Source organism: Streptomyces sp. NPDC002499 (genome assembly GCF_053595415.1).
This window is the reverse complement of the sequence record NZ_JBSFXO010000004.1, coordinates 1-55857: the sequence shown is the minus strand read 5'-3', so window position 1 is coordinate 55857 and position 55857 is coordinate 1. Positions and strand designations below refer to the sequence as shown.

The following is a 55857-nucleotide window of genomic DNA, read 5'->3' as shown; positions in this document are numbered from 1 at the left end:
CCGGCCGTGCCGGGGTCGGGAACAGCCGTCTGCTCACGGTCTTCCAGACTGGTCACGGTCGACTCACCCATAGACACAAAGTCTGCCAGAAACGCCTTCCTCGACCGATCATCCCCTGGGCTGGTTCAGGACGCATGTCCTACGACGGGAAGACCCCCCGTACTCCTACCTGCGAACCGGTCGAGACCCGGGGTTCTCCGCCCTAGGGACGACCGCGTTCTCCGGGTGCCGAGGCGGTCGAACCCCGTACCACCAGCTCAGGCATGAAGACGAACTCGCTGTGCGGTGCCGGGGTTCCGCCGATCTCCTCAAGGAGCGTGCGCACCGCCGCCTGACCCATCGCCGGCACCGGCTTGCGGATCGTCGTCAGCGGTGGGTCGGTGAAGGCGATCAGCGGGGAGTCGTCGAAGCCGACCACCGAGACATCGCGCGGGACGTCCAGACCGCGCTGGCGGACCGCCCGTATCGCGCCCAGCGCCATCATGTCGCTCGCGCACACCACCGCCGTGCAGTTGCGGTCGATCAGTGCGCCGGCGGCGGCCTGGCCGCCCTCCAGGGTGTACAGCGAGTGCTGGACCAGCTCCGACTCGACCTCCTGCGCGCCCAGGCCGAGCAGGTCCTGCACCGCCCGCACGAAGCCCTCGATCTTGCGCTGCACCGGCACGAACCGCTTCGGTCCGAGGGCGAGTCCGATTTTGGTGTGGCCCAGCGACACCAGATGCGTGACCGCCAGCGTCATCGCCGCGCGGTCGTCGGGGGAGATGAACGGCGCCTGCACCTTCGGCGAGAAGCCGTCCACCAGCACGTACGGCACGCCCTGCGCGCGCAGCCGGTCGTAGCGCTCCATGTCGGCGGTGGTGTCGGCGTGCAGTCCGGAGACGTAGATGATGCCGGCGACCCCACGGTCCACCAGCATCTCCGTCAGCTCGTCCTCCGTGGACCCGCCCGGGGTCTGGGTGGCGAGCACGGGGGTGTAGCCCTGCCTGGTCAGCGCCTGTCCGATGACCTGGGCCAGGGCCGGGAATATGGGGTTCTCCAGCTCCGGGGTGATCAGCCCCACCAGGCCCTCGCTGCGCTGGCGCAGCCGGACCGGGCGCTCGTAGCCGAGCACGTCCAGCGCGGCGAGCACGGACTGGCGGGTGGTGGCGGCGACGCCCGGCTTGCCGTTGAGGACCCGGCTGACCGTCGCTTCGCTCACCCCCGCCTGGGCGGCGATGTCGGCAAGCCGTGTGGTCACGGGGGTGGACTGTACCGGCCGTCGGCCCGCCGCGGGTTGCTGCCTCATAGCGATCCTCATGTCCTGGTCGGTACACGGCAAGAGCTTGCAGAGTCTTGCACAAGTGTCCCCGACCCGCTCAGCCCCTTCAATAGGTGCCCTCAGGGGATCAAGGTCTGATCACGTGCGGGTAACTCTCCGGCCGTCTTGCAATTTTTTGCTGCAAGGTCTTTCGTCTTCCTTGCAACGCTGTTACGTTCCCAATCGCCCGGCCGCCGCAACGGCGCAGTCGGCAGCACCACACGGGCTTTCACCCTCAAGGAGAACTCATGCGGCGTGGCATAGCGGCCACCGCGCTGATGGCGTCCCTCGCTCTCGCGGCGACGGCGTGCGGCGGGAGCGACAGCGGTGACAAGGCGGACGGCCCGGTCACCATCACCTGGTGGGACACCTCCAACGCCACCAACGAGGCGCCCACTTACCAGGCCTTGGTGAAGCAGTTCGAGGCCGCCAACAAGGACATCAAGGTCAAGTACGTCAACGTCCCGTTCGACCAGGCGCAGAACAAGTTCGACACCGCCGCCGGCGCCACGGGCGCCCCGGACGTGCTGCGCTCCGAGGTCGGCTGGACCCCCGCCTTCGCGAAGAAGGGCTACTTCCTGCCGCTGGACGGCACCGAAGCCCTCGCGGACCAGGCCAAGTTCCAGTCCAACCTGATCACGCAGGCGCAGTTCGACGGCAAGACCTACGGCGTCCCGCTGGTCACCGACACCCTCGCGCTGGTCTACAACAAGGCCCTCTTCGCGAAGGCCGGCATCGAGGCGCCCAAGACGTGGGACGACCTCAAGACCGCCGCCGCCACCATCAAGTCCAAGACGGGCGTGGACGGTTACTGGGGTTCCACCCAGGCCTACTACGCGCAGAGCTTCCTCTACGGCGAGGGCACCGACACCGTCGACGCCGCCGCCAAGAAGATCACCGTCGACTCGGCCGCCGCGAAGAAGGCGTACGGCACCTGGCAGGGGCTGTTCTCCGGCAAGGGCCTGCACAAGGCCGACACCACCGCCGACGCCTACGCCCACATCCAGGACGCGTTCGTCAACGGCAAGGTCGCCGCGATCATCCAGGGCCCGTGGGAGATCACGAACTTCTACAAGGGCAGCGCCTTCAAGGACAAGGCCAACCTCGGCATCGCCACCGTCCCGGCCGGTTCCACCGGCAAGGCGGGCGCCCCGACGGGCGGCCACAACCTGTCCGTCTACGCCGGCTCGGACGCCAAGCACCAGAAGGCGGCCCTGAAGTTCGTCAACTTCATGACCTCCGCCAAGTCCCAGTCGCAGATCGCCCTGAAGAACTCCACGCTGCCCACTCGCGACGACGCCTACACCGCCGAGGTCAAGGCCGACCCGGGCATCGCCGGCTTCCAGACCGTGCTGCCCGCCGCCCAACCGCGGCCCGCGCTCCCGGAGTACAGCTCCCTGTGGACCCCGCTGGACACCGAGCTGCCGAAGATCGCCGGCGGCAAGGAGTCCCTGGACAAGGGCCTGAGCAACGCTGAACTGGCCATCGCCAAGCTGGTGCCGGACTTCAGCAAGTGAGCCCCGCGTGACCGTCGGATCGCCCTGTCAGCACCGGGGGAGCGATCCGGCGGTCACCGGCCTGTCTTTCAGAAGGTGTTGACCCATGACAGTCGCCATCGACCGCGCGACCGGCAAGCGCCGCGGTGACCGCGCGCCGCGGGACGGGCGCTTCAGGCGCAGCTATCAGAAGTACTGGTACGCGTACGCGATGATCGCCCCGGTGGCGATCGTGCTCGGCGTCCTCGTGCTCTACCCCCTGGTGTACGGCCTCTACCTGACCCTCACCGACGCCAACAGCCTCAACACCGCGCGCACGATCGGCGTCAACCACATCGACGCCACCTACAAGTTCATCGGGCTCGACAACTACAAGGACATCCTGTTCGGCCCGACGTCCTACGACCGCTTCTGGTCGCACTTCATCTGGACGATCGTCTGGACCGCGCTCTGCGTCGCCCTGCACTACACGATCGGCCTGGGCCTGGCCCTGCTGCTCAACCAGAAGCTGCGCGGGCGCACCCTCTACCGGCTGGTCCTCGTGCTCCCGTGGGCCGTGCCGACCTTCGTCACCGTCTTCGGCTGGCGGTTCATGCTCGCGGACGGCGGCATCATCAACACCGCCCTGGACGCACTGCACCTGCCGAGTCCCGCCTGGCTGGAGGACACCTTCTGGCAGCGGTTCGCCGCCATCATGGTCAACACCTGGTGCGGGGTGCCGTTCATGATGGTCTCCCTGCTCGGCGGCCTCCAGTCGATCGACGGCACCCTGTACGAGGCCGCCGAGATGGACGGCGCCACCGCCTGGCAGCGCTTCCGGTACGTCACCCTGCCGGGCCTGAGGTCCGTCAGCTCCACCGTCGTACTCCTCGGCATCATCTGGACCTTCAACCAGTTCGCCGTCATCTTCCTGCTGTTCGGCAACACCGCGCCCGACGCGCAGATCCTGGTCACCTGGGCCTACTACCTCGGCTTCGGCCAACAGCCGCGCGACTTCGCGCAGTCCGCCGCCTACGGCATCCTGCTGCTGGCCATCCTGATCGTCTTCACCTCCTTCTACCGCCGCTGGCTCAGCCGCAACGACCAGCAACTCGCGATCTGAGGCGGGAGCTTCCATGAGTACGACCACTGTCGAGACCCCCGCCACCGTCGCGCCGCCGGCCCCGGCCCGCACCCGCCGCCGCGGCGAGAACAGCCGCGCCGGTGCCCTCGCCTCCCACGGCATCCTGCTCGGCGCGAGCGTCGTCGCGCTGTTCCCGGTCGCCTGGCTGGTGTTCCTGTCGCTGGGCCCGGACAAGGACGACTATCTGCACCCCGGCGGCATCTGGTCCAAGATGACGTTCGACAACTACTCGTTCGTCCTCCAGCACACCAACTTCTTCGACTGGCTGAAGAGTTCGCTGATCGTCTCGCTCGGCACCACGCTGCTCGGCGTCTTCGTCGCCGCGACCACCGGATACGCCGTGTCCCGGATGCGCTTCCCGGGCTACCGGAAGTTCATGTGGGTGCTGCTGGTCACCCAGATGTTCCCGGTGGCCGTCCTCATGGTGCCGATGTACCAGATCTTGGCCGACCTGCAACTCATCGACAGCTACCTCGGGTTGATCCTCGTCTACTGCTCGACCGCGGTGCCGTACTGCGCCTGGCTCCTCAAGGGGTACTTCGACACCATCCCGTTCGAGATCGACGAGGCCGGACGCGTCGACGGGCTGAGCCCCTTCGGCACGTTCGCGCGGCTGATCCTGCCGCTCGCCAAGCCGGGTCTGGCGGTCGCCGCGTTCTACAGCTTCATCACCGCCTTCGGCGAGGTCGCCTTCGCCACGACGTTCATGCTGGACGACCAGAAGTACACCCTCGCGGTCGGCCTCCAGAGCTTCGTCAGCGAACACGACGCCCAACGCAACCTCATGGCGGCGACGGCGGTACTGATCGCGATACCGGTGTCGGCGTTCTTCTACCTCGTGCAGAAGAACCTCGTGACCGGCCTCACGGCGGGCGGCACAAAGGGATAGCAGGGTCCGCCAACGCCCCGTCTTTTAGCTTTTGGGGGCGCGGGACTGTATCGATTTGCGACTCCGCCGCGTGCGCGCGACCAGCCCCCACTCAGCCGCACCCAAAACTCGAGGCGGCCACGGTGTCCATCCGACCCCGCTGACACCATGGCCGCCTCGTCTCCCACTCCCCATGACCAGAACTCCGTCACGTACCAAGGACGCCATGACCCAGCAGCACGACGTCATCGCCCCGGCATCCACCTCCGCCAAGGCCACGCGCAGCGACTGGTGGAGAGACGCGGTGATCTACCAGGTCTATCCGCGCAGCTTCGCCGACAGCAACGGCGACGGCATGGGCGACCTGGAAGGCGTACGTTCCCGACTCCCGTACCTGCGCGACCTCGGCGTCGACGCCGTGTGGCTCAGCCCCTTCTACGCCTCCCCGCAGGCCGACGCCGGCTACGACGTCGCCGACTACCGGGCCGTGGACCCGATGTTCGGCAACCTGCTCGACGCGGACGCGCTGATCCGGGACGCCCACGGACTGGGGCTGCGGATCATCGTCGACCTCGTGCCCAACCACTCCTCCGACCAGTACGAGTGGTTCAAGCGGGCACTGGCGGAGGGCCCCGGCTCGCCGTCGCGCGACCGCTACCACTTCCGCCCCGGCAAGGGCGAGAACGGCGAACTCCCGCCCAACGACTGGGAGTCCATCTTCGGCGGCCCGGCCTGGACGCGGGTCACCGAACCGGACGGCACCCCGGGCGAGTGGTACCTCCACCTCTTCGCCCCCGAGCAGCCCGACTTCAACTGGGAACACCCCGCCGTCGGCGACGAGTTCCGCTCCATCCTGCGCTTCTGGCTCGACATGGGCGTCGACGGCTTCCGCATCGACGTGGCCCACGGCCTGGTCAAGGCGCCGGGTCTGCCCGACCTCGGCTCGCACGACCAGCTGAAGCTGCTGGGCAACGATGTCATGCCGTTCTTCGACCAGGACGGTGTGCACGAGATCTACCGGCAGTGGCGCACGGTCCTCGACGAGTACGCCGGAGAGCGCATCTTCGTCGCCGAGGCGTGGACCCCGACCGTCGAGCGCACCGCGAACTACGTCCGCCCCGACGAACTCCACCAGGCCTTCAACTTCCAGTACCTGAGCACCGAATGGGACGCGAAGGAGCTGCGCACGGTCATCGACCGGACGCTGGAGGCCATGCGTCCCGTCGGCGCCCCCGCCACCTGGGTGCTGTCCAACCACGACGTCACCCGCCATGCCACCCGCTTCGCCAACCCGCCCGGCCTCGGCACCCAGATCCGCACGGCCGGGGACCGGGAGCTGGGCCTGCGCAGGGCCCGCGCGGCCACCCTGCTGATGCTCGCCCTGCCCGGCTCCGCCTACGTCTACCAGGGCGAGGAGCTCGGCCTGCCGGACGTCGTCGACCTGCCGGACGAGGTCCGCCAGGACCCGGCGTACTTCCGGGGCGCGGGTCAGGACGGCTTCCGCGACGGCTGCCGGGTGCCGATCCCGTGGACGCGCGAGGGCTCGTCGTACGGCTTCGGCGGCGGGGGCAGCTGGCTGCCGCAGCCGGACGGCTGGGGGGAGCTGAGCATCGAGGCGCAGACCGGGACCGCCGGTTCGACCCTGGAGCTGTACCGGGCTGCGCTGGCCGCCCGGCGCGCCCAGCCCGACCTCGGCGCGGGCGGCTCGGTGGAGTGGCTGCGGGCGCCCGAGGGCGTACTGGCCTTCCGGCGCGGTGAGTTCGTGTGTGTCGCGAACACCAGTGGGGAGTCGGTGACGACTCCGGCGCACGGGCGGGTCCTGCTCGCCAGCGGGGAGATCACCGAGGCGGACGGCGAGGCGAAGGTGCCCGCCGACACGACGGTGTGGTGGACCACGACGCCGTAATTTCTTGCAGCAACTTCACACGGCCCGCTGCCCTTTTGGGCGGCGGGCCTTTAACATCTCCGTCACCGCAAGGTAGTTGAAAGTTTTCAGCAAGAACCTTCAATGGTGAAGGAGCCCCCGCATGGCACGCAGAACCCTCTCCGGAGGCCTCGCCCTCACGGCCGCGGCTCTCCCCCTCTCGCTCTCCCTTGTCATGACCCCGACGCCCGCACAGGCCTCGCCGCCCGGCACCAAGGACGTCACCGCCGTCCTCTTCGAGTGGAACTTCGCCTCGGTCGCCAAGGAGTGCACCAACACCCTGGGCCCGGCCGGCTACGGCTACGTCCAGGTCTCCCCGCCCGCCGAGCACATACAGGGCTCGCAGTGGTGGACGTCGTACCAGCCGGTCAGCTACAAGATCGCCGGTCGGCTCGGTGACCGCACGGCGTTCCAGAACATGGTCAGCACCTGCCACGCGGCCGGGGTGAAGGTGGTCGCCGACACCGTCATCAACCACATGTCGGCGGGCAGCGGCACCGGCACGGGCGGGTCGTCGTACACGAAGTACAACTACCCGGGCCTGTACTCCTCCTACGACTTCGACGACTGCACCTCCCAGGTCTCGAACTACCAGGACCGCTGGAACGTGCAGCACTGCGAACTGGTGGGCCTGGCCGACCTGGACACCGGTGAGGACTACGTCCGGTCGGCGATCGCCGGGTACCTGAACGACCTGCTCACGCTCGGTGTCGACGGCTTCCGCATCGACGCGGCCAAGCACATCGACACCGCCGACCTGGCGAACATCAAGTCCCGCCTGACCAACCCCTCCGCGTACTGGAAGCAGGAGGTCATCTACGGCAGCGGGGAGGCCGTCCAGCCCACCGAGTACACGGGCAACGGCGACGTGCAGGAGTTCCGGTACGCCTACGACCTCAAGCGGGTCTTCAACAACGAGAACCTCGCCTACCTGAAGAACTACGGCGAGGGCTGGGGGTACATGAGCAGCTCGGTCGCCGGTGTCTTCGTCGACAACCACGACACCGAGCGCAACGGCTCCACGCTCAGCTACAAGGACGGCGCCAACTACACGCTGGCCAACGTCTTCATGCTGGCCTACCCCTACGGCGCCCCGGACATCAACTCCGGCTACGAGTGGTCGAACGCGGACGCCGGACCGCCCAACGGCGGGTCCGTGACGGCCTGTTGGCAGGACGGCTGGAAGTGCCAGCACGCCTGGCCGGAGATCAAGTCCATGGTCGCCTTCCGCAACACCACCCGCGGACAGGCCATGACGGACTGGTGGGACAACGGCAACGACGCCATCGCCTTCGGGCGCGGCAGCAAGGGCTATGTGGCCATCAACCACGAGTCGAGCAGCCTGTCCCGCACCTACCAGACGTCGCTCGCGGCGGGCACGTACTGCAACGTGCAGAACAACACGACGGTGACGGTGAACGGTTCGGGCCAGTTCACGGCCACCCTGGGCAGCAACACGGCACTGGCGATCTACGCCGGGAAGTCCACCTGCTGAGCTGAGTTGGGCGGATCGGACGGACGGCGGGGGTGCGAGCGGGGTCACCGCCGCCGTCCGTGCCGCGGGCGGTCAGGACGAGACGTTGATGTGCCGGGCGAACGCGGTGACGGAGAGGTCGCCGTGGTCGACCCACTGGGGGAAGGCCAGCGTCTTGTGCTGGGTCGCGGCGGGCGGGGTGATCTCCAGGAAGGAGGCGCGCGTCGCCCCCGAGGTGCCGGTGTTGGCGTGGGTCCAGGCCAGGACGGCCTCGGCGCTCTGGCCGTCCTTGAGGACGAGGGTCTTCTTGCCGGGGTTGTGCGCGTACCACGTGTTGCCCCAGTGGGTGTGGGTGGTGAGCTTCTTGTGCGCGGAGTTCTCCAGGCCCAGGCCCGGGTAGCCGCGCAGCGCGCAGGTCTTCCCGCTGAGGTTGCGCAGCGTGATCACGACACCCTGGTGGTTCATCCCGCCGGCGAGCCGCTTGCCGAAGGAGGCCTTGAGCGCGGCGGCGGAGCAGGTCGGCGTGGCCTTCGCGGCGGTGGTGGCGCCAGGGGTCGCGGCCTGTGCGGTACCGGCCCAGGCCGCGAGCCCCAGCCCAGCGACGGCGGCCACGGCCAGCACCGGGCGGCCGAACCTGCGCTCTGCGCGGTGCTTGGCGGTGCCGGGCTGGTCAGTGATGGTCCGGTCGGCGGCGTTCGGGTGCTCGTTCATGGTGATGGTGCTCCACTCCTGCTCGTTCCTCTGTTCCCGTACACAAGGTCCGATGCGCGGTGCGGCGGTTTTGTTCGGAGAAGTTCGCAGGAGAATCGACCGCCGGGGTCTGAAAGTTCTTTCTGTTGCTTTCACGACTATTGCTGCAACCCTTGCGTCGGCGATACGGTCGCGCCGGGGTCGGACCCGACAGAGTCGTCATCGCAAGGAGTTCACACCGGTGATCCATGTCAGACGCGTCGCGGCCGTCGCCGTCGCTGCCCTCGCCCTCGCGCTGGTGCAGCCGCTCGCCGCCCACGCCGGGACCCCGCCCGCACCCCCGTCCGACGCGAAGTTGGCCGCCGAGCCCGCCCGGCACGACGACACCCGCGAGCAGTTCTACTTCGTCATGCCGGACCGCTTCGCCAACGGCGACACGGCCAACGACCGTGGCGGGCTTACGGGTTCACGCCTCAGCACCGGCTACGACCCCACCGACAAGGGCTTCTACCAGGGCGGCGACCTCAAGGGCCTGACGAAGAAGCTCGACTACATCAAGGGCCTGGGCACCACCGCCATCTGGATGGCCCCGATCTTCAAGAACCAGCCCGTGCAGGGCACCGGCAGCGACGCCTCGGCCGGCTACCACGGCTACTGGATCACCGACTTCACCCAGGTCGACCCGCACTTCGGCACCAACCAGGACCTGACGACCCTCATATCCAAGGCGCACGCCAAGGGCATGAAGGTCTTCTTCGACGTCATCACCAACCACACGGCGGACGTCGTCGACTACGAGGAGAAGTCCTACGACTACCTCTCCAAGGGCGCCTTCCCGTACCTGACCGAGGACGGCGAGCCCTTCGACGACGCCGACTACGCCGACGGGAAGCGGGAGTTCCCCGCCGTCGACGCCGACTCCTTCCCGAGGACGCCGACCGTCCCCGCCGCGAAGAAGGACGTCAAGGTCCCGTCCTGGCTCAACGACCCGACGATGTACCACAACCGCGGCGACTCGACCTACGCCGGCGAGAACGCCACCTATGGCGACTTCTCCGGCCTCGACGACCTGTGGACCGAGCGGCCCGAGGTCGTCAGCGGCATGGAGAAGATCTACCAGCGCTGGGTACGGGACTTCGGAGTCGACGGCTTCCGGATCGACACCGTGAAGCACGTGAACATGGAGTTCTGGACGCAGTGGGCGACCGCGCTGGACAAGTACGCGGCACAGCAGGGCCGTAGGGACTTCTTCATGTTCGGCGAGGTCTACTCCGCCGACACATCGATCACTTCGCCGTACGTCACCCAGGGCCGCCTCGACGCCACGCTCGACTTCCCCTTCCAGGACGCGGCCCGCTCCTACGCCTCCCAGGGCGGCAGCGCACAGAAGCTCGCGAGTGTCTTCGGCGACGACTACAAGTACACGACCGACAAGGCCAACGCCTACGAGCAGGTCACCTTCCTCGGCAACCACGACATGGGTCGTGTCGGGTACTTCCTCGAGCAGGACAACCCGCAGGCCACCGACGCCGAGATCCTGGCCAAGGACAGGCTCGCCAACGAGCTGATGTTCCTCAGCCGCGGCAACCCGGTCGTCTACTACGGCGACGAGCAGGGCTTCACCGGCTCCGGCGGCGACAAGGACGCCCGCCAGACGATGTTCGCCTCGAAGGTCGCCGACTACCTCGACGACGACGAGATAGGCACCGACCGCACCCACGCGAGCGACGCGTACGACACGAGCGCACCGCTCTACGAGCAGATCAGCGCTCTCAGCAAACTGCGCAAGGCCAACCCCGCGCTCACCGACGGCGTCCAGACCGAGCGCTACGCGGCCGACGGCTCCGGGATCTACGCCTTCTCCCGAAACGGCACGGGTACTGACAAGACCGAGTACGTCGTCGCCTTCAACAACGCCGGCGAGGCGAAGTCGGCCACCTTCGCGACCGGCTCGGCGGCCATGAACTTCCGCGGGATCTACGGCACTTCGGCCACCGTCACCTCCGACGCCGACCGGCAGATCACCGTCACCGTCCCGGCCGGTTCGGCGATCGTCCTCAAGGCGGCCGGCAGGCCCGCCAAGCCGGCCACCGCGCCGACGATCACCCTCAAGGCCCCCGACACCGGCGCCACCGGCACGGTCGAGGTCTCCGCCGACGTCACCGGCGGCGGGCTCAACCGGGTCGTCTTCGCCGCCCAGACCGGCAACGGAAAGTGGCGCACGCTCGGCTCCGCCGACCACGCCCCGTACAAGGTCACCCAGGTCGTGGGCAAGGACGTTCCGGCCGGAACCGCCCTGCGCTACAAGGCGGTTGTCGTCGACTCGACCGGACGCACGGCGAGCTCGACGGCCGCCTCCGTCTCCGGCACCCCGCCTGTCGAAGAGGTCCCCTCCGCCTCCTCCCGCGACTACGCGGTCGTCCACTACCAGCGCACCGACGCCGACTACGCCGACTGGGGCCTGTACGCCTGGGGCGACCTCGCCGACGGTGAGGCGACGAACTGGCCGGACAGTCACCCGTTCGTCGGCCGGGACGCCTACGGGGCCTTCGCCTACGTCAAGTTGAAGCCCGGTGCCTCGAACGTCGGCTTCCTCGTCATCGACAAGGACGGCAACAAGGACGTCTCCGCCGACCGCTCGATCGACGTCACCAAGACCGGCGAGGTCTGGATCGAGCAGGGCAAGGAGACCGTACGGACCACGCGCCCCGACTACCCGGCGCAGGACACGACCAAGGCGGTCCTGCACTACCACCGCGCCGACGGGAACTACGACGGCTGGGGTCTGCACGTCTGGACCGGCGCCGCGAATCCCACCGACTGGTCGAGCCCGCTCAAGCCGGTGAAGACCGACGCGTATGGCGCTGTCTTCGAGGTACCGCTCAACGCCGGTGCCACCAGCCTCAGTTACATCCTCCACAAGGGCGACGAGAAGGACCTGCCCACCGACCAGTCGCTGGACCTCAAGTCCGACGGCCATGAGGTGTGGCTCCTGAACGGCCAGGAGAAGTACCTCCTGCCCCAGCCGGCGGGCTCGGCGGCCGCCCTCGACCTGACCACCTCCAAGGCGGTCTGGATCGACCGGGACACGGTCGCCTGGAACGGCTCCGACGCGGCCGCCTCCACCCAGCTCCTGTACTCCCACGACGGCTCGATCGCCGTCCAGGACGGGACGCTGACCAGCGACGACGAGCGCTGGCTGCGGCTGACGAAGACCACCCTCACCGACGCCCAGAAGGCCAAGTTCCCGCACTTGAAGGACTACACGGCCTGGTCGGTCGACCCGCGCGACCGCGACCGGGTGCGCGGTGCCCTCGACGGCCAGCTCGTCGCCTCCCAACGCGCCGCGAACGGCGCCGTGCTGGCGGCGACCGGTGTCCAGATCGCCGGCGTACTGGACGACCTCTACCCGGCCGCCACGAAGGCCGAGTTGGGCCCGACCTTCCACAACGGCCGCCCCACGCTGGCCGTTTGGGCGCCGACCGCGCAGAGCGTGGCGCTGGAGCTCGACGGCTCGGTGAAGGCGATGAAGCGTGACAACGCCACCGGCGTCTGGTCCGTGACCGGCCCCAAGTCCTGGAAGAACAAGCCCTATCGGTACGTCGTGAAGGTGTGGGCGCCGACCGTCCGGAAGGTCGTCACCAACAAGGTCACCGACCCCTACTCGGTCGCGCTCACCGCGAACTCCGAGCGCAGCCTCGTCGTCGACCTGGCCGACAGGTCCCTGGCGCCGGGCGGCTGGTCGACGTACACCAAGCCCAAGGCCGTACCGCTGAAGGACGCCCAGATCCAGGAGCTGCACGTCCGGGACTTCTCCGTCGCGGACGCGACCGTGCCGGCGAAGGACCGGGGCAGTTATCTGGCCTTCACCGACAAGGACAGCGACGGCTCGAAGCACCTGCGCGAGCTGGCGCAGGCGGGCACGTCCTACGTGCATCTGCTGCCCGCCTTCGACATCGCCACCATCCCCGAGAAGAAGGCGGACCAGGCGAGCCCCGACTGCGACCTGGCCTCCTACCCGGCCGACTCCGACCAGCAGCAGGCGTGCGTGGCGAAGTCGGCCGCGACGGACGCCTACAACTGGGGCTACGACCCGTACCACTACACGGTCCCCGAGGGCTCGTACGCCACCGACCCGGACGGCACGGCCCGTACCGTGCAGTTCCGGCAGATGGTCAAGTCGCTGAACGAGGACGGTCTGCGGGTCGTCATGGACGTCGTCTACAACCACACGGCGGGAGCCGGGCAGGCGGACACCAGCGTCCTGGACAAGGTCGTGCCGGGCTACTACCAGCGGCTGCTCGCCGACGGCTCGGTCGCGAACAGCACGTGCTGCGCCAACACCGCGACCGAGAACGCCATGATGGGCAAGCTGGTCGTCGACTCGATCGTCACCTGGGCCAAGGAGTACAAGGTCGACGGCTTCCGCTTCGACCTGATGGGGCATCAGCCCAAGGCCAACATCCTCGCCGTGCGCAAGGCGTTGGACGCGCTGACCCTCGCCAAGGACGGCGTCGACGGCAAGAAGATCATCCTCTACGGCGAGGGCTGGAACTTCGGCGAGGTCGCCGACGACGCCCGCTTCGTGCAGGCCACCCAGAAGAACATGGCCGGCACCGGCATCGCCACCTTCTCCGACCGGGCCCGTGACGCGGTGCGCGGCGGCGGGCCCTTCGACGAGGACCCGGGCGTCCAGGGCTTCGCCTCCGGGCTCTACACCGACCCCAACTCGTCCACGAGCAACGGCACTTCGGCCGAGCAGAAGGCCCGGCTGCTGCACTACCAGGACCTGATCAAGGTCGGCCTGTCCGGCAACCTGAAGGCCTTCACCTTCACCGACACCGACGGCAAGGAGGTCACTGGCGCCGAGGTCGACTACAACGGACAGCCCGCCGGGTACGCGGACGCCCCCGGCGACGCCCTCGCCTACGCCGACGCGCACGACAACGAGTCCCTCTTCGACGCCCTGACCTACAAGTTGCCCGCCTCGACGAGCGCCGCCGACCGGGCCCGTATGCAGGTCCTGGCGATGGCGACGGCCACCCTCTCGCAGGGCCCGGCCCTGTCCCAGGCCGGCACCGACCTGCTGCGCTCCAAGTCCCTGGACCGCAACTCCTTCGACAGCGGGGACTGGTTCAACGCCATCCACTGGAACTGCGCGGACGGCAACGGCTTCGGGCGGGGGCTGCCGCCGGCGGCCGACAACGCGGCCAAGTGGCCGTACGCGAAGCCTCTGTTGAGCACGGTCGAGGTCGGGTGCGCGCAGATCGAGGACGCCTCGGCCGCGTACCGGGATCTGCTGAAGATCCGTACGACGGAGCCCGTCTTCTCGCTCGGCACGGCCGGACAGGTGCGCGCGAAGCTCTCCTTCCCGCTGTCCGGGAAGGACGAGACGCCCGGCGTGATCACCATGGAACTCGGTGATCTCGTGGTCGTGTTCAACGCGACGCCGAAGGAGCAGGAACAGCGGGTCGGCGCGCTGGCCGGCACCGGCTACCGGCTGCATCCGGTGCAGGCGGCGGGGGCGGACGCGGTGGTGAAGTCCGCCAGGTACGAGCGGGAATCGGGCACGTTCACAGTTCCTGCCCGAACCGTGACCGTATTCTCCCGCAGCTCGCGATAAGGGCATTACCTTGGTGGGGCAGACCTCGAACCCGGGTCTGCCCCACGGTGAGGGTCCAGGGCGGGGCAGATGGACGTCGACGAGAAGCCGACAGGTACGACGGTCATGGTCGTGGACGATGTGGCCGCCAGCCGGTATGCCATGGGCTCGGTGCTGAGCCGGGCCGGTCATCGGGTCGTCGCGGTGGCCAGCGGCGGCGAGGCCCTCGACGAACTGGCGGAACGGCAGCGCAAGGGCACCCTGCCCGATGTGGCCCTGGTGGACGTGGGCCTGCCGGACATGAGCGGCTTCGAGCTGTGCCGCCGTTTCAAGGAGCAGCCGTACACCGCGGGCATTCCCGTCGTGCACTTCTCGGCCGCGCTCGTGGCCCCGGCCGTCCGCTGCCAGGGCCTCGACACCGGCGACGAGGCGTATCTGACGGTGCCCGCCGAGCCCGAGGAGATCGAGGCGGTGGTCCGGGCCGCCGTGCGCTCCGCCCGGCTGCGGGCCGACAACCAGGCGCTGGTGCGGCGGCTGACGCTCCAGTCGGAGACGATCGTCGCCATCCAGTCGGCGCGTACCCCGCAGGAACTCGCCGACGCGGCGGCCGACGGCGCGGCCCGGCTGACCGGCACCCCGGCCGCCGTCTTCGTCCTCGACCAGGACGACCGGCTCTACCGCGGCCTGTCGCGGGACCGCACCGCCGTCGCGCTGCCGGACGAGGGCGCCCACCGGGCCGTGGCCACGCTGCTGCGCCGGCTCACCCGGGGCCAGTCAGAACTCCAACTGACCACCGTGCCCGCGCCGCTGTGGCCCACCGGCTTCTTCCGGCCAGGTGTGCAGCACGACGCCCGGATCGCACTGGTCCTCACCCAGGACGGCCGGGCCCCGGTCTGCCTGGCCGCCCCCGCGCGCGGGATGCGCCGCCTCGGCCCCGAGGGCGAGGCTCTGCTGGCGCAGCTCGCGCAGGCCACCGCGCTGGCCGCCGAACCGCTGCTCATGTACCAGGTCGAGCGGCATGTCGCCCTCACCCTCCAGCACAGCTTCCTGCCCCGCCCGCACAAGCTGCCCGACCTGCCGGGCGTCGACGTCTCCGTGCGGTACGTGCCCGCCTCCCGGGAGACCGAGATCGGCGGCGACTTCTACGCCGCGCTGCGCCTGGACGACGGTGTGCTCGCCGCGGTCGGCGACGTCGTCGGGCACTCGCTGGACGCGGCCACCGTCATGGTCGAGATACGGCACGCGCTGCGCGCCTACTGCGTCGAGGAGAGCGACCCGGGCGTGCTCGCCGAGCGCCTGGACCGGATGCTGCGCCGCTACCACCCCGAACTCACGACCACCGTCTGCCTGGTCCAGCTCGACCCCGGCACCGGGCGGATCCGGATCGCCAACGCAGGGCACATCCCGCCGCTGATCCTGCGGGACAGCGGCAGCGCCGAGTACGCCAAGGCCTCAGGGCCGCTCCTCGGCCTGGGCCTGCCCCATCCGACGCCCACCGAGCTGTTCCTGGAGCGCGGCGACCGGCTCCTCATGGTCACCGACGGGCTGATCGAGACCCGGGGCGTCGACCTCGAGGTCTCGATGGAGCAGCTGCGGGCCGCCGCCACCGGCGCCCTGCCCGGCCTGGACGCCCTCTGCGACACCCTGCTGGCCTCCTTCGGCCACGACCGCGATGACGACATCGCCATGCTCGCCCTGCGCCTGACGAAATAAGGTGGGTCCGACACCTTAGAACGGGGAGTACCCATGCCGCAGATCACCGTCGACCACTCGGCCGCCCTCTTCTTCGACCAGGAGGGATTCGCCCGCGACCTGCACACCGCGACGGTCGAGATCGCGGCCGCCAAGCCCGAGGCGTGCAAGACGCAGTTCCGGGAGAGCACCGTCACCGCGTTCGGCTACGAGGACCCGCTGGACGCCGGGCACGCGGTCATCCACGTCACCATCGGCCTGCTCGCCGGGCGCACCGACGAGACCAAGGCGAAGCTGACGGAAGCCGTCCTCGAACTGCTGCGCAAGTACATCGAGGACGACGGGTTCGTGCTGCACGCCTCCGCCGAGGTACGCGAACTCGACGCGTCCTACCGCAAGTTCGAGCGCTGAGCCGGTTCAGGAGGCAAGGGCGATGAGCCGGGTGGCCAGCTCCGTGAAGGGGCTGTCGGCCGGCTCGCCCAGCGCCATCTCGCGTACCAGCCCGGCCATTTCCTCGTCGTAGGCCGCGCTCACCGCGGCCAGCGCCGCGAAGTCGTGCACGAGCTGCGCCTCCAGCTCACCGCGCGGAATGCGCCGGCCGTCCAGCCAGATCAGCGCGGTCGACTCGGCGAGCGAGATCCAGGAGCGGACGACCAGTTCCAGCCGCGCGGGCGGCTCCTCGACGCCCAGATGCGACAGGATCTGCTCGTACGCGGACTGCCGTACGGAGTCGACGAGCGCGTTCGTCGCCGACGAACCGACCGCCGGACCGCCGCGCATCAACGCCGAGAAACCCGGCCCGTGGTCGTCCACGAAGTCGAAGAAGCGGCGCATCACCCGCAGCAGCCGGTTGCCGAGCGGACCCTCCTGCGGTTCGGCGAAACGGGCCGCCAGATCCTCCGAGGCCCGCTTCAACGCGGCCTCGTACAGGCTGAGTTTGCCGGGGAAGTAGTGATAGACGAGCGGGCGCGAGATGCCCGCGGCCGACGCTATCTCGTCGATGGACACATCGTCGGGCGAGCGTTGGCTGAACAGTTCGAGGGCGACGCCGATCAACTGCTGCCGCCGCTCCTCGACTCCCATTCTGCGGCGTACCCCGGTAGTCATGCGAACACCTTACCGATCGGATCCAGCCGGGAACGGGCCGGTCCGGCCGGGCGTGCTCACATATCCAACACGAGACGATCACTTCGCGCACGCGACACGCAGATGAGCATCGAGTCGGCCCGCTCCGCGTCCGTCAGCAACTCGTCCCGATGGTCCACCTCCCCTTCCAGCACCCGCTGTTGACAGGTTCCGCAGAATCCCTGGGCGCAGGAGTACGCCGTGTCGGGCAGCTCGGCGCGCACGGCGGCCAGCACGGTCGAGTCGGCGGGAACGGTCAACGTCCGTCCGCTGCGCCGGAGTTCGACCTCGAACTCGCTGTTGCCGTCGCTTGAGACGCGGGGCGCGAAGCGCTCCAGGTGGACCCGCGGGATCCGCTCGGCCACGGCTGCCATCAGCCCCTCGGGACCGCAGCAGTAGACGGCCGCGTCCTCGGGGACATCCGCCAACAGCCCGTCCAGATCCGGCAGTCCGGCCTCGTCCTCGGCGACGACGGTGACCCGGCCGCCCCCGCCCAGCTTCTCGATCTCGGCCAGGAACGGCATCGAGGCGCGCGTCCGCCCGCAGTACAGCAACCGCCACTCGGTACCGTCCCCGAGCGCCCGCAGCATCGGCAGCACGGGCGTGATCCCGATGCCGCCGGCCACGAAGACATGGGCCGGGGCGTCGACGAGCGGGAAGCGGTTCCGCGGCCCCCGCACCTCCAACTCCATGCCTTCCCGGACCTGTTCGTGCACCTCGCGCGAACCGCCCCGCCCGTCCTCGACCAGCCGGGTGGCGACCGTGTACGACGAGGTGTCCGCCGGATCACCGCACAGCGAGTACTGCCGTACCAGCCCCGACGGCAGCACCAGATCGAGATGCGCGCCCGGCTCCCACCGCGGCAAGTCCCGTCCCTCAAGGCGCAGTTGTACGACCCCGTCGGCCACCGTCTCGTGCCCGGCGACCAGCAGCCTGAGCACCCGCGAGCGCGGCTGCCCGGAGACCGGCCGCTCCAGCGCGGGCATCGGCCACAACGGCGAGGCCTGGATCCGGCGGCGCATCGCCCGCCGCACGAGCAGGGCGGTCCCCGCGACGACCACGACACCGAGCGGCTTCGGCATCACACGGCCCTCTTCTCGGCCGCCGTGGCCGCGGGGGAGGAGGCCAGATAGGCGAGCGCCTGCTCGGTGGAGCCCTCCTGGGAGGGATGGTAGGCGCGGCTGAGATAGCGCGGCACGGATCGCAGCACGTCCCCGGTCGCGGGCAGGGTGCCGCGCCTGCCGCACCGGTAGAACTCCTTGAAGGAGGCCCTGCCGTCGACGAGGGTCGGGTCGTTCGCCATGAAGAAGCGGATCCCGCGCTGCCACAGGAACACCAGCGCCCCGAACGCCGTGGCCCAGGTCCGGGCCCGGCGCCGGTAGTCCCCGTCGACGTGCATGAACAGGTCGAAGGCGACGGACCGGTGCTCGACCTCCTCCGCGCCGTGCCAGCGCAGCAGGTCCAGCATGGTCGGGTCGGCGCCGCGCCGGTCCAACTCCTCGGCGTTCAGCACCCAGTCGCCGAGGAACGCGGTGTAGTGCTCTATCGCCGCGATGATCGCGACCCGCTCGAGCAGCCACCACTTGCGGGCCCGGCCCGGCGGCAGCGTCCGGTCGCCCAGCATCTTCTCGAAGAGCCAGTCGACCTGCGCGGTGTACGGCGTCGGATCGAGCCCCTGCTCCCGCAGATGGGGCAGCACCTCGTCGTGCGCCTGCGAGTGCATCGCCTCCTGCCCGATGAACCCGATGACGTCCTCGCGCAGCCGCTCGTCCCGGATGTAGGGCAGCACCTGCTTGTACACATGCACGAACCACCGCTCACCGGCCGGCAGCAGCAGATGCAGCACGTTGATGGTGTGCGTGGTGTAGGGATCGCCCGGCACCCAGTGCAGGGGCGTGTCCTCCCAGGAGAACGACACGTTCCGGGCCTTGAGCGGCGTGTTAGACATGGCGTCAATGTACTGACGAGTAAGTCCCAGAGGAACCCTTGTGCGAGGACTTGTTGACGCGAGTGTCAGCTAGGGCTGCCGACCGGCCCTCCGGCAGCCCCTCGGCGGCCTCCTACCGCAGCCCGCTGATCGTCCGCCCGTCCGCCAGGGTCCCCTTGAGCTCGGCCTGCGCCCCCTGCTGGGTCCTGGCCGCCAGCTGCCCGCCCTGGGCGGTGGCCTGGATGCCGCCCGTCGCGCTGATCGACGAAGTGCCCCGGCTGCCGGCCGCGAGCAGGTACCAGCCGCCCGCCTCCGACTTCCAGAGCACCCCGGCCAGCACGTTCGGGTCCTTCGGCCCGCATGCCGCCACGTTCTCGGCCTTCGCCGCGACCGCCCCGTACGCCCCGCCCGGTGTCTGGAACTGCGCCAGCACGCGCGTGCCGCCGCCCCGCCAGGTCTCCGCGCGCGTGCACACCCAGTGAGCGGTCCCGCTCGCGTCGGGCAGCGACTGGTCGGCGTAGGCCCAGGCGTTGACGCTGCGCACCCCCGCCGAGCGCACCGCGCCCAGCGAGCAGGCGTACGGCGCCCAGGTGCGCAGCGCCTCGGCGCCGGAGGCCTCCTTGGTCGAGCCGGGGCGGCCGGTGGTGAGGTGGGCCGGGATCAGCTCGCCGAGGTCGGTCAGCAGCCGGGTGCCGGTGGCGTCGGTCAGCTGGAGCACGTTCCACGAGGTGCAGGCGCCGGTCTGCTGGGCCGGGCCGGCCATCGGGGCCGTGATGCCCTTGGCCAGGTCGAGGTCCATCGCGCCCGCGTTCGGCTTCATCAGGTCGCGCTCGACGGCCTTCGTCACCCAGGGCGCCGTCAGATAGCGCACGTTGCCGTCGGCGCGGCCCAGCACCAGCGCGCTCGCCTCGGTGCGGTCGGCGCCGTCCACGCGCGCGAAGTCGAGGGCGGCGCCCTTGGTGCCGTCGGCCGGCTCCGCGTAGCGGGCGATGCGCAGACCGTCGTAGAGGATCACCACGTGCGCGCTGTCCACGGTTCCCGCGTACAGCAGCTGGGCCGGTCCTGCCGGGCCGCCGGACGGGGTGCCCGGGGTCGCGGAGACCTGGACGCTCTCGCCGGGGCGGGCCCAGACGGCGAGGGCGCGGCGCAGGAGTGCCTTGTCGCCGGCGAGGTCGCCGCGGGCGGGCCAGACGGAGAAGTCGGTGCGCGCGGCGGACTCCCAGGCGGTCGGCGCGACCCTGGTGAGCTTGGCCGGGTCGAGGGCGGCCTCGGCGGCCGGGTTCTGCGCGTACACGGGCGCGGCGGCGCCGTCGGGGGCCCAGCCGTCGCCGGGCAGGCCGAGCAGCGCCCCGCACACGGCGAGCGCCGCGGCAGCGGCCAGGGCGGCCTTGCCGTGCTGGCGGCGGCGCATCAGGTCGGTGGGCCGGGCGTGCAGCGCGCAGGGGTCGAACTCGGGCGAGCCGAGCAGCGCGTACTGCGCCGGCACCTCGTCGGCCTCGTGCAGGGCGGCCGCGGGGTCGGCGACCCCGGCGGCGGACAGGACCTTGGTGACGTCACCGTCGGGCAGGCGCTCCAGGCCGCGCAGCACGTAGGCGGCGCGGGCCGGTCCGGACAGGGCGGACAGCCGCTGGTCCAGGGTGAGCTCGTCGGCGCCGCCCGAGCGCGGGAACAGCCGCAGGCCCCACACCTGGGGGAGCAGCGGCGGCAGCTGGGACCGCTTGGGCAGCGCCGTGAACCGCAGCGGCCGCCCGGCCTCCAGCGCCGTGCGCAGCACCTGGAGGCGGACGAAGGCGTACCCGGGATCGCCGTCCCGGCCCTTGGACTGGGCCGGGATCACCGCGGCGGCCGACGCCCGGCCCCGGGGCAGCGCGCGCTGGGCGAGGGAGTGCGCGGTCACCACGCGCCGGTTGCGGCCCAGGCTCGGCGGCAGCACCAGATAGGCGAGCCGGACCAGGCGCGGGTAGTGCTCGACGAGCGCGGCCTCGGCCTGCTCGACGTCGACGACCGGGTCGGCGGAGGAGGCTGCGGGGCGCGGGGCGACATCCTGTGGCTGCACGTTCAGCAAAACGAGCGAATCGTGGGTTGGTCACCGCCGCCCGGGTGACCAGGGGCCGAGTCGGACGACGGCCGCTACGCCTCCGGTTCGACCAGGGCCCGCGCGTAGTTCGCCATCGACCGCTGGTAGCGCGGCAGATGGGGGGCCAGCGCGCCCAGGACCAGCGAGAGGCCCTCGCGGTCGCGGCCGAGGCTGGACAGGCACAGCGCGAGACAGCCCCGTACGGCATCGTCCAACTCGTCGGAGGGCGCGTCCAGTTCGGGGGTCAGCAGTTTGACGCCCTCCTCCGCCTGCCCGATGTTCCGCAGCGAACTGGAGAGTTGGATCTTGGCGCGCCGGCCCTTGTACTGGCTGGCCTCGCTCAGACCGCGGGCCAGGGCCTCCCGGTACAGTGGCACCGCCTGGTCCGAGTGGCCCGTGGAGTCCCAGGCGCAGGCCCGCTCGAAGGGGCCAAGCGGGCTGCCGTCCGGCAGCTCGGCGGCGAGGGCGTCGATCACGGCCCGGAAATCGGCGGCCTCCTCCTCGGCGTAGTCGTCGAAGCCTGCCCAGGCGGCGGTCACACGATCTTCCCAGTCTTGGTTCACGGGGCATACGTTCGCACAGGCGTACCCACGACGACACTGGATTTGAGCGCACCGCGCCTCACAGCCGTATCGAAGGGGACGGGCCCCTGGGCCAGCAGAGCGACCGGAGGAACAGATGAGGTTGACCCGACCGATGCTCGCCGTGGCGGGCGCCGCGGCCGCCCTGGCGCTGGCGGGCTGTGGATCCGGCGACAGCAATGCGACGGCCAAGGTGCCGGTCACCGCCACCGGCAGCCTGGAGAGCCTGGCCGCCAAGGCGAAGTGCACCCCGGACATGCAGATCGACTCCGACGAGGTCCGGCAGGCGATCTGCAAGACCTCCGCCGGCAAGTTCGTCTTCGCCACCTTCGCCACCGACCGCGGCCAGCGCGAGTGGATCAACAACGCCAAGGACTACGGCGGTTTCTACCTCGTCGGCCGCAAGTGGGTGGCCGTCGGCGAGGACAAGGTGGTCAAGACGCTGCAGGGCACGCTGGGCGGCGAGGAGGAGATCGGTACCGACCACAGCAAGCACACCAGCTGAACGGCTCGGCGCACACCAGGACACAACGGCGAAGCGGGCGGTGGGAGAATCTCCCACCGCCCGCTTCTTCACCTGTTACCGGTCACCGGTTTCCCGGTGTCACTTCGCCACTAGCACTTCTGCCCGCGGTTGATGCAGTTGGCGATCTTGTTCGCCAGGTTGTTCTTGTAGACCGCGATGAAGTCGTCGTGGTCGGTGGCGGCCTTGTGGAGCTGCTCCGGGAAGCCGTCGACCGCGTAGGCGTTCTTCACCTGGCCGTTCTGCACGACCGGCGGGTTGATCTTGTAGACCAGCTTCATCGTCAGCTGCGGGATCGCCTTGAATCCGGGCGGGCAGACACCGCTCGCCTTGTCGGCGAAGGCCACGTGCGTACGGTGGTTGGCGCTGTCGATGTTCGTGCCGTCCCAGCAGCTCTGGAAGGCGAAGAGACGCACCACGTTGCTGCCCCGCGGGCAGATCGGGTACTGCTCCGTCAGCTGCACCTTGTTCTCGAAGCCGGTGCAGCTCCAGTGCGCGTTGGCGTTGGCCAGACCGTTGGTCGTGGTCTTGGCGTCACCGGTGATGATGCGCAGGAACTGCGGCATCGCGGTGACCTTGCTGGCCGGGCTGCCGACGTACTTGATCTCGGCCTGGACCGGGGTCAGGATCTTGCCGACGTTGCCTTCCTTGCCACCGCCGTCCGCGTTCTGGTCGAAGTCCTGCGTACCGTCCTGGATACGGACGACCGGCCAGTAGTACGACGAGAGGTCGCTCTGGTTCTGGCAGGAGGTCGGCGCCGCCGCCATCGAGTCGTTGGTCGAGAAGGCGTTGACCTTCTGGTTGCCGACGTAGTCGTGCAGGTGGTGCGCGCCGTTGGCCACACCGGGCGCCACGATCACGTTGTCGGTGTTGTGGTTCTTGTTCGCGTTCACACCGCACTTGGCGGTGAACGTACCGGTGGAGCCCGCGCGCTGCTGCTGCGGCTTCGCCAGGACGTTGTTCGCGACCTTCGTGATGTCCACGAAGTCCGCGGCCACCGGACCGTTGCCGGCCTGGCCGCCGATGTTCGCCGGGGCGCTCGCACTGGCACTCGGCGCTGCCGTGGCCTGGCCGCCGTTGTTCTGGCCGCCGTTGTTGTTCTGGCCACCGTTGTTCTGACCGTTGTTGTTCTGGCCGTTGTTGTTGCCGCGGCCACCACCGGCGGTGGTCTGGTTGGCGGTCTGCGTCGTGCAGGCGGCGAGCGCGCTCAGCCCGGCCGCGTCGACCTGGCCGCCCACCCGCTGGATGTCGATCCGGATCCGGTTGAGGGTCGCGGTCCGCTTCTCCTTCAGGGGGCCGACGATCGCGTTCTGCACGAAGTTCGCGTCGCCTGCCTGCGCCTGCCGGGTGGAAGCGAGCCGGGCGTAGGCCTCGGTGATCTGCTTGTCGAGGAGCGCCAGCTCCTTCGCCACGCCGTTGCGTGCGGCCTGCGGCACGTTCGTCAGCTTCTGGCCGACGTCCGGGCAGGAGATCGTGGCCACGGACGAGGCGTTGGCGGCCTTGGTCTGGTTCTGGCCGGAGTTGTTCGACTCGTGCGCCGAGGCGTAGAAGTTCGCCCAGATCAGCCCGCCCCCACCGAGCGCTAGGGCCGCCGATGCGGCTATGGCCTTGGTGGCCAGCGGCGTACGGCGTTTGCGATTGTTGCGTCCCATGGAACTCCTCTGACTTCCTTGCGGGCTTGGCGGGGCATCAAGGCGCCCGACAGGAGTGAAGCGGCGCCCTTTGATACGCAAGGGGCCTCCGAGGTGTTCAGCGCTCTCACAAATTAATGAGAGGTTGATGGGAAACTCGGGTTTCAACTCCCGCGACCCTACGAGGAGTTGCCGCGACCTCACCCGAAGTGGTCAGCGGCCGTGGTCGAGATAGGCCAGTACGGCCAGTACGCGCCGGTTGTCGTCGTCCGAGACCTCGAGATCCAGCTTGGCGAAGATGTTGGACGTGTGTTTGGCGATCGCCCGCTCCGTCACGACCAGTTGACCTGCGATCGCCGCGTTGGACCGGCCCTGCGCCATCAGCTCGAGGACCTCCACCTCGCGCGGTGTCAGCCGCCCCAGCGGCCGGTCGTCGGCGGCCCGCCGGGACAGCAGCTGCTGGATCACCTGTGGGTCCATCGCCGTGCCGCCCGCCGCCACCCGCCGTACCGCTTCGATGAACTGCTCCGCGTCGAACACCCGGTCCTTGAGCAGATAGCCGACCCCGCCGGTCCCGTCGGCCAGCAGCTCCCGCGCGTACAGCTGCTCCACGTGCTGCGACAGCACCAGGACCGGCAGCCCCGGTCTGTCCCGGCGGGCCCGCAGCGCGCACTGCAGCCCCTCGTCGGTGTGCGTGGGCGGCAGCCGTACGTCGACCACGGCCACGTCCGGCGCCAGCTCGGCCAGCGCCCGCTCCAGCTCGGGGCCGGTCTCGACGGCCGCCGCGATCTCGAAGTCGTACGCCTCCAGCATGCGGACCAGACCGTCGCGCAGCAGGAACAGGTCTTCGGCTAGGACAACACGCAAGGGATCTCCATGGTCACCATGGTGGGACCGCCCGCGGGAGAGCTGACGGCCAGGACGCCGTCGAATGTACCCAGCCGCCGCTCGACCCCGGTCAGTCCGGAGCCGGCGCCGACCGCCGCGCCGCCCTTTCCGTTGTCGGTGACCGTGATCCGCAGCATGCCGTCGGTGTGGTGCAGGTCGACCCAGACGCGCTCGGCGTCCGCGTGCTTGACCGTGTTGGTGAGGATCTCGCTCACCGCGAAGTACGCCGCCGACTCCACCGGCGCGTCCGCCCGCCCGGCCAACTCCACGGTGACGTCCGTCGGCACCGGCAGCCGCAGCGCCAACGCCCGTACGGCGTCGCCCAGTCCGCGCTCGGCAAGGACCGGCGGGTGGATGCCGTGCACCAGGTCGCGCAGTTCGGCGAGGGTGTCCACGGAGTTCTGCCGGGCCTGCGCGAGCAACTGCCGTGCCTTCGCCGGGTTCTTCTCGATCAGCGCCTCGATGGTGCCGAGATCCATGCCCATGGCGACCAGCCGGGCCTGCGCGCCGTCGTGCAGGTCGCGCTCGATCCGGCGCAGTTCGGCGGCGGAGGTGTCGACGGCGTCCCGTCGCGTCTCGGTCAACACCCTTACCCGCTCGGCGAGTTCACCCTGTCCGGAGGCGAGCACGGAGCGCGTCAGCAGGAAGTGGAAGCGCAGCAGGACCGGGGTGAGGAACCAGGCGCCGACCAGCAGGACCGCGCCCAGCAGCCCCGCGAGCAGCGCGGAGGCCTGTCCGCTGACCGGCACGAACCCGTACCACCAGCCGACGTGCGTACCGTCGGTGAAGACCCGCCACAGCCCGAACGCCAGCGCGAAGCCCTCGAAGGGGTACAGCAGCAGCACCGCAGGCAGCAGCGCGGTCACGAACCCCGCGGTCATGTCCACCACCAGCCATTGCAGGTCCCGCCAGGTCGCCGGATCGCGGAGCATCGCGAAGGTACGCGTCCAGGGGTTCGCGCCCTCGGGGAGCGGCCGGTACGCCGGCGGGATCCGCACCCCGCACCACTCGGCCGCCATCACCCGCCGCCAGTCCGCGAAGGCCCGCACACCGGTCAGCACCCAGGGGGTCGTGACGATCCCGACGCCCAGCACGATGAGCAGGATCGACACGAACGACAGGACGAACAGCGTGAGCGAGCCGGCCAGCGACACGACGGCCAGCGCGAGTGCCCTGAACCCGTCCACCGCGACCGACCGCGCCCTGCTGTTCCCGCTCTTGGTCTCCATGCCGCCAGTCTCGCCGAGCGCCACGCCCCCGGTCACGGGGCCGAACCACCCGGAGGGGGGTGGTGCCAGCCCCACCCCCGTCTTTTTCGTCTGGGGACCGGCTCAGGGACCGGCGCGTGACTCAGGAAGCGGACAGTCCCAGCACCTTCGCCTCCTCCTCCGGGTCCAGCCCCGGGGGCGTACGGCCCGGCCGCACGGGCACCGTCCCGCCGATCGACCGCAGCCACGCCCAGGTGTCGGCCACGGTCTCGCCGACCGGCCGGCACGAGAGCCCCGTCGCCAGCGCCCGCGACACGTCCGCGCTGTGCAGCGCGTCGTGCATGTCGGACCCCAGCGGCACCCAGACCGGCAGCTGCGTCCACGGCTCGACGCCGGCGTCGAGGATCACCTCCGGCGTGGTCCAGCGCAGCTCGGCGGGACCTCCGGTGGCCTGGACGCACGCCTCCAGCAGCTCGCCCATGGTCGTGTGCCCCGGCGCGCTGATCAGGTTGTACGGCCCGCTCAGCCCCTGCTCCACCGCGCCCAGGCACCAATCGGCGAGGTCGCGGGCATCGACGTACTGGAGCGGCAGCTCCCGTGGCCCCGGCGCCAGCACCGGGCCGCCGCGGGCGATCCGGCCGAGCCACCACGGCAGCCGTCCGACGTTCTCGTACGGGCCGAGGATCAGCCCGGCCCGGACGAGCACGGAGTGGTCCGCGCCGAAGGCCTCGACGGCGGCCAGCTCGCCGCCCCGCTTGTCGCGGGCGTACTCCGTGGCGTCCGCGTCGGGCTCGGCGCCCTCGACCAGCGGCGCGTCCTCGCCGTACCCGGCGGGCGGGGCCCAGTCGTACACGGAGCAGCTCGACACGTAGACGTACCGGCCGACGCGGCCCCGCAGCAGCTGTGCCGCGTCGTGCACCGCCCGTGGCGCCGACGACCAGGTGTCGACGACGGCGTCCCACGTGCCCTCCGTGAGGGCGGCGAGCCCGTCGGGGGCGGTGCGGTCACCTCGCAGTGACCGCACCCCGGCCGTGGGTACCTGCCGTCCCCGGTTGAGGACGGTCACGTCCCAGCCGCGCCCGAGGGCCGCCTCGACGACGGCCCGTCCCACGAACTCCGTACCACCCAGCACCAGAAGTCTCATACCGGTGACTCTGCCCGGTTCGCCCGCGGGACGGAACGGTGCTCTGCCGTCAGCAGATCAACGGCTCAGCGGCTCGATGACTCAACGACCGGTCGGCGGCGTGTACTTGTAGCCGACCCGGCGCACGGTCTGGATCGCCCTGCGGTGCTCGGCGCCCAGCTTGCGGCGCAGCCGGGCGATGTGCACGTCGACCGTGCGGCCGTCCCCGACATGGCCGTACCCCCACACCGTGGTGACCAGCTGGTCGCGGGTGTGGACGCGGTTCGGGAACGCCACGAGGTGGGCGAGCAGCTCGAACTCCAGGTACGTCAGGTCCAGTTCGACCCCGTCCACCGCGGCCGTGCGCTGCACGGGGTCGATGCGGACGAGCGGGTCGGCGGCGTCCGGCGCCTCGGGGAGCGCGGGGGCCTCGGCGAGGCCCGGGCGGGCGGCGAGGTGCGGGCCGTCGGCTGGGATGAGGACGAGGTAGCCGACCATCGGCGGCTGCCCCGGCAGGGTGGGCAGGGTGTGCGCGGGTGCGGGCAGCCAGGTGGCACCCGGCGGCAGGAACTCCGCGACGTCGATCACCTCGTCCCGGTCCACGGCGCGCAGATGGGGCCGGGCGGGGGAGGTGACGGGGAGGGAGGGCAGGGAATGAGTGGTCGCCATGAGAGGTCAGCTCTTTCGCGCGAGGAGGTCGTCGGGAAGGACGTACGTCGTGGCGCGCGGGCCGAAGGCCGGGTGGTACGGCTTTAGAGGGCCGGCGCGTTCGTAGCGCGGCAACACACCCGGTCGAAGTCGTCGTGCTGACGGGAAGGCCAGAAGGGCTCCAGGTCGTGGCGACCCGTCGCGGTGTACTTCTGGAAGCTGGCCATACCCACATTGAAGCAGACACCGGCCGTCACGAGGAGTCTCCTCTCACAGCTTGGACATTCCCGATCGCCAAGAAGGGGCGCCCACCGCGAACGGTGGACGCCCCTTGCGAGGAGACGGACCTCAGAGCGAGGAGACGGACATCAGACCTGGCCGGCCTTCTCCAGCGCCGAGCAGCAGGTGTCGACGATCAGCCGCGTCACCAGGTACGGGTCGACGTTGGCGTTCGGGCGGCGGTCCTCGATGTAGCCCTTGCCGTCCTTCTCGACCTGCCACGGGATACGGACCGAGGCACCGCGGTTGGAGACGCCGTAGGAGTACTCGTTCCACGGGGCGGTCTCGTGCAGGCCGGTCAGGCGGTCGTCGATGCCGGCGCCGTAGTTCTTGACGTGGTCGAGCGGCTTGGAGCCCTCGCCCAGCGACTCGGCGGCGGTGATGATCGCGTCGTAGCCCTCGCGCATCGCCTTGGTGGAGAAGTTGGTGTGCGCGCCGGCGCCGTTCCAGTCGCCCTTCACCGGCTTCGGGTCGAGGGTCGCGGAGACGCCGAAGTCCTCGGCGGTGCGGTAGAGCAGCCAGCGGGCGATCCACAGGTGGTCGGAGACCTCCAGCGGGGAGACCGGGCCGACCTGGAACTCCCACTGGCCGGGCATGACCTCGGCGTTGATGCCGGAGATCGCGAGGCCGGCCTTGAGGCAGTTGTCCAGGTGGGCCTCGACGATGTCACGGCCGAAGATCTCGTCGGCGCCGACACCGCAGTAGTAGCCGCCCTGCGGGGCCGGGAAGCCGCCCTTGGGGAAGCCGAGCGGGTAGCCGTCCTTGAAGAACGTGTACTCCTGCTCGATGCCGAAGATCGGCTCCTGCGCGGCGAACTTCTCGGCCACCTCGGTCAGCGCGGCCCGGGTGTTCGACTCGTGCGGCGTGAAGTCGATGTTGAGGACCTCGCACAGGACGAGGACGTCGTCGCCGCCGCGGATCGGGTCCGGGCAGGTGAAGACCGGCTTGAGGACACGGTCCGACGCGTGGCCCTCGGCCTGGTTGGTCGACGAGCCGTCGAAGCCCCAGATGCCCAGCTCGGCGCCCTTGGCGTCGTCCGCCAGGATCTTCGTCTTGGAGCGGAGCTTCGCCGTCGGCTGGGTGCCGTCGATCCAGATGTACTCAGCCTTGAAGGTCACGGGCCACTTCCTTCGGGGATGTGTCTACGCGCTTGCGGGTGCTGCGGCGCTGCGGCACCGGGACGCCGCGTTCGATGCCCGGCAGCCTGTCAACAGGCGATTTCCCGATCATTGCCCGACTGTGAACCCCGTGTTACCTGGGCGTTCTGTGGCACGCTTCACGCGGCACGGGCGGCCACGGGGCCGGGACCGGCCGTTCGCAGTCGCAGAGCGGAGGGGGTACGACGGCTCGTATGCGATGGGGTTGGGCGCGGACGTCCGCTTCAGGCGTCCTCGCCCGCGGCTTCCCGCACCCCTTCCAGGAACCCCCGGATCGCGGCCCGCTCCCGCTCGTCGTACCCCTGGAGCAGCTCCACCGTCCGCCCGATCAACGGCCCGAAGAAGGCCCACCCGAGCTCGACCGCCGCCGCGTCCACCTCGATCACGACCTTGCGTCGATCTTTCTCGCCCCGCACCCGCCGCACGTGTCCGAGGCGCTCCAGCCGGTCCAACAGCCCTGTGGTCCCAGCCGAGTTGAGACCGAGGGCCAAACCCAGCCGCCCGGCCGTCATCTCCTCACCCGCCCGCGAGGCGTCCATGAGAGCGATCAAGGCGCGTACGTCCGTGGGGTGCATGCCGTTGCGGTTCGCGAACCGGGCGCTGTGCAGGCCGAGTTCGACGGTCACGGCACGCAGCAGATGGACGATCTCCAACTCCGGCCCCTTGGGCTGCGGCTGCTTCTGCACGGGCTCGCCTCCGGTTATCATCTCGTTGACCGAGTATCTCGCTCGACGAGATAATAGGGGAGACGTGAACGGAATGAAGGACACGGACGACACCCGCGGCACTCATGACACCGACGGATTCCTCGCCGCGTACGACAAGGTCATGGCCAAGTGGCCGGCCCCGCGGGAGGCGATCACCGTCCCCACGCCCTTCGGCACGGCGTACGTCAACGCGTGCGGCCCGCACGACGGCCCGCCGCTCGTGCTGCTGCCGGGCGGCGGGGGAGCGACCTCGGCGTCCTGGTACGCCCAGGCCGCCGAGCTGGCCGCCACCCGTCGCGTGTACGCCGTCGACCTGGTCGGCGCCCCGGGGCGCGGCACCCTCGCCGCCGACCGACATCCCCGTACGGTCGCGGACCTCACCGACTGGCTGGACGCGGTGGTCGAGGGTCTCGGCATCGAAGGGCGGGGACGGCCGGACCTGGTCGGCCACTCGTACGGCGGCTGGATCGCGCTCCACTACGCGCTGCACGCACCCGCACGCGTGCGCAACCTGTGTCTGCTGGATCCGACCGGCTGCTTCGCCGGCTTCCGGGCGTCGTACCTGCTGCACGCCCTGCCGATGCTGCTGCGGCCGACGGGCGGCCGGGTCCGGGGCTTCCTGGAGTGGGAGTGCGGGGGAGTGCGCCTCGACCCCGACTGGCTCCGCCTTCAGGAGGCGGCCGCCGGCTTCCCCTCCGTGTCGAAGCCGGTGACCGGCCCGCGCCCCGCGCCGGACGCGCTGCGCGGCCTGGACATGCCGGTCCTGCTGCTCCTGGCCGGGAACAGCAGGACACATGACACGTACCGGGTGGCGGCGAGGGCGGGTGCGCTGCTGCCGCGGGTGGAGACGGTCGTGCTTCCGGATGTCTCGCACCATGCGCTGCCGCAGTCCGCACCGGCCGAACTCGGCCGCCGCCTCACGGAGTTCCTATCTCGTTGAGCTTCACCCCACCTTCTCGATCAGCGCGCGTCGGATCAAGAACTTGCCGGGTTCGCGGACCTGCTCGAAGGCCGCGTTGTTCAACAGGGCACAGCTGCCGGAGACCGAAGTCACCTTCACCGTCGTGGACTTGTTGTTGTCCAGGTTGGTGACCCGCAGCGTGGTTCCCGCCGGGAACTGGTTGCTGGAGGCGGCGGGCGCGCCGGCCTCGCCGGACAGGGTCACGGTCGAGCCGTTGCAGACCTGCTGTCCGGTACCGGCGGCGGCGTCGTCACCGGCCGCGTCGTCCGCGGGCGGAGTGCTCGCCGCGGGCTCCGAAGGCTGAGCCGCCGCGTCGTCCTGCTGTCCACCCTGCGCGGGCGGCTGCGACGTCTGGGAGCCCTGAGCCGACTCCCCAACGGTGCAACCGGACGCTTCCTGCTGGACCTTGATCTGCGCGATGACCGCTTCGCGGTTGGCGATCCGCGCCTCGGACTGCGCGTCGGGATTCGTCCGCTGGCCGTCGATGAACGTCTGGTTGTTGCCGAGGGCCGTGGCCAGCCCCAGGCAGACGGTCGAATCCGCCGCGGACGACAAGGTCTTGGGGCTCTGCGAGGCGTTCGACGTCGTCGCCATTGCGAAGGCACCGCCTCCTGCCACCGCCGCTGCGGTGACCAGTAGCGCGATCTTCTTCTTCGTGCCGAGAGTTCTCCTGCGCGACATCCGCGACTCCTGAAGAGCTAGGGGGTGGTTCGTCGCTACTTACGAGATACCGAACAGGAGTTACTCATCGGTGACAGGAGTCACCGATGTAACGTACGTCACAGGGGAGTCGCGGAGGGGCCGCCGGCGTCAGCGGGACAGGGCCTCCCGCACGGCCTCCTCGGTACGTGCGACCAGGGCCGTTCCGTCGTCCGCCGTGATGATCGGACGCTGGATCAACTTCGGGTGCGTGGCCAGCGCCTTGATCCACCGCTCCCGCGAACTGTCGTCCCGCGCCCACTCCTTGAGCCCGAGCTCCTTGGCCGTCGGCTCCTGGGTGCGGGTGATGTCCCACGGTTCGAGACCGAGGCGCGCGAGTACGTCCCTGATCTCGTCCTCGCCCGGCACGTCCTCCAGATAGCGGCGGACGGTGTAGTCGGCGCCCTCGGCATCCAGCAGGTTCAGCGCACTGCGGCACTTCGAGCAGGCGGGGTTGATCCAGATCTCCATGGGTTCACGGTACGGGAGCAGGGGAGCAGCGGTTTGTTCGAATTCTCAACCGCCTCATGCACGCCTCGCGGACCTGGCGTAACGTGCCGACAATTACCTTGCTGACCTGGGAGGTTGGCGGGCTGCGGCGGCAGTGTGGATGTCAGTGGCGGGTAGTAAACTGGAAGCAGTGTTCGAGGGAATCGCCGGGGGTGTCATGGTCCCCGGTGGACGCCCTGACGCGACAGGAGGATGCCTGTGCCCGCTGCCGCCCTGAAGTCGAAGCCCCTGCCCATGCAGTCCACTGCAAAGCGCCCCGTCCTGCTCGACCTGCCGTACGACCCGGTGGAGAAGCGCCCGTTGCCGCCGGGGCGCCCGCGCGAGTGGTACGTCTCGCACAACCGTCGTCTCAAGGCGATGCGGCTCGCGATCGCGCTGCTCGACTCGGGTGTCTACATGCCCAACCAGGCGCGCAACGAGACGATTCGGAGCACCGCGGAGGTGATCGGCGTGCATCCGCCGTCGGACACGACGTGTCACATGGTGCGGGCGTTGATGCGGTACACGCGGTGAGCGTTTGCGCGGGGTGACGTGTCTTTTTCGGCACCCCGCGCTTGCGTTGCCGTCGGATCTGGGGGCTGCCGCCCCCAGGCCCCCGCTGTCGGCCTGAACGGCCTCGTCCTCAAACGCCGGACGGGCTGAAAGACGAACACGCCGACCGGCGCTTAGAAGGGCGCCCCCACCCCGCAAGACCCCCTAGCTCGCCAACTCCTTCTCCACCGGTGTGCGGAAACGGGGTGTCACCCTCGTCTCGCCCACCCACCCCCGCAACCGTTCCGCCGCCACTCCGATCGCCGTCTCCGCCTCTCGGCCCACCCCGCCCGGGGCCAGCACCCGCCATGTGATCTCGCCGTCCGGGCGTTGGGCCCAGGCGCCCACCACCTGGCCGTTCCACCACACCGTGGGTCCCACGTTGCCGCTGTAGTCGAAGAGGTGGGGGCGCAGTTCGGGGGCGAGGTACCAGTCCCGCTGCTGCCAGCCCATCGCCGTGGGGTCGAGGGCGGGGAGGAGCGCCGCCCAGGGTTCCGCCGGGTCCGCGACCGGGTCGACGTCGTCGGCCACCACGTATGCCGGGCCCTCGTCCAGGGACACCTGCCGCGCTCCGATCGCCGCCAGCGCACGGCGTACGTCGGTCACCTTCCAGCCCGTCCACCACTTGAGGTCCGCCTCCGTGGCCGGGCCGCAGGCCCTGAGCCAGTGGGCCAGAAGGGTCGACTGGGCCTCGGCCAGGTCGAGTTCGGGGTGTTCGGGAGCGACCGCCCAGCGGAACTGGCTGGACGTCCAGGAACCGAGCGGCCGGCCCCGGACGACCTTGCCCTCCACGCCCAGCACCCGCAACAGGCGGGTCGAGACCGTGTGCACGCCCTCGTAGCTCTTGCCGGCCGCGTACACGAACCGCTCCCTCAACCTCGGCTCGTCCTCGGCCAGTTCGGTCGCCGTCGCCTGGCCGCGCAGCGCCAGCGCGGACAGCATCGACTCCTCGACCTCCTTCAGCCAGGCCGCGTCCGGTGCCCCCGCCTTCGCCATGTCCTTGAGCAGCGAGGCCCGTTCGCGCGCGGCCACCGCGAGGCCGGTCGAGGCGTGCACGACGGCTGTGAGATCCGTGGGGAAGACGAACACCGTGTGCCGCATGCCGTGCATCCGGACCATGGAGCGGGACTCGTACAGCGCCCGCTCGGTGGCCGGCACGGTTCGGGTCGCGTCCGTGAGGCGCGCGCCCAGGGCCAGGTACACCGTCGCCGGGTCCGAGCCGTGCAGCGCGACGAGGGAGGCCGCGACCTCCTCGGGGCTAGACGCCCGCGCCGGACCGATGAGCCGCTGTCGCGACGCCAGCCGCGCCCGCCGCTCGACCGGCCCGATGTACCGCACCCCGTCACTCATCACTGCCTCCACCCACCCCGAACACCGACCGGCGCACCCATCCTGCCGGGCGCCACTGACAACGACCCCCGACGGCCGCCCGTCCCGCCACCTCCCGTTCACCCGGATATCACCTTCTCTCACTCCATCGCCGTACCCGGCATGCGCACCGCCCCACGCCCGCCTTGACTGCCATCAAGGCCCGCAGTGGAGACGACCGCAGACGAAGGAGCCGCGATGGGCAGGTTCGGCATGCAGGGCTGGCCGCCATGACCACGCCCGCCGGCCGTGCCGAACGCGGCCGGGCCGCCCGTAAGCGCGTCTCCCGTTCCGCGCACGCCCACTGGATCCCGCCCGTCGACCGGCCCGACCCCGTCGCCGTACTGGAGCGACAGGGCCGCGACCGGCTGCCCGAGCTGCTGCCGATCCGGTACGGGCGGATGTCCGCCTCGCCGTTCGCCTTCCTGCGCGGGTCCGCCGCCGTGATGGCCGGCGATCTCGCGTCCCGGCCGCACACCGGGCTGACCGTGCAACTGTGCGGCGACGCCCACCTGTTGAACTTCGGGCTGTACGCCTCCCCGGAACGCACCCTGCTCTTCGACCTCAACGACTTCGACGAGACGTTCCCCGGCCCCTTCGAGTGGGACGTGCAACGGCTCGCGGCCTCCGTCGCCGTGGCCGGGCGGGAGAACGGGCACCCGGAGGCGAAAGTGCGACGGGCCGTGGTGGAGTCCGTCGCCGCCTACCGCACCACCATGCGGCGGCTCGCCCGGGAGGGCGAACTGACCGTCTGGTACGAGCACATCGACGCCGAGAGCCTGCTGCCCCTGGTCCGCTCCGCGCGCCGGCGCCGCACGGTCGCCTCCAGCCTCACCCGCGCCCGCCGCCGCACCAGCCTGCAGGCCGTCGGCAAGCTGACCGAGACCGTCGACGGACGCCGCCGTATCGTCCACGACCCGCCGCTCCTGGAACCGGCCGGCGCCTCCGACATGGCCTCCCTGCGCAAGATCTTCAGCGACTACCGCTCCACCCTCGCCGAGGAACGCCGGCTCCTCCTCGACCGCTACCGGTTCGTGGACGCCGCCCGCAAGGTCGTCGGCGTGGGCAGTGTCGGCACCCGCTGCTTCATCGTGCTGCTCGCCGGCCGGGACCAGGACGACCCGCTGTTCCTCCAGATCAAGGAGGCGCGGAAGTCCGTACTGGAAGAGCATCTGCCGAACGGGCCCTACGTCCATCCCGGGCACCGGGTCGTCGCCGGGCAGCGGCTGCTGCAGGCCGCCGGTGACATCTTCCTCGGCTGGATGACCGGACCGCAGGGCCGTGCCTTCTACTGGCGCCAACTACGCGACATGAAGGGCTCCGCCGACGTCGCCGGCATGAGCCCGGCCGATCTCCTCGGCTACGCCCGTCTGTGCGGCACCGCCCTGGCCCGCGCCCACGCCCGCTCCGGCGACCGCGCCGCCATCGCCGCCTACCTGGGCGGCGCCGACACCTTCGAACGGGCCGTCGCCGACTTCGCGTTCACCTACGCCGACCAGACCACCGCCGATCACGCGGCGCTGGGCGCGGCGGTCGCGGCGGGCGTGGTGCGCGCGACGCCGGAGGTGTGACGCGCAGGCGGAGGGGTACAGGGGCTCGGGCGGCACCGTTGTCCGTGTGTGCCGCTCAACTCCGGGCGCGGGAAAAGGAGATGCACTCCGTGTGACCGCGTCCCTACTCTGGAGACACGTTACGGAGCTGGCCACCACCGCTTTCCGCAGGACGGGCATCACCCCGCGGACCCGGGGCTAGTCTCTACGCACCGCTCGACGGACGTCCGCCCCCAGCGTCTCGTCGGCACACCCACACCGCTCGAGAACCCACGCCCACGGAGGCCCGTGATGGGCACCATGCTGATATCCGGGACAGTCGTCCTGGTCCTTCTAGGATTCGAGAACCACGTCTGGTGGCTGGCCGCGGCCGCCGTGCTCTTCCTGTACCTGCAGTACGGGCGGAGCGGCACCGCCTCGCGGTCCGCGTCGAGCGGGGGCTCGTCGGGATCCATGCCCCAGACGTACCAGGCCTACCGCAGGCGCCGTGACGAGCAGGCCAGGTGGGAGCGTCGCTACCGCCGCGAGCGCCCCCTGGAGTCCCGCCGCCAGACGCGCGACAAGAGCTGAGCGGGTCACAGACCCGGCGCACCCCACACCGGGAACCACCGGCTCAGATCCTGTTCCATCCGCAGGTCACCGGCGAGTGCGGCCTTCACCTGCAGCTCCAGCGCGTTGTCGCGCCGCTGTCCGTCGCCGGGCAGCGGCGCGAACGGATAGAACGTGCCGCGCTTGTAGAGGTAGACGAGCGCGAGCCGCCGGCCGGCCTCGTCACCGAAGCCGGCCAGCGAGCACAGCAGTTGCGGGCCGAAGCCGTTGACCTCCATGGAGCTGTTCACCGCGTGCAGATCGTTGACCAGCTGCGAGAGCTGGTCGGGGGTGCGCCGGGACACCAGCCAGGAGTAGCCGAACCCGTCCTGGCTGAGCTCCACCGGCGGACCGTCCCGGTCCGCGTCCGCGTCGAGCAGGGCCTGGACCTCGCGGTGCGTCTGCTCGAACGCGGCGCCCTCGACGGTGGCGAAGCACACCGCGCCGCCGCCGGTCGGCGTGAAACCGGCCGCGGCCTCCAGGGTCACGGCTGCCGACGGCAGCGCGAACAGCCGGTCGAGATCCGGCAGTGCCGGTTTGGTACGGCCGAGCAGAATGTCCAGCAGCCCCATTCTCACGCCTTTCCGGGGGTCGCCGCCTCACCCAACTCGGCGGAGATCCGCCCCAGTTGGTCGAGCCGCTGCTCCAGAGACGGGTGGGTGGAGAACAGCCGCTCGATGCCCGGCTCCTTGCCGGTCGCCGGGGTGAAGTAGAAGGCGTTGAAGGCCTGCGCGGTGCGCAGATCCTTGGTCGGGATCCTCGCGATGTCGCCGGAGACCTTGGTCAGCGCGGAGGCCAGGGCGGAGGGCCGCCCGGTCAGCAGCGCCGCCGCACGGTCCGCGGCCAGCTCCCGGTACCGCGACAGCGCCCTGATCAACAGGAAGCTGATCGCGTACACCGCCGCCGAGACGCCCATCACGGCCGCGAAGATCATCGCGGTGTTCTGGTCCCGGCGTCCGCCGCCGAAGATCTGCGAGTAGAAGGCGAACCGCACGATCAGTCCCGCGATCACTCCGAGGAACGACGCGATCGTGATCACGGCGACGTCCTTGTGCGCCACGTGCGACAGCTCGTGCGCGAGGACGCCCTCCAACTCCGCCGGTTCCAGCCGGCGCAGCAGCCCCGTGGTCACACAGACCACGGCGTGCTCGGGGCTGCGCCCGGTCGCGAACGCGTTCGGCATGTCCATCTCGGACACGGCGACGACCGGCTTGGGCATGTCGGCGAGCGCGCACAGCCGGTCGACGACCGCGTGCAGCTCGGGATACTCCTCGCGCTCCACGACCCGCCCACGCATGGCGAACATCGCGATCCGGTCGGAGAACCAGAACTGCGCCACGAACATCGCGGCGATGATGACGACGACCAGCACCCACGACTTCAGCAGCACGATCAGCGCGCCGACGAAAGCCACGTACAACAATCCGAGCAGGAACATGGTGACCGTCATCCGCACGGTCAACCGCCGGTCGCTCCGGAATCGGCTCTGCATGTGCATCACCCCGCAGTAAGGCACTCGTCCCTACCGCCAGTGTGCACCCGGCCACTCCCATGAAGCGGTCGCGATCAGGCCTAGGAGCAGCAAAGCCCGGCTGTGAAACGGGCCGCGGGGCCCGTGTCTAGTACGGCGCCCGGAACTGCGCGTACCCGAGCAGCAGGATGATCGCGGCGACACTGCCCAGCACGATCGCCGTCGACAGCCACGAGGACCGCCGCGGACCGGCCGGGCCGGGGTCGGCGCGGAAGGGCTGCGGCGCGGGCGGGTTCTCCTTCCACCGCGCGGCGAGCATCCGGGCCCGCGCCGAGGGCTCCTTGTGCTCGGCCCCGTCCGCCCACCTGATGTCGAACTCCCGCTCGTCATCGTCCTGTTCGGGCATCCCCGTGTCCCCCGTCGCCTCTGCACTTCTGTCGAACAGCTGTGCAAGAACGATACGACGACGCCCCCGTCCCTGTGAATCGGGAACGGGGGCGTCGCCTCACGGCATGGGCTCGATCACACGTCGAAGTACAGCTCGAACTCGTGCGGGTGCGGACGCAGCTGCAGCGGCGCGATCTCGTTCGTGCGCTTGAAGTCGATCCACGTCTCGATCAGGTCGGACGTGAAGACGTCGCCCGCGAGCAGGAACTCGTGGTCGGCCTCCAGGCGGTCGAGGACGGCCGGGAGGGAGGTCGGGACCTGGGCGACGCCCGCGTGCTCCTCGGGGGCCAGCTCGTAGAGGTCCTTGTCGATCGGCTCGGCCGGCTCGATCTTGTTCTTGATGCCGTCCAGGCCGGCCATGAGGAGCGCGGAGAACGCCAGGTACGGGTTGCCGGAGGAGTCGGGCGCGCGGAACTCGACGCGCTTGGCCTTCGGGTTGGATCCCGTGATCGGGATGCGCATCGCGGCGGAGCGGTTGCGCTGCGAGTAGACCAGGTTGACCGGCGCCTCGAAGCCCGGGACCAGACGGTGGTAGGAGTTCACCGTCGGGTTGGTGAAGGCCAGCAGCGACGGGGCGTGCTTGAGGATGCCGCCGATGTAGTAGCGGGCGAGGTCCGACAGACCCGCGTAGCCGGCCTCGTCGTAGAAGAGCGGGGAGCCGCCGGTCCACAGCGACGAGTGGACGTGCATGCCCGAGCCGTTGTCACCGAAGATCGGCTTCGGCATGAAGGTCGCGGTCTTGCCGTTGCGCCAGGCGACGTTCTTCACGATGTACTTGAAGAGCTGGAGGTCGTCGGCCGCGGCGAGCAGCGTGTTGAACTTGTAGTTGATCTCGGCCTGGCCGGCGGTGCCGACCTCGTGGTGCTGGCGCTCGACCTGGAGGCCGGCCCTGCCCAGCTCCAGGGAGATCTCGGCACGCAGGTCGGCGAAGTGGTCGACCGGCGGGACCGGGAAGTAACCGCCCTTGTAGCGGACCTTGTAACCGCGGTTGTCCTCCAGCGCACCGGTGTTCCAGGCGCCCGCCTCGGAGTCGATGTGGTAGAAGGACTCGTTCGCGGTGGTCGCGAAGCGCACGGAGTCGAAGACGTAGAACTCGGCCTCGGGACCGAAGTACGCGGTGTCCGCGATACCGGTCGAGGCCAGGTACGCCTCGGCCTTCTTCGCCACGTTGCGCGGGTCGCGGGAGTACTGCTCGCCCGTGATCGGGTCGTGGATGAAGAAGTTGATGTTCAGCGTCTTGTCGCGGCGGAACGCGTCCACGCGCGCCGTCGACAGGTCGGCGCGCAGCGCCATGTCGGACTCGTGGATGGCCTGGAAGCCGCGGATCGAGGATCCGTCGAAGGCCAGCTCCTCGTCCGGGTCGAACGACTCGACGGGCACCGTGAAGTGCTGCATGACACCCGGCAGGTCGCAGAAGCGGACGTCGATGAACTTGACGTCCTCGTCCGCGATGAACTTCTTGGCCTCGTCGGCGTTCTGGAACATCCAGCTCCTCCTACTCCCGACCGTCCCGCCGGGGTGGTAGTTCGTTCGTGCTGCCAGTGCGGTGGCACACGCTGTTTCCGACCCTAGGGACGCGTGATTTCTCGGGCGTGACCCATTTGTTTCACACAAGTTAACCGGACCTCGCCCGGTTGACCCCACCCGTCCGTATCCCGAAACGCGGGCAGTACCGTGGACGCGTGGACAACAGGGATGCAATCGGCTCGTGGCTCTCCGGCCCCCGCGCGGCCGCCGAGCAAGCCGGTGTCGACTTCGGATACCGGGGCGAGCAGCTCGGTCTGCCGGAGGAGGGACCCGGCTCGATCGCCCGCCCGGGCCGCCGGCTCGGGGCCCTCGTGGTCGACTGGGGCCTGAGCCTCTTGATCGCATACGGCCTCATCACGCACGGCTACGACCAGGCGACCGGGAACTGGGCCCTGCTCGTCTTCTTCGTGATGAGCGCGCTGACGGTCGGCACCGTCGGATTCTCCCCGGGCAAGCGCCTGTTCGGCCTGCGCGTGGCCGCCCTGGCCACCGGCCGCGTCAGCCCCGCCCGCGCCCTGCTGCGCACGGCCCTGCTCTGCGTCGCGATCCCCGCCCTGATCTGGGACCGCGACGGCCGCGGCCTGCACGACCGGCTGGCGGGCACGGTGGAGGTCCGCATCTGACGCGACCACGAGATCCGGAAGGTCTACGACGTCCGGAACGTGTACGACGAAGGGGCGCCCGGAGTGATCCGGGCGCCCCTTTGCCGCGCCGGGCGGGTGACTGCGGGCCGCGCACGGCCCGGGGTCACCTCGGCCACGGGCCGGTCCCGGGACACTGTCGCCGTTCCCGACGGAGGTGGTGGGCAGGATGCCAGCAGGCGACAAGTCGACGATCGTGGCCAGGGCGCCGAGGGTCGCCGAGATCGCGGCCCGGTGCGCGCAGGAGGCGGAGACCGCCAGGCGGCTCTCGCCGCAGGTGGTCCAGGCGGTACGGGACGCGGGGTTCGCCCGGCACTTCGTACCGTCGGCCCATGGCGGCGAGGCCGGCGGTTTCACCGAACTGACCTCCGCGGTCGGCCTGGTGGGGGAGGGCTGCACCTCGGCGGCCTGGGCGGCCTCGCTCGCCGCCTACGCCGGCCGGTACGCGGCGTTCCTGCCCGCGGAGGGACAGGCGGAGGTCTGGGCGGACGGACCGGACGTGCTGCTGGCCGGCGCGCTCATGCCGTCCGGCAAGGCGGAGCCCGTGGCCGGTGGCTGGCGGCTGAGCGGTGAGTGGAAGTACATCAGCGGCGTGCACTTCGCCGACTGGGCGCTGGCCTGCGCGGCCGTACCCGCCGAGGGCCCGGTGGATCCCGACGCGCGCCCGGAGGTGCGGTTCTTCGCGGTGCCGCGGGCCGACTTCACCATCGAGGACAGCTGGTTCACCGTGGGGATGCGCGGGACCGGCAGCGACACCCTGCTCCTGGCCGACGCCTTCGTGCCCGAGCACCGGACCCTGCCGCGGTCGGCCGTGCACGCGGGCCGGGCGCCCGCCTCGGACGCGCGCTGCCACCTCGTCCCGATGCACGCCGTGAACGCCCTGCCGTTCGCCGCTCCGCTGGTCGGCGCTGCCCGGGGCGCGCTGCGGGCCTGGATCGCACGGACCGGCTCGCGCGTCGACCGCCGGGGCCAGGCCGTCGGCGAGAAGCCCTCGACGCAGGTCTCCCTGGCCCGCTCGGCGGCCGAGATCGACGCCGCCGAACTGCTGATCCTGCGCACGGCGGCGGTCGCCGACGGCACGGAGTGCCCTCCGGACGGGGAGGCGGCGGTCCGGGGCGCCCGGGACCTGGCCCTCGCGGTGGAACTGCTGGTCTCCGCCGTCGACCGGGTCTTCCGCGCCGGCGGCACCTCGGGGCAGTCCTCGTCCGACCCCGTCCAGCGCTTCTGGCGGGACGTGAACAGTGCCGCCTCGCACGTGGCCCTCTCCTTCGAGACCACGGGCGCGGCCTACGGCGCCTGGGCCCTGTCCGGCGGGGAACGGGCGGGAGCCGTGCACTGAGCGGTCCCGGTTGCCGGTCCGGGACGGTGCCCGCATAGTCGATCTGGAGCCGGGTGACGATCTCGATCTAGGCCCGACAGGTGGTGCACCGTCATGACGGAGCGTCAGGAAGTACTGGAAGCCGAAGCCGCGGTGGCGCCCGAGGATTTCCGGGCGGCGATGGCCCGCTTCCCCTCGGGTGTCGTGGTCGTGACCACCTGCTGCGAGGACGGAACCCCGCGCGGATTCACGGCCAGCTCCTTCTGCTCGGTCTCGCTGGAGCCGCCGATGGTCCTGGTGTGCCTGGCGAACTCGGCGGACTCGGCACCCTCCTTCGAGTGCTGCGACCGCTTCGCCGTGAGCGTGCTGGCCCCGGCCCACCGCCCGCTGGCCGTGCGCTTCGCCACCAAGGGCACCGACAAGTTCGCGTCCGGCGGTCTGGGCCTCAGCCCGGCCGGCCTGCCGACGGTCGACCGGGCCGTGTCCGAACTGGACTGCACCGCACACGCACGACACCCGGCCGGGGACCATACGGTCCTGATCGGCCGGGTGACGGGTGTGCGACTGGGGGAGGGATCCCCGATGGTGTATTACGACCGGGCGTTCAGGACGTTGGCCTGACGCTCGGCGACGCTCAGCGGGCCTTCCCGCCGCCCTTCGGCAGCTTCATGCCCTTGGGCATCGGCCCCTTCGGCAGCGGCATGTTGCTCATCAGGTCGCCCATCGCGCGCAGCCGGTCGGTGGTCGCGGTGACCTGCGGCCCGGTCAGCACACGCGGCAGCTTCAGCATCGCCGTGCGCAGCTTCTTCAACTCGATCCGGCCCTCGCCCGTGCCCACGATCAGATCGTGTACCGGTACGTCCGCGACGACGCGGTTCATCTTCTTCTTCTCGGCGGCCAGCAGGCTCTTGACCCGGTTCGGGTTGCCCTCGGCGACCAGCACGATGCCGGCCTTGCCGACGGCCCGGTGCACCACGTCCTGGCTGCGGTTCATCGCCACCGCGGGGGTCGTCGTCCAGCCCCGGCCGATGTTGTCGAGCACCGCCGCGGCTGCGCCCGGCTGGCCCTCCATCTGCCCGAACGCGGCCCGCTCGGCCCGGCGCCCGAAGATGATCGCCGTTCCGAGGAAGGCGAGCAACAGGCCCAGGATTCCGAGATAGATGGGGTGACCGATCAAGAAGCCGATCGCGAGGAAAACACCGAAGATGCCGATGCCGACAGCCGCGAGTACAAGACCGATCTTCTTGTCGGCCTTGCGGGTCATCTTGTACGTCAGAGCGATCTGCTTCAGTCGCCCGGGGTTAGCAGCGGTGTCCGCTGCTGTGTCCTTCCTCGCCATGCCGTGAAGTCTACGTGGCCCCGGGAGCGCCGACGACGGCAGTGCCCGACGGGAGGGTGCGAGGAAGCGGAGTGCGAGCTTCAGAGACGGGCGGAGGTGACCTCTTCGAGGACCCGCTGGGCCTCGACACGGTCCTTGGCGCGGCGACGGTCCTCCAGGACGGAGGTCCACGCGTTGCGCCGGGCGGTGCGCTGGCCGCTGCTCAGGAGCAGCGACTCGACCGCACGCAGTGCGTCGGTGAAGGACGGAATGGCGGTGGCGCGGACGGGCGCGGCCTGCATGGTGGAGGTCCCCCCTCGGAACGGCTCTGATCTTGGGTGTACGTGCTGTGATACCAGGGTCACTGTTTGGTGTTACCAGGGCGTGACCGACCGGTCAAACACCAATGAAGCCTTGATGCGCGGACCCCGAACGCTGACGCGGCCCTGACGAGTCCCTCAACTGCGAGGACGGGTCAGGGCCGCGGTCAGCCGGTAGTTACTGGGCGGTAGTCGCTTGTGCCTGAATTCACACGGCCTGCGAGGCGATGTACGCGCCCCGCTTCTCGACGGCCATCTGGTAGAGGCGGCCCGCGCGGTACGAGGAACGCACCAGCGGACCCGACATCACACCGGAGAAACCGATCTGCTCGGCCTCCTCCTTCAGCTCCACGAACTCGTGCGGCTTGACCCAGCGCTCGACCGGGTGGTGGCGCACGGACGGGCGCAGGTACTGCGTGATGGTGACCAGCTCGCAGCCGGCGTCGTGCAGCTGCCGGAGCGCGTCGCTGACCTCCTCGCGGGTCTCGCCCATGCCGAGGATCAGGTTCGACTTGGTGACCAGGCCGTAGTCGCGGGCGGCCGTGATGACCTTCAGCGAACGCTCGTAACGGAAGCCCGGGCGGATCCGCTTGAAGATCCGCGGGACCGTCTCGACGTTGTGCGCGAAGACCTCGGGGCGCGAGGAGAAGACCTCGGCCAGCTGCTCCGGAACGGCGTTGAAGTCGGGGGCCAGCAGCTCGACCTTGGTGCGGCCCGCCTCGCGCTCGGCGGTCTGCTGGTGGATCTGACGGACCGTCTCCGCGTACAGCCAGGCGCCGCCGTCCTCCAGGTCGTCGCGGGCGACGCCGGTGATGGTGGCGTAGTTCAGGTCCATGGTGACCACGGACTCGCCCACGCGGCGCGGCTCGTCACGGTCCAGGGCCTCGGGCTTGCCGGTGTCGATCTGGCAGAAGTCGCAGCGCCGGGTGCACTGGTCGCCACCGATGAGGAAGGTCGCCTCGCGGTCCTCCCAGCACTCGTAGATGTTCGGGCAGCCGGCTTCCTGACAGACCGTGTGCAGACCCTCGCTCTTCACGAGGTTCTGCATCTTCGTGTACTCGGGGCCCATTTTCGCCCGGGTCTTGATCCACTCGGGCTTGCGCTCGATGGGGGTCTGGGCGTTCCGGACCTCCAGGCGCAGCATCTTGCGTCCGTCTGGGGTGACTGCGGACACATCGGCTCCCTGTAGCTTCGATTCTTCGGCGTACACCAGGGTACGCCCGTGCTTTCCGCCCCCGCGTTGAGGCCAACCTCAGGCCGAAGGGGCGCATTCCCGGGTCAGGCGGACGCCTTCTCGATCTCCCGCGGCTTCAGCTCCGCGTTCTCCAGTACGTCCTTGAGATGCCGCTCCACCACGGGCAGCACCTCGGCGATCGTGACGTCCCGGCCCAGCTCGGCCGCCAGTGAGGCGACCCCCGCGTCCCGGATGCCGCAGGGGATGATGCGGTCGAACCACTTGTTGTCCGGATTCACGTTCAGCGCGAAGCCGTGCATCGTGACGCCCTTGGCCACGCGGATGCCGATCGCCGCGATCTTGCGGTCCTCGCGCCGCTGGCCGGCGTTGGAGGGCGCGTACTCGGGACCGTTGAGGCGCGGGTCGAACTCGTCGTCCGTCAGCCGCGGGTCGAAGTCCAGCGAGAGCCCGCCGAGCGCCGGCCGCTGCTCGACCGGGTCGCCGAGCACCCACACCCCGCTGCGCCCCTCGACCCGGGTGGTCGGCAGGCCGAACTCCGCGCAGGTGCGGATCAGCGCCTCCTCCAGGCGTCGTACATGCGCGACGACGTCCACCGGGCGCGGGAGCCGCTGGATCGGGTAGCCCACCAGCTGGCCCGGGCCGTGCCAGGTGATTTTGCCGCCGCGGTCCACGTCGATCACGGGGGTGCCGTCCAAGGGGCGCTCGCTGTCCGCCGTGCGCCGGCCCGCCGTATACACCGGGGGGTGTTCGAGGAGCAGCACGGTGTCGGGGATCTCGTCGGCGAAGCGCGCCGCGTGCACCCGGCGTTGCTCGTCCCAGGCCTCCTGGTACTCGACGGCCTCGGTACCGAACCCCATGCGGACGAACCGCAGCTCACTCACGGCAAGCGCCTCCCTGGAAGTCGTAAGGCACGAAACGTGCCTACGCCACTGTACGACCGACCGTCTCGCGTCAGCCCTGCGGCCAATCCTCACACGATCGGATGAACGAACGTCGAAATGTGCGATCGCCTGCTCACTCTCCGCTACATTCGCGCCGTTCACAAAGGCCATAAGGGCTGCTCACAGGCAATCCGGGCACAGCAGGGCCGGTAGCGGCCCCTGGAGGCCCGAAAGGCAGGAGACCGCACCGCAGATGACGGAACGACCCGCGCAGCGCACTCCCAACCGACAGCTCGCCGCGCTCATCGCAGAAGCGGGGTTCTCCAACGCGGGGCTCGCCCGTCGCGTGGACCAACTCGGTCTCGAACACGGGCTTGATCTGAGATACGACAAGACATCGGTCACCCGGTGGCTGCGCGGCCAGCAGCCCCGGGGCACCACCCCCGCCCTCATCGCCGAGGTCTTCACCCGCCGCCTGGGCCGCCGGCTCTCCGCCCAGGACCTCGGCCTCGACGCGTGCGCGCCGGTGTACGCCGGGCTTGAGTTCGCCGCGAGCCCCGAGGAGGCCGTCGACATCGTGGGCGGGCTGTGGCGCAAGGACTCCGGCAGCCACGCCGAGCTCCGCAAGATCGCGTTCACCCCGGCCGGGCTCGTCGTGCCCAGCCGGGACTGGCTGATCGGCCGGGCCGACGACAAGGTGGCCCGCGGCGAGCAGCCCGCCCGGGTCCCCTCCCAGGGCCGCCAGGTCGTCCCCCGCCAGCGCGTCCAGGGCGAGCGCGGCCCCGGCCAGAAGGTCACCCCCGGCGACATCGCGGCCCTCCGCTCGGTCGGCGAGCTCTTCCGCACCCTCGACAACATGTACGGCGGCGGCCACGCCCGCCAGGCCCTCGTGCGGTACCTGGAGCACGAGTGCGAGCCGATGCTGCGCGGCACCTACGGCGAGCAGACCGGCCGGCGCCTGTTCGCCGCCGCGGCCGACCTGACCCGGTTGGCCGGGTGGACCTCGTACGACATCGCGGCGCACGGTCTGGCCCAGCGGTACTTCGTGCAGTCCCTGCGACTTTCTCAGGCTGCGGGGGATCGGGCGTACGGGTCGTACGTGCTGGTCACCATGAGCCGGCAGGCCGTCTATCTCGGGCACGGGCGGGAGGCCGTGCAGCTCGCGCGCGTGGCGCAGCAGGGGGTGGGCACCAACGCGCCGCCCGTGGTGCAGGCGTTGCTGCATGCCGTCGAGGCGCGGGGGCACGGGGTGTTGGGCGAGGTACGGAGCTGTACCGCCTCTCTGGTGCGGGCCGAGCGGGCGCTCGAAGCGGCTCGGGCGGGGGACGAAGTGCCGTACTGGGCGCGGTTCTTCGACGAGGCGCAGCTTGCGGATGAGTTCGGGCATGCGCATCGGGATCTTCAGCAGTTTCGGGCGGCCGCGCAGCACGCGGAGAGGTCTTTGCAGTTGAGGGCGCCTGCGTTTGCTCGTAGTCGGCTGTTCTGTCGGGTGGTGCTTGCTTCTGCGCGGCTTGGGCTGGGGGAGCTTGATCAGGCCTGTCAGTTGGGGGCCGAGGCGGCGGGCGCTGCTGCGGAGATGCGGTCTGTGAGAGCGATTGAGTATGTGCGGGACTTTGAGCGGAGGTTGGAGCCGTACAAGGATGCGGCGCCTGTGCGGGGGTATCGCGACAAGGTCGCGGCATTGAGCTAGGGGGATTCGCCGTAACTTCGGCCGTTGCGTGGTCTGCGCGCCGCCGTGGGGGCTGGTCGCGCCCACGCGGCGGAGCCGCAAATCGACACAGCCCCGCGCCCCTAAGGACAAAAGACAAAAGCCTCTTACGCCGCCCGCGTTGTTGGCATGGGGTCCGCCCTGTGCATCGACCCTGCCGCTCCCAAGTCCCTCAGAATTGCCGCCGTTGCCCTGTGGGCCGAATGCAGGGCTCCCTGGACCGTGCTGGTGTCCCGGTGGTCGCCGCAGACGTAGAGGCCGGCCAGGAGGCGGACCGGGCGGTGGAGGTCGTGGGGTGGGCGCATGGTGGGGACCGCCTCGGGGGTGTGGTGGACGGCGAGGGTTTCCCAGCGGGCGGTGGAGGTGCCGTAGAGGCGGGCGAGGTGGATGCGGACCGCGGTGTCGACGGACTGGGGCGGTTCGCCCAGGACCGTGGACGAGACGAGTACGCGGCCCTCGGGGGCGCGGGACGGGTCGACCGCGCTGACCACCGCCGTGTGGGCCACCGGGCCGCCACGGTCGGCGTCCAGGAGCAGGGCCGCGCCCGTCCGCGGGGGCTCGTCCGTCGCGTGGTGGACCACCGTCACCGGGTGGAAGTCCGGTACGCGCAGGCCGGGCAGGAGGTCGGCGGCGGCTCGGGCGTCGGTGGCGAGGAGGACCGCCCGGCAGCGGATCTCGCCGTGTTCGGCGGTCGTCACCGTGTTCGTGGCGATCGAGGTGACCCGGACGCCGGTGTGCACGGTGCCCGGCGGGAGCGTGCGCGCGAGCAGTTCGGGCAGTGCTTCGGCGCCGCCCTCCGGCAGGCACAGGCGGCCGGCCGCGAAGGAGCGCAGGGCGAGGTCCGCGCAGCGGCTGGACGTCGTCAGCTCCGGGTCGCAGAGCAGGGCCGCCAGCAGCGGGCGCAGGAAGCCGTCGACGGTACGGGCGGCCACGCCTCGTGCCGCGAGGGCCTGGGCGGCGGGCGACTCCGGGCGGGACAGGAGCCGTTGGACGGGGGTGCCGGCCAGTCGTGCGAGGGACGCGGCCAGTCGGGCCTGGTCGATGGCGGTGCCCAGGGGGGAGCCCGACCGGGGCGTGCTCTTGGCGGGGGCGCTCGCCAGGGCGCGTACGGCGTGGAGTGCGCCCCTTGCGCCCCCCGCGCTCATCTGGGCGCCCGCGTGGTGCCGGCGTCCGTCGCTGTGCAGCAGGACGCCCGGCGCGAAGGGACGCAGCACGAGCGCGTCCAGGCCCGGGGTCCGGCGCAGTTCGGGGTAGGCCGTGGAGAGCAGCTGGCCGATGCGGTCGAGCCGGAACCCGTCGACCTTCTCGGTGGACATCCGACCGCCTACGTAAGGAGCGGCCTCCAGGACGGCGGTCGTTACTCCAGCCCTGCTCAGCCGATGTGCCGCCGACAGACCGGCGACCCCGGCTCCCACGATGACGACGTCCGCCTGGTACACGGGATCAAGCACGTGCCCCTCCTCGCGGTTGCGCGGCCGGTGGAGACGTCATGCCCCCAACAAGCCCCAGAAATACCCGAGTTCGGGTCGAGGGTAGGGCTGAGATCGGTCAAGGGAAGTCGCGCAGAGACAGGGCACGGTCGCACGGCGGTCGCATGACGGCCGCCTGGCGGTCGCATACGGTCGTGCGGGGATTCAGAGGGCCGCCCGGATCGCTCCCTCGATGTCCGGGAACGCGAAGGTGAACCCCGACTCCAGCAGTCGCTTGGGCACCACCCGCGCACTGCCCAGGATGTCCCCGGACATCTCGCCGAGCGCGGCCTTCAGCACCGGCGCCGGCACCGCGAACAGCGTCGGCCGGCGCATCACCCGCCCCATCGCGGCGGTGATCTCACGGTTCGTCACCGGATTCGGGGCGGTCAGGTTGAACGGCCCCTCAAGACCGTCGGTCTCGATCAGATGCCGGATCGCGGCCACCTCGTCGTGCAGCGCGATGTACGACCAGTACTGCCGCCCGTCGCCCAGCCGCCCGCCGAGCCCCGCCTTGAACAGCGGGAACAGCTTCCCCCAGGCGCCGCCGTGCTTGCCCACCACCAGTCCCGTGCGCACGAACGCGGTCCGTACGCCCGCCTCCCGCGCGGCGGCCGTCGCGCCCTCCCACTCCACGCACAGCTCCGGCAGGAAACCGGTCCCGGGCGGCGCGCTCTCGTCGACGACCCGGTCACCGGTCTCGCCGTAGTAGCCGAGCGCGCTGCCGTTCACGAACACCCGCGGCTTCACGTCCATCGAGGCGACCGCCTCGGCCAGCGCCGAGGTGCCGAGCAACCTGCTGTCGCGGATCTTCTTCTTGTACGCGTCCGTCCAGCGCCGGTCGCCCACACCCGCGCCCGCCAGGTTGACCACGGCGTCGACCCGGCCGAGCGCCGCGGTGTCCACGTACCGCCCGTCCGGGTCCCAGCAGACCTCGTCCGCGCCGCGGGCCGCCCGGCGCACCAGACGCACCACCTCGTGCCCGTCGGCCCGCAGGGACGTGACCAGGGCGCTGCCGATGAGACCGGACGCGCCGGCCACCAAGATTCTTGAACTTTCCATGATTCCCATTCTGCCCGGTGCGTACATAAGGTCCCGGTCTGGAACCGGTGCCCCACCGTAGGGTGGCCGTCATGCCCGTTCCGCACATACGCCGCGCCACCCTCGACGACGAGGAGGCACTGGGCCGCCTCGACCGAGCCACCTGGTCCCCTCTGCACTCCGTCCAGCCGCGCCCCCAACCGCCCTACGAGCCCTTCTACAACGAGCGGTTCGGCCCGCGCGACCATCTGGTCGCCGAACTCGACGGCACGGTCGTCGGCTACATACGGCTCGGATACCCGACCCCGCTGGTCTGCAACGCCCATGTCCGTCAGATCCAGGGTCTCGCCGTCGCCGAGGAGGCGCGCGGCGCGGGCGTCGGACGGGCGCTGCTGCGGGCCGTACGCGACGAGGCCCGCCGCCAGGGCGCACGCCGGCTGACCCTGCGGGTGCTCGGGCACAACACGCCCGCCCGCCGGCTCTACGAGGCCGAGGGCTTCGTCGTGGAGGGGATCCTGCCCGGGGAGTTCCTGCTGGCGGGGGAGTACGTCGACGACGTACTCATGGGCTGCTCGCTCTGAGGGACCGGCCGCGCTACGACGTGACCAGGTCGCCCGTGTCCACCGGTGCCGTCGCGTTCGCGGCGCGCCGGGCGTCCGAGGCCACCTCGTCCGCCGTCAGGACGTAGCCCGTCTCGTTGTCGGAGGTGGAGCGGGCGAAGACGACGCCGAAGACCTGGCCGTCGGTGGTGAGCAGCGGGCCGCCGGAGTTGCCGGGGCGGACGGTGGAGCGGATCGAGTAGATCTCGCGGGTCACCGTGCCGTCGTTGTAGATGTTCTGGCCGGTCGCGTGCACCCGGTTCGCGACCGTCGCCGCCTGAAGGTTCAGATCGCCGTCCTGCGGATAGCCGGCGACGACCGCCGAGTCCCCGCGCGCGGCACTGTCGTCGAAGCGCAGCACCGGGGCGCTCAGCTCCGGCACATAGAGCACCGCCACGTCCTTCTGCGGATCGAAGAGCACCACCCGGGCGTCGTACGACCGCCCCACCCCGCCGATCCGCACGGTCGGGTCGTCGATGCCGGCCACCACGTGCGCGTTGGTCATCACGTGCTCGTCCGAGAACACGAAGCCGCTGCCCTCGCGGCCCTGGTTGCCGGAGACGCCCTCGATCTTCACCGTGCTGCGCTTGGCCGCGTTCGTCGCGCTCGCCGTGACGCTGTCGCCGGTGGGCTTGGCGACCTCGGCCGTCGACTCGTTCTCGAACGGGTTGAAGACCTGCGGGAAACCCGCCTCGGTGAGCGCGGAGGTGGCCCGGGAGAACCAGCCCGGGGTGGTGTCCGGCATGGCGTCCTGCACCGTGCCCAGCACCCGGGAGTCCCGGATCGCCGTCGTCAGCAGGGACGAGGAGGACGCGCCCAGGACGCTCGCGGCCACCCAGGCCACGATCAGCACCGCCACCGAGTTGGCCACCGCCCCGCCGACCCCGTCCGCGATCCGGAGCGGCCCCTGGTCCAGTTCCTTGCGCAGCAGCAGCGCGAGCCGCCCCGCCAGCTCGTGCCCCACCACGGCCGGGACCAGCACGGTCAGCACCGCCGTCACCGTCGCCGCCGTGGTCCCCGGGTCCGCGAGATCCATCATCCAGGGCAGCACCCAGACGCCGATGACCGCGCCGCCCACGAACCCGGCGAACGAGACACAGCCGGCCACGAGGCCACGCCGGTAGCCGGAGGCCGCGTAGGCCACCACGACCAGCAACAGCACGATGTCGAGCAGGTCCACGGAGCCGCCTTTCTGTCGGACCCCCTATTACGGGCGGGACGGTCCCGATGATCAGCCACGCGCACGCGTACCGGCCGCGAAGCCCTCACGCGTGCGTGCACTCCGGAAAACGCCCCGGACCAGGACGATGGTTCCACCGGGTGGCACAGCACACATCGCGGGCGGAGCGGATCCGGCCGAGAGTGGGGTCATGCGTGTCCGAAGATCGCCGGGAACCCGGCGGGCGGTCGCGGCCCGGATGCCCCGTGCCGTGCGGCTCGCGCTCGCCTGTGTGCCGGGACTGGCCGCCGTCGTGGGCCTCGTGCTGTGCGCCGACGGCATCGGCCACGGGCGTTCGGTGCCCCCGCACCCGGTCGCGGCCCGGCCCGTCACCCTGCACGCCGCGGTCCGGCCGCACATCGTGCCGCGCTCGGCCTGGCTGGACGCGCTCTCGCGGCACGCGCAGCCGCCGCCGCGCTACGACGACAAGGTCGTCGCCGTCTTCGTCCACCACACCGACTCGCCCAACGGCTACGACTGCGCGGACGCGCCCCGCATCATCCGCTACCTCTACGCGGGCCAGACGGGCGTTCGCGACTGGGACGACATCGGCTACAACTTCCTCGTCGACCGGTGCGGCACGGTGTACGAGGGCCGCGCGGGAGGTGTCGACCGGCCCGTCACCGGTGCGCACACCCAGGGCTTCAACCACCGTACGGCGGGGATCGCGGCGATCGGGACGTTCACGGCGGGGGTGGAGGTGCCGGCGGCGATGACGCGGGCGATCGCGGCGGTGGCCGCGTGGAAGTTGGGGCTGGCGGATGTCGACCCGCGGGCCATGGCCCGGCTGGTCTCCAGCAACAGTCTCAGCCGGTATGCCTCCGGCACGGCTGCGAGGCTTCCTTCCCTTGCGGGGCACAAGGACGGGTACATGACGAGTTGCCCTGGGGCCGCTCTGTATCTCGAACTTCCGTTCATCCGGGAGGAAGCGGCTCGTCTTCAAGGGCGTTGATCGCCCCCGCCGCCCCTACCCGTCCCATCTCGGGGGCTGCGCCCCCGGACCCCCGCTCGGTTGTGTGTCGGGTGCGGGCTCGTGGGGGCTGGTCGCGCCCACGCGGCGGAGCCGCAAATCGATACTGCCCCGCGCCCCTGGGGGGTCTTACTTGCGGGCGAGATAGACGCTCAGCGCCCTTTGCAGGGCCTTTCCCTGGGTGCCCACCGGGCGTTCCCATTCACCCAGGTACTCCACTGCCTGGCCGCCCGTGCCGGTCTTGAAGAGGAGGCGGCCGAAGAGGCGGTCCTCCTGGACGAGGGCGGGGGTGATGGATCGCAGGTCGTATGTCTCCGCGCCGGAGTCCAGGGCCTGGCAGAGCATGCGCCACAACAGGACGCTGCTGGGGCGCAGTTCACGGCCCTGGCGGCCGGACGCGGGGTAGGAGTGCCAGACGTGGTGGCCGACGCTGATCATGAGCGCGGCCGACAGGACCTCGTCGTCGTGGACGGCGAGATAGATCCGCAGGCGGTCGGCCTCCTCGGCGTTCAGCGCCTGCCACATGCGCCGGAAGTAGTCCAGCGGGCGGGTCTTGAAGCCGTCGCGTTCGGCCGTCGCGCGGTACAGGCGGTGGAAGGAGGGCAGATCGTCGGCCGAGCCCCAGAAGACCCCGACCCCGCCCCCCTCAGCGGTCCGCAGGGCCTGTAGCCAGTGCGGGGCGAGACCCTCGCGCAGATCCTCCACCGACCGTCCCGCCAACGGGATCCGACAGCCGTACCGAGGCTGCCCGAGCCCGAACCCGCTCCCGTCGTTCTCCTTGCACCGCCGCCACCCCAGCCGCCCGAGCCGCTCGGCGATGTCCAGCGCGTACCCGTCGATCCCGTCCGTCGGCAGATCCCGCAGATGCCGTACGGCGGGGTCGGCGATGCCCGCCGCCACGGTGGCCGCGTCCCAGTGCCGGACGACGAGCGGCGGGCCGATCCGGACCGAGAACGCGCCCTGCTTCTCCAGGTGTTCGATCAGCGGGTCCAGGTACCGTTCCGGGCGCTGGCTGTGCCAGTCGATCGCGGGCCCGTCGGGAAGGTAGGCGAGACAGCGCCCGGTCCCGGGGAACGCCCGGTACAGCACGAGCGCGACGGCGACCATCTCGTCGTCCTCGAACCAACCGACGCTCTCCGCCGTCCAGTCGGGCTTCACATCGGCCCACTCGGGGATCTGGAGATGGCTCGCGTCCGGGTGCAGCCAGAGATGGTCGAGGTGCTCCCGGCGGGTTATCCCCTTCACGTACGGGCTGGTCATGGGCACGACGCTCCTGTTCGGCGGCGGCCACCGTAAGCCGGGGCGCACCGGACGGGTCAAGACGTCACGACTGTGAACTCCGCCCCCACCCGCTCCCCGTATCCCAGTCGGGTCCGGTGTACCGGACGGGCAGTTCAGGCGAACGAGCGGCGACGGCCGCCCGAACGCCACCACCCGCGCGGCGCTCACAGGTTTCTCGCAGGCGGCTCACCGGGTCCCCCGAGGCGGCCTCCCTATCGTCATGCACACGCACTGACCGGAGGGTGGGGAAAATGACCAGCAGCCACGTCAACACCACGGAGAAGTCGGCCGGTTGGACCAGGTCGGCGCGCGGCCCCTGGGCCGTGGTCTGCGCCGTCGCCACGGTGATCCTCGGCCCGGCCGCCGTCACCGCGTCCGCGCTGGACCAGGCCAACGCGGCGCCGATGCACCACGCGGTACGGGTGGACCAGAACCAGGCCTACATCCCGACGGACACGAGTCGCCGCAGGCAGGCGGCCTGAGTCTCGGAGGGCGCGGTGGGGCTAGCCCCTGAAGCGCTCCCACAGCTTGGGGTACCGCTCGGCCAGGACGCCCTCGTTCTCCAGGTCCAGGGGCGTGCCCGTCGGCTCCGCGGGGGCGGGCGGGATACCGAGGTCGGCGGCGACGGCGCCGGTGAGCTGTTCGTACGCCTCGTCCGCCGCGAACCCGAGCTCCTCCCCGTCGCCGTCGATCTCCTCGTCGAAGTCGTCGATGAGATCGGCCAGCGAGTCGGGGTCGTGCACGGCACCCTCGTAGACCTCCCGCCCCTGGCCGATCAGCCAGCAGCGGAAGAAGTCGAAGGCGTCGTCGCTCGCGCCGTCCAGCAGGACCCAGGCCGCGCCCCACAGGTCCCAGGTGTAGGCGCGGTTGTAGCGGGCCTCGAAGTGACGGGCGAAGTCGAGGACCAGCTCGGGGTCCAGCTGGAGGAGCCGGTCCACGAGCAGGTCGGCCTGCTCCTCGGGGTCGCCCTCCGCGGCCTGGCGGGAGGCGTCCACCAGCTCCCAGAACTCCGTCTCGTCCATCACGGGTCAAGCATCGGGCCTGTACGGGTGGGGCGCACGTGGAGTGAGGCGGATTGTTATGTCCCGTACAGGCGCGCGAGCCGAGTCGCGTCCTCCGTGAAACGCGCCCGCAGACTCGCGGGCGCCAGCACCTCGGCCTCCGGCCCCAGCGCGAGCAGCTGGGAGTGGGCGACCTTCTCGGACTCCACCGGGAGCGTCACGGTCAGCGTGCCGTCCTCGTCCGGGGGACCCGCGGCGGCCAGCGCGTCCCGGGCGGAGACGGGATCGACGGCGTACGGAAGCGCGCGCACCCCGTCCGGGGACAACCGCACCACCACTTCCGTCCGCAGGATGGACCGCGCGAACTGTTCGGCCCGTTCCGCCCAGAAGGCCGGCAGATCGAACTCCTCGTCCCGTACGAAGCGCTCCGCGCCGGCGTCCATCTCCGTGAACCGGTCGATCCGGTACACCCGGAAGGTGTCCGCGTCGGGGATGCGGGCGCAGAGATACCAGACCCCGGCCTTCAGTACGAGCCCGTAAGGCTCCAGCACGCGCTCCACCTCGCTCTCCCGGCTCCGGTAGCGCGCGGTCACCCGGCGGTCGTCCCACACCGCGTCGGCGACGGTCGGGAGGAGTTCGGGGGCCTTGGGTTCGGCGAACCAGTTGGGGGCGTCCAGGTGGAAGCGCTGGGACGCCGACCGGGAGGCGTCGGAGAGGGAGGGGAGGAGGGCGGCGGACACCTTCAGCCGGGCGGCGGATGCGGCGTCTTCCAGGCCCATCTCGCGCAGGGCCCCTGGCACACCGCTCAGGAAGAGGGCCTCGGCTTCGCTGCGGGCGAGCCCGGTGAGGCGGGTCCGGTACCCCCCGATGAGCCGATATCCGCCGGCCCGGCCCCGGTCGGCGTACACGGGGACCCCTGCCTCGGAGAGTGCCTGCGCGTCCCTTGTGACGGTCCGCTCGGAGACCTCCAGCTCGCTGGCCAGCTCGGCGGCGGTCATGGAGGCGCGGGACTGGAGCAGCAGCACCATTTTGATGAGACGGGCAGCGCGCATGCCTCAATGATGAGGGATCTCGCCCCCGCCGCCCCTACCCGTCCCATCCTGGGGGCTGCCGCCCCCAGACCTTCGCCCTTGGGGGTGCTCAGGACGACGACCACCTGACGGACGGCCAGGACCGCGGCCACCAGCCACAACCCCAGACGTGC

The 55857-nt window shown here is 70.5% G+C and carries 52 protein-coding genes (1 of these 52 only partly in view); 20 read left to right on the top strand and 32 right to left on the bottom strand.

Annotation, left to right across the window (positions count from 1 at the left end):
• Together ACWD5F_RS11265 and ACWD5F_RS11260 are read right to left on the bottom strand one after the other, a co-directional pair.
• Positions 1–71, bottom strand: the 5' portion of a protein-coding gene (locus tag ACWD5F_RS11265; RefSeq protein WP_451253284.1) for a phosphatase PAP2 family protein. It extends 793 nt beyond the left edge of the window; 71 of the gene's 864 nt are visible here — the first part of the coding sequence; its start codon is at positions 69–71; its stop codon lies off the left edge, out of view.
• A 131-nt stretch (positions 72–202) separates the two neighbouring features.
• Positions 203–1237 carry a LacI family DNA-binding transcriptional regulator gene (locus ACWD5F_RS11260; protein ID WP_451253282.1) on the bottom strand — a complete coding sequence of 345 codons (1035 nt, stop codon included), beginning with the start codon at positions 1235–1237 and terminating at the stop codon, positions 203–205.
• Between the two features lie 308 nt (positions 1238–1545).
• Between ACWD5F_RS11260 and ACWD5F_RS11255 the strand changes: the two genes are divergently transcribed.
• The 5 genes from ACWD5F_RS11255 (at position 1546) to ACWD5F_RS11235 (ending at position 8203) form a co-directional block, all read left to right on the top strand.
• Entirely contained in the window at positions 1546–2814 is a 1269-nt protein-coding gene (locus tag ACWD5F_RS11255) for an extracellular solute-binding protein (RefSeq protein ID WP_451253280.1), read from the top strand.
• Between the two features lie 85 nt (positions 2815–2899).
• Positions 2900–3895: a carbohydrate ABC transporter permease gene (locus ACWD5F_RS11250; protein ID WP_401728954.1), complete on the top strand. Its 996-nt coding sequence runs from the start codon at positions 2900–2902 to the stop codon at positions 3893–3895.
• 13 nt (positions 3896–3908) lie between these two features.
• A complete protein-coding gene (locus tag ACWD5F_RS11245; RefSeq protein WP_451253277.1) occupies positions 3909–4805 on the top strand; it encodes a sugar ABC transporter permease in 897 nt (298 codons plus the stop codon).
• A 205-nt stretch (positions 4806–5010) separates the two neighbouring features.
• Positions 5011–6690, top strand: a complete 1680-nt coding sequence (locus ACWD5F_RS11240) for a glycoside hydrolase family 13 protein (protein WP_451253275.1) — start codon at positions 5011–5013, stop codon at positions 6688–6690.
• A 121-nt stretch (positions 6691–6811) separates the two neighbouring features.
• On the top strand, positions 6812–8203 hold the full coding sequence (locus ACWD5F_RS11235) for an alpha-amylase (protein ID WP_451253273.1): 1392 nt from the start codon (positions 6812–6814) through the stop codon (positions 8201–8203).
• 72 nt (positions 8204–8275) lie between these two features.
• Here the strand turns inward: ACWD5F_RS11235 and ACWD5F_RS11230 are convergent, their stop codons facing one another.
• Positions 8276–8893 carry a DUF4232 domain-containing protein gene (locus tag ACWD5F_RS11230; RefSeq protein ID WP_451253271.1) on the bottom strand — a complete coding sequence of 206 codons (618 nt, stop codon included), beginning with the start codon at positions 8891–8893 and terminating at the stop codon, positions 8276–8278.
• A 220-nt stretch (positions 8894–9113) separates the two neighbouring features.
• On the opposite strand from ACWD5F_RS11230, the gene pulA reads away from it, so the two are divergent.
• From pulA to ACWD5F_RS11215, 3 genes are all read left to right on the top strand, one after another.
• Positions 9114–14495 carry a pullulanase-type alpha-1,6-glucosidase gene (pulA, locus tag ACWD5F_RS11225; protein ID WP_451253269.1) on the top strand — a complete coding sequence of 1794 codons (5382 nt, stop codon included), beginning with the start codon at positions 9114–9116 and terminating at the stop codon, positions 14493–14495.
• A gap of 69 nt (positions 14496–14564) precedes the next feature.
• A complete protein-coding gene (locus ACWD5F_RS11220) occupies positions 14565–16187 on the top strand; it encodes a SpoIIE family protein phosphatase (RefSeq protein ID WP_451253267.1) in 1623 nt (540 codons plus the stop codon).
• Between the two features lie 33 nt (positions 16188–16220).
• The gene (locus ACWD5F_RS11215) at positions 16221–16577 is read left to right on the top strand and encodes a 5-carboxymethyl-2-hydroxymuconate Delta-isomerase (protein ID WP_401728966.1); all 357 of its coding nucleotides are present in this window, start codon (positions 16221–16223) and stop codon (positions 16575–16577) included.
• A 6-nt stretch (positions 16578–16583) separates the two neighbouring features.
• On the opposite strand, the gene ACWD5F_RS11210 is transcribed toward ACWD5F_RS11215, so the two are convergent.
• From ACWD5F_RS11210 to ACWD5F_RS11190, 5 genes are all read right to left on the bottom strand, one after another.
• Positions 16584–17273, bottom strand: a complete 690-nt coding sequence (locus ACWD5F_RS11210) for a TetR/AcrR family transcriptional regulator (protein WP_451253265.1) — start codon at positions 17271–17273, stop codon at positions 16584–16586.
• Between the two features lie 56 nt (positions 17274–17329).
• Positions 17330–18373 (bottom strand): PDR/VanB family oxidoreductase, encoded by a 1044-nt coding sequence (locus ACWD5F_RS11205; RefSeq protein ID WP_451253263.1) that lies wholly within the window; start codon positions 18371–18373, stop codon positions 17330–17332.
• Positions 18373–19239, bottom strand: coding sequence for a metal-dependent hydrolase (locus tag ACWD5F_RS11200; RefSeq protein ID WP_401728972.1), 867 nt, complete (start codon positions 19237–19239; stop codon positions 18373–18375). Before ACWD5F_RS11200 ends, ACWD5F_RS11205 begins: the two co-directional genes overlap by 1 nt.
• Before the next feature lie 112 nt (positions 19240–19351).
• Positions 19352–21274: a hypothetical protein gene (locus ACWD5F_RS11195; protein ID WP_451253261.1), complete on the bottom strand. Its 1923-nt coding sequence runs from the start codon at positions 21272–21274 to the stop codon at positions 19352–19354.
• A 74-nt stretch (positions 21275–21348) separates the two neighbouring features.
• Positions 21349–21858 carry a tetratricopeptide repeat protein gene (locus ACWD5F_RS11190; protein ID WP_451253259.1) on the bottom strand — a complete coding sequence of 170 codons (510 nt, stop codon included), beginning with the start codon at positions 21856–21858 and terminating at the stop codon, positions 21349–21351.
• A gap of 115 nt (positions 21859–21973) precedes the next feature.
• Between ACWD5F_RS11190 and ACWD5F_RS11185 the strand changes: the two genes are divergently transcribed.
• The gene (locus ACWD5F_RS11185) at positions 21974–22381 is read left to right on the top strand and encodes a hypothetical protein (RefSeq protein WP_451253257.1); all 408 of its coding nucleotides are present in this window, start codon (positions 21974–21976) and stop codon (positions 22379–22381) included.
• 110 nt (positions 22382–22491) lie between these two features.
• Here the strand turns inward: ACWD5F_RS11185 and ACWD5F_RS11180 are convergent, their stop codons facing one another.
• The 7 genes from ACWD5F_RS11180 to ACWD5F_RS11150 all read right to left on the bottom strand — a co-directional run bounded on the left by ACWD5F_RS11180 (position 22492) and on the right by ACWD5F_RS11150 (position 30019).
• Positions 22492–24051 (bottom strand): DUF1996 domain-containing protein, encoded by a 1560-nt coding sequence (locus ACWD5F_RS11180; protein ID WP_451253255.1) that lies wholly within the window; start codon positions 24049–24051, stop codon positions 22492–22494.
• A gap of 192 nt (positions 24052–24243) precedes the next feature.
• Positions 24244–24897 carry a LuxR C-terminal-related transcriptional regulator gene (locus ACWD5F_RS11175; protein WP_451253253.1) on the bottom strand — a complete coding sequence of 218 codons (654 nt, stop codon included), beginning with the start codon at positions 24895–24897 and terminating at the stop codon, positions 24244–24246.
• On the bottom strand, positions 24882–26147 hold the full coding sequence (locus ACWD5F_RS11170; protein ID WP_451253251.1) for a sensor histidine kinase: 1266 nt from the start codon (positions 26145–26147) through the stop codon (positions 24882–24884). Before ACWD5F_RS11170 ends, ACWD5F_RS11175 begins: the two co-directional genes overlap by 16 nt.
• A gap of 121 nt (positions 26148–26268) precedes the next feature.
• Positions 26269–27270, bottom strand: coding sequence for an SDR family oxidoreductase (locus tag ACWD5F_RS11165; protein WP_451253249.1), 1002 nt, complete (start codon positions 27268–27270; stop codon positions 26269–26271).
• Between the two features lie 81 nt (positions 27271–27351).
• Positions 27352–27918, bottom strand: a complete 567-nt coding sequence (locus ACWD5F_RS11160) for a winged helix-turn-helix domain-containing protein (RefSeq protein ID WP_401728980.1) — start codon at positions 27916–27918, stop codon at positions 27352–27354.
• A 347-nt stretch (positions 27919–28265) separates the two neighbouring features.
• Positions 28266–29294 carry a glutamine synthetase gene (gene glnII / locus ACWD5F_RS11155; RefSeq protein WP_401728981.1) on the bottom strand — a complete coding sequence of 343 codons (1029 nt, stop codon included), beginning with the start codon at positions 29292–29294 and terminating at the stop codon, positions 28266–28268.
• Positions 29295–29557: 263 nt separating this feature from the next.
• Positions 29558–30019, bottom strand: a complete 462-nt coding sequence (locus ACWD5F_RS11150; protein WP_451253246.1) for a MarR family winged helix-turn-helix transcriptional regulator — start codon at positions 30017–30019, stop codon at positions 29558–29560.
• 73 nt (positions 30020–30092) lie between these two features.
• Here ACWD5F_RS11150 and ACWD5F_RS11145 point away from each other — a divergent pair, with 73 nt between their 5' ends.
• Complete coding sequence (locus ACWD5F_RS11145; protein ID WP_451253244.1) at positions 30093–30980, top strand: alpha/beta fold hydrolase; 888 nt, start codon at positions 30093–30095, stop codon at positions 30978–30980.
• 3 nt (positions 30981–30983) lie between these two features.
• Here ACWD5F_RS11145 and ACWD5F_RS11140 read toward each other — a convergent pair whose 3' ends face one another.
• Complete coding sequence (locus tag ACWD5F_RS11140) at positions 30984–31682, bottom strand: hypothetical protein (RefSeq protein ID WP_401728985.1); 699 nt, start codon at positions 31680–31682, stop codon at positions 30984–30986.
• Positions 31683–31811: 129 nt separating this feature from the next.
• Positions 31812–32171 (bottom strand): arsenate reductase family protein, encoded by a 360-nt coding sequence (locus ACWD5F_RS11135; protein ID WP_451253242.1) that lies wholly within the window; start codon positions 32169–32171, stop codon positions 31812–31814.
• A gap of 237 nt (positions 32172–32408) precedes the next feature.
• On the opposite strand from ACWD5F_RS11135, the gene ACWD5F_RS11130 reads away from it, so the two are divergent.
• Positions 32409–32723 (top strand): hypothetical protein, encoded by a 315-nt coding sequence (locus ACWD5F_RS11130; RefSeq protein WP_451253240.1) that lies wholly within the window; start codon positions 32409–32411, stop codon positions 32721–32723.
• A 183-nt stretch (positions 32724–32906) separates the two neighbouring features.
• On the opposite strand, the gene ACWD5F_RS11125 is transcribed toward ACWD5F_RS11130, so the two are convergent.
• On the bottom strand, positions 32907–34091 hold the full coding sequence (locus tag ACWD5F_RS11125; RefSeq protein ID WP_451253238.1) for a winged helix DNA-binding domain-containing protein: 1185 nt from the start codon (positions 34089–34091) through the stop codon (positions 32907–32909).
• A 248-nt stretch (positions 34092–34339) separates the two neighbouring features.
• On the opposite strand from ACWD5F_RS11125, the gene ACWD5F_RS11120 reads away from it, so the two are divergent.
• Together ACWD5F_RS11120 and ACWD5F_RS11115 are read left to right on the top strand one after the other, a co-directional pair.
• Positions 34340–35680 carry a DUF2252 domain-containing protein gene (locus ACWD5F_RS11120; protein ID WP_451253237.1) on the top strand — a complete coding sequence of 447 codons (1341 nt, stop codon included), beginning with the start codon at positions 34340–34342 and terminating at the stop codon, positions 35678–35680.
• Positions 35681–35950: 270 nt separating this feature from the next.
• Positions 35951–36229, top strand: coding sequence for a hypothetical protein (locus ACWD5F_RS11115; protein ID WP_451253235.1), 279 nt, complete (start codon positions 35951–35953; stop codon positions 36227–36229).
• A 5-nt stretch (positions 36230–36234) separates the two neighbouring features.
• Here ACWD5F_RS11115 and pspAB read toward each other — a convergent pair whose 3' ends face one another.
• The 4 genes from pspAB to glnA all read right to left on the bottom strand — a co-directional run bounded on the left by pspAB (position 36235) and on the right by glnA (position 39650).
• Complete coding sequence (gene pspAB, locus ACWD5F_RS11110; RefSeq protein WP_451253233.1) at positions 36235–36819, bottom strand: PspA-associated protein PspAB; 585 nt, start codon at positions 36817–36819, stop codon at positions 36235–36237.
• 2 nt (positions 36820–36821) lie between these two features.
• Complete coding sequence (gene htpX / locus ACWD5F_RS11105; RefSeq protein ID WP_401728998.1) at positions 36822–37739, bottom strand: zinc metalloprotease HtpX; 918 nt, start codon at positions 37737–37739, stop codon at positions 36822–36824.
• Positions 37740–37866: 127 nt separating this feature from the next.
• The gene (locus ACWD5F_RS11100; protein ID WP_401729000.1) at positions 37867–38124 is read right to left on the bottom strand and encodes an SCO2583/SCO2584 N-terminal domain-containing protein; all 258 of its coding nucleotides are present in this window, start codon (positions 38122–38124) and stop codon (positions 37867–37869) included.
• Between the two features lie 116 nt (positions 38125–38240).
• Positions 38241–39650 (bottom strand): type I glutamate--ammonia ligase, encoded by a 1410-nt coding sequence (gene glnA / locus ACWD5F_RS11095; RefSeq protein WP_401729026.1) that lies wholly within the window; start codon positions 39648–39650, stop codon positions 38241–38243.
• Positions 39651–39847: 197 nt separating this feature from the next.
• Between glnA and ACWD5F_RS11090 the strand changes: the two genes are divergently transcribed.
• The 3 genes from ACWD5F_RS11090 to ACWD5F_RS11080 all read left to right on the top strand — a co-directional run bounded on the left by ACWD5F_RS11090 (position 39848) and on the right by ACWD5F_RS11080 (position 42272).
• Positions 39848–40315, top strand: a complete 468-nt coding sequence (locus ACWD5F_RS11090) for an RDD family protein (RefSeq protein WP_401729028.1) — start codon at positions 39848–39850, stop codon at positions 40313–40315.
• 187 nt (positions 40316–40502) lie between these two features.
• The gene (locus tag ACWD5F_RS11085) at positions 40503–41672 is read left to right on the top strand and encodes an acyl-CoA dehydrogenase family protein (RefSeq protein WP_451253229.1); all 1170 of its coding nucleotides are present in this window, start codon (positions 40503–40505) and stop codon (positions 41670–41672) included.
• Between the two features lie 93 nt (positions 41673–41765).
• Entirely contained in the window at positions 41766–42272 is a 507-nt protein-coding gene (locus ACWD5F_RS11080; protein ID WP_451253227.1) for a flavin reductase family protein, read from the top strand.
• Between the two features lie 13 nt (positions 42273–42285).
• Here ACWD5F_RS11080 and ACWD5F_RS11075 read toward each other — a convergent pair whose 3' ends face one another.
• The 4 genes from ACWD5F_RS11075 to lipB form a co-directional block, all read right to left on the bottom strand.
• Positions 42286–42990, bottom strand: coding sequence for a DUF4191 domain-containing protein (locus ACWD5F_RS11075; RefSeq protein WP_451253225.1), 705 nt, complete (start codon positions 42988–42990; stop codon positions 42286–42288).
• An 80-nt stretch (positions 42991–43070) separates the two neighbouring features.
• Entirely contained in the window at positions 43071–43271 is a 201-nt protein-coding gene (locus tag ACWD5F_RS11070; protein ID WP_280877450.1) for an SCO2195 family GlnR-regulated protein, read from the bottom strand.
• Positions 43272–43497: 226 nt separating this feature from the next.
• Entirely contained in the window at positions 43498–44463 is a 966-nt protein-coding gene (gene lipA / locus ACWD5F_RS11065) for a lipoyl synthase (RefSeq protein WP_451253223.1), read from the bottom strand.
• A gap of 104 nt (positions 44464–44567) precedes the next feature.
• The gene (gene lipB, locus ACWD5F_RS11060; RefSeq protein WP_451253221.1) at positions 44568–45365 is read right to left on the bottom strand and encodes a lipoyl(octanoyl) transferase LipB; all 798 of its coding nucleotides are present in this window, start codon (positions 45363–45365) and stop codon (positions 44568–44570) included.
• Between the two features lie 253 nt (positions 45366–45618).
• On the opposite strand from lipB, the gene ACWD5F_RS11055 reads away from it, so the two are divergent.
• Positions 45619–47055: a regulator gene (locus tag ACWD5F_RS11055; RefSeq protein WP_401729037.1), complete on the top strand. Its 1437-nt coding sequence runs from the start codon at positions 45619–45621 to the stop codon at positions 47053–47055.
• A 125-nt stretch (positions 47056–47180) separates the two neighbouring features.
• Here the strand turns inward: ACWD5F_RS11055 and ACWD5F_RS11050 are convergent, their stop codons facing one another.
• Together ACWD5F_RS11050 and ACWD5F_RS11045 are read right to left on the bottom strand one after the other, a co-directional pair.
• Positions 47181–48524 carry an NAD(P)/FAD-dependent oxidoreductase gene (locus ACWD5F_RS11050; RefSeq protein WP_451253219.1) on the bottom strand — a complete coding sequence of 448 codons (1344 nt, stop codon included), beginning with the start codon at positions 48522–48524 and terminating at the stop codon, positions 47181–47183.
• A 183-nt stretch (positions 48525–48707) separates the two neighbouring features.
• Complete coding sequence (locus ACWD5F_RS11045; RefSeq protein ID WP_451253217.1) at positions 48708–49604, bottom strand: TIGR01777 family oxidoreductase; 897 nt, start codon at positions 49602–49604, stop codon at positions 48708–48710.
• Between the two features lie 71 nt (positions 49605–49675).
• Between ACWD5F_RS11045 and ACWD5F_RS11040 the strand changes: the two genes are divergently transcribed.
• Positions 49676–50164, top strand: coding sequence for a GNAT family N-acetyltransferase (locus ACWD5F_RS11040; protein ID WP_401729043.1), 489 nt, complete (start codon positions 49676–49678; stop codon positions 50162–50164).
• 13 nt (positions 50165–50177) lie between these two features.
• Here the strand turns inward: ACWD5F_RS11040 and ACWD5F_RS11035 are convergent, their stop codons facing one another.
• Entirely contained in the window at positions 50178–51362 is a 1185-nt protein-coding gene (locus ACWD5F_RS11035; RefSeq protein WP_451253214.1) for a MarP family serine protease, read from the bottom strand.
• A gap of 190 nt (positions 51363–51552) precedes the next feature.
• Here ACWD5F_RS11035 and ACWD5F_RS11030 point away from each other — a divergent pair, with 190 nt between their 5' ends.
• Positions 51553–52353 carry a peptidoglycan recognition protein family protein gene (locus ACWD5F_RS11030; protein WP_451253212.1) on the top strand — a complete coding sequence of 267 codons (801 nt, stop codon included), beginning with the start codon at positions 51553–51555 and terminating at the stop codon, positions 52351–52353.
• 147 nt (positions 52354–52500) lie between these two features.
• Here ACWD5F_RS11030 and ACWD5F_RS11025 read toward each other — a convergent pair whose 3' ends face one another.
• Entirely contained in the window at positions 52501–53631 is a 1131-nt protein-coding gene (locus ACWD5F_RS11025) for a lipid II:glycine glycyltransferase FemX (RefSeq protein ID WP_451253210.1), read from the bottom strand.
• Between the two features lie 272 nt (positions 53632–53903).
• On the opposite strand from ACWD5F_RS11025, the gene ACWD5F_RS11020 reads away from it, so the two are divergent.
• Positions 53904–54134: a hypothetical protein gene (locus tag ACWD5F_RS11020; protein WP_451253208.1), complete on the top strand. Its 231-nt coding sequence runs from the start codon at positions 53904–53906 to the stop codon at positions 54132–54134.
• Between the two features lie 21 nt (positions 54135–54155).
• On the opposite strand, the gene ACWD5F_RS11015 is transcribed toward ACWD5F_RS11020, so the two are convergent.
• Positions 54156–54674, bottom strand: coding sequence for a DUF4240 domain-containing protein (locus ACWD5F_RS11015; RefSeq protein ID WP_451254097.1), 519 nt, complete (start codon positions 54672–54674; stop codon positions 54156–54158).
• A 56-nt stretch (positions 54675–54730) separates the two neighbouring features.
• The gene (locus ACWD5F_RS11010) at positions 54731–55705 is read right to left on the bottom strand and encodes a helix-turn-helix transcriptional regulator (protein ID WP_451253206.1); all 975 of its coding nucleotides are present in this window, start codon (positions 55703–55705) and stop codon (positions 54731–54733) included.
• Between the last annotated feature and the right edge of the window lie 152 nt (positions 55706–55857).

What these genes read in the sequence shown, in the direction of transcription:
- ACWD5F_RS11255 (WP_451253280.1), top strand. Translation starts at nt 1,546, where the DNA reads ATGCGGCGTGGCATAGCGGCCACCGCGCTGATGGCGTCCCTCGCTCTC.
- ACWD5F_RS11250 (WP_401728954.1), top strand. Translation starts at nt 2,900, where the DNA reads ATGACAGTCGCCATCGACCGCGCGACCGGCAAGCGCCGCGGTGACCGC.
- ACWD5F_RS11245 (WP_451253277.1), top strand. Translation starts at nt 3,909, where the DNA reads ATGAGTACGACCACTGTCGAGACCCCCGCCACCGTCGCGCCGCCGGCC.
- ACWD5F_RS11240 (WP_451253275.1), top strand. Translation starts at nt 5,011, where the DNA reads ATGACCCAGCAGCACGACGTCATCGCCCCGGCATCCACCTCCGCCAAG.
- ACWD5F_RS11235 (WP_451253273.1), top strand. Translation starts at nt 6,812, where the DNA reads ATGGCACGCAGAACCCTCTCCGGAGGCCTCGCCCTCACGGCCGCGGCT.
- ACWD5F_RS11230 (WP_451253271.1), bottom strand. Translation starts at nt 8,893, where the DNA reads ATGAACGAGCACCCGAACGCCGCCGACCGGACCATCACTGACCAGCCC.
- ACWD5F_RS11220 (WP_451253267.1), top strand. Translation starts at nt 14,565, where the DNA reads ATGGACGTCGACGAGAAGCCGACAGGTACGACGGTCATGGTCGTGGAC.
- ACWD5F_RS11215 (WP_401728966.1), top strand. Translation starts at nt 16,221, where the DNA reads ATGCCGCAGATCACCGTCGACCACTCGGCCGCCCTCTTCTTCGACCAG.
- ACWD5F_RS11210 (WP_451253265.1), bottom strand. Translation starts at nt 17,273, where the DNA reads ATGACTACCGGGGTACGCCGCAGAATGGGAGTCGAGGAGCGGCGGCAG.
- ACWD5F_RS11205 (WP_451253263.1), bottom strand. Translation starts at nt 18,373, where the DNA reads ATGCCGAAGCCGCTCGGTGTCGTGGTCGTCGCGGGGACCGCCCTGCTC.
- ACWD5F_RS11200 (WP_401728972.1), bottom strand. Translation starts at nt 19,239, where the DNA reads ATGTCTAACACGCCGCTCAAGGCCCGGAACGTGTCGTTCTCCTGGGAG.
- ACWD5F_RS11185 (WP_451253257.1), top strand. Translation starts at nt 21,974, where the DNA reads ATGAGGTTGACCCGACCGATGCTCGCCGTGGCGGGCGCCGCGGCCGCC.
- ACWD5F_RS11180 (WP_451253255.1), bottom strand. Translation starts at nt 24,051, where the DNA reads ATGGGACGCAACAATCGCAAACGCCGTACGCCGCTGGCCACCAAGGCC.
- ACWD5F_RS11170 (WP_451253251.1), bottom strand. Translation starts at nt 26,147, where the DNA reads ATGGAGACCAAGAGCGGGAACAGCAGGGCGCGGTCGGTCGCGGTGGAC.
- ACWD5F_RS11165 (WP_451253249.1), bottom strand. Translation starts at nt 27,270, where the DNA reads ATGAGACTTCTGGTGCTGGGTGGTACGGAGTTCGTGGGACGGGCCGTC.
- ACWD5F_RS11160 (WP_401728980.1), bottom strand. Translation starts at nt 27,918, where the DNA reads ATGGCGACCACTCATTCCCTGCCCTCCCTCCCCGTCACCTCCCCCGCC.
- ACWD5F_RS11145 (WP_451253244.1), top strand. Translation starts at nt 30,093, where the DNA reads ATGAAGGACACGGACGACACCCGCGGCACTCATGACACCGACGGATTC.
- ACWD5F_RS11140 (WP_401728985.1), bottom strand. Translation starts at nt 31,682, where the DNA reads ATGTCGCGCAGGAGAACTCTCGGCACGAAGAAGAAGATCGCGCTACTG.
- ACWD5F_RS11135 (WP_451253242.1), bottom strand. Translation starts at nt 32,171, where the DNA reads ATGGAGATCTGGATCAACCCCGCCTGCTCGAAGTGCCGCAGTGCGCTG.
- ACWD5F_RS11125 (WP_451253238.1), bottom strand. Translation starts at nt 34,091, where the DNA reads ATGAGTGACGGGGTGCGGTACATCGGGCCGGTCGAGCGGCGGGCGCGG.
- ACWD5F_RS11120 (WP_451253237.1), top strand. Translation starts at nt 34,340, where the DNA reads ATGACCACGCCCGCCGGCCGTGCCGAACGCGGCCGGGCCGCCCGTAAG.
- ACWD5F_RS11115 (WP_451253235.1), top strand. Translation starts at nt 35,951, where the DNA reads ATGGGCACCATGCTGATATCCGGGACAGTCGTCCTGGTCCTTCTAGGA.
- pspAB (WP_451253233.1), bottom strand. Translation starts at nt 36,819, where the DNA reads ATGGGGCTGCTGGACATTCTGCTCGGCCGTACCAAACCGGCACTGCCG.
- htpX (WP_401728998.1), bottom strand. Translation starts at nt 37,739, where the DNA reads ATGCAGAGCCGATTCCGGAGCGACCGGCGGTTGACCGTGCGGATGACG.
- ACWD5F_RS11100 (WP_401729000.1), bottom strand. Translation starts at nt 38,124, where the DNA reads ATGCCCGAACAGGACGATGACGAGCGGGAGTTCGACATCAGGTGGGCG.
- glnA (WP_401729026.1), bottom strand. Translation starts at nt 39,650, where the DNA reads ATGTTCCAGAACGCCGACGAGGCCAAGAAGTTCATCGCGGACGAGGAC.
- ACWD5F_RS11085 (WP_451253229.1), top strand. Translation starts at nt 40,503, where the DNA reads ATGCCAGCAGGCGACAAGTCGACGATCGTGGCCAGGGCGCCGAGGGTC.
- ACWD5F_RS11080 (WP_451253227.1), top strand. Translation starts at nt 41,766, where the DNA reads ATGACGGAGCGTCAGGAAGTACTGGAAGCCGAAGCCGCGGTGGCGCCC.
- ACWD5F_RS11075 (WP_451253225.1), bottom strand. Translation starts at nt 42,990, where the DNA reads ATGGCGAGGAAGGACACAGCAGCGGACACCGCTGCTAACCCCGGGCGA.
- ACWD5F_RS11070 (WP_280877450.1), bottom strand. Translation starts at nt 43,271, where the DNA reads ATGCAGGCCGCGCCCGTCCGCGCCACCGCCATTCCGTCCTTCACCGAC.
- ACWD5F_RS11055 (WP_401729037.1), top strand. Translation starts at nt 45,619, where the DNA reads ATGACGGAACGACCCGCGCAGCGCACTCCCAACCGACAGCTCGCCGCG.
- ACWD5F_RS11045 (WP_451253217.1), bottom strand. Translation starts at nt 49,604, where the DNA reads ATGGAAAGTTCAAGAATCTTGGTGGCCGGCGCGTCCGGTCTCATCGGC.
- ACWD5F_RS11040 (WP_401729043.1), top strand. Translation starts at nt 49,676, where the DNA reads ATGCCCGTTCCGCACATACGCCGCGCCACCCTCGACGACGAGGAGGCA.
- ACWD5F_RS11030 (WP_451253212.1), top strand. Translation starts at nt 51,553, where the DNA reads ATGCGTGTCCGAAGATCGCCGGGAACCCGGCGGGCGGTCGCGGCCCGG.
- ACWD5F_RS11025 (WP_451253210.1), bottom strand. Translation starts at nt 53,631, where the DNA reads ATGACCAGCCCGTACGTGAAGGGGATAACCCGCCGGGAGCACCTCGAC.
- ACWD5F_RS11020 (WP_451253208.1), top strand. Translation starts at nt 53,904, where the DNA reads ATGACCAGCAGCCACGTCAACACCACGGAGAAGTCGGCCGGTTGGACC.
- ACWD5F_RS11015 (WP_451254097.1), bottom strand. Translation starts at nt 54,674, where the DNA reads ATGGACGAGACGGAGTTCTGGGAGCTGGTGGACGCCTCCCGCCAGGCC.
- ACWD5F_RS11010 (WP_451253206.1), bottom strand. Translation starts at nt 55,705, where the DNA reads ATGCGCGCTGCCCGTCTCATCAAAATGGTGCTGCTGCTCCAGTCCCGC.